The 57,671-nt window shown below is 73.0% G+C and carries 38 protein-coding genes and 1 other RNA gene (2 of these 39 cut by a window edge); 17 read left to right on the forward strand and 22 right to left on the reverse strand.

Translation table 11 applies throughout. The annotated features are described in order from the left end of the window. The 6 genes from AC0VYN_RS31245 to AC0VYN_RS31270 all read right to left on the reverse strand — a co-directional run. Positions 1–3,499 carry the 5' portion of a laminin G domain-containing protein gene (locus AC0VYN_RS31245; RefSeq protein WP_475533676.1) on the reverse strand. Its footprint begins 110 nt before the window's first position, so 3,499 of the gene's 3,609 nt are visible here — the first part of the coding sequence; its start codon is at positions 3,497–3,499; the stop codon falls past the left edge of the window. 292 nt (positions 3,500–3,791) lie between these two features. After that, positions 3,792–4,700 (reverse strand): hypothetical protein, encoded by a 909-nt coding sequence (locus tag AC0VYN_RS31250; RefSeq protein WP_475533677.1) that lies wholly within the window; start codon positions 4,698–4,700, stop codon positions 3,792–3,794. Between the two features lie 82 nt (positions 4,701–4,782). Continuing rightward, entirely contained in the window at positions 4,783–6,012 is a 1,230-nt protein-coding gene (locus AC0VYN_RS31255) for an acyltransferase family protein (protein WP_475533678.1), read from the reverse strand. 89 nt (positions 6,013–6,101) lie between these two features. Beyond that, a complete protein-coding gene (locus AC0VYN_RS31260; RefSeq protein WP_475533679.1) occupies positions 6,102–8,303 on the reverse strand; it encodes a bifunctional polysaccharide deacetylase/glycosyltransferase family 2 protein in 2,202 nt (733 codons plus the stop codon). After that, positions 8,303–9,685: a hypothetical protein gene (locus tag AC0VYN_RS31265; RefSeq protein ID WP_475533680.1), complete on the reverse strand. Its 1,383-nt coding sequence runs from the start codon at positions 9,683–9,685 to the stop codon at positions 8,303–8,305. The genes AC0VYN_RS31260 and AC0VYN_RS31265 overlap by 1 nt, the downstream gene beginning before the upstream one ends. A gap of 162 nt (positions 9,686–9,847) precedes the next feature. Beyond that, entirely contained in the window at positions 9,848–10,816 is a 969-nt protein-coding gene (locus AC0VYN_RS31270; RefSeq protein WP_451688245.1) for a LysR family transcriptional regulator, read from the reverse strand. 83 nt (positions 10,817–10,899) lie between these two features. On the opposite strand from AC0VYN_RS31270, the gene AC0VYN_RS31275 reads away from it, so the two are divergent. Next, positions 10,900–12,207 (forward strand): MFS transporter, encoded by a 1,308-nt coding sequence (locus AC0VYN_RS31275; RefSeq protein WP_475533681.1) that lies wholly within the window; start codon positions 10,900–10,902, stop codon positions 12,205–12,207. A 48-nt stretch (positions 12,208–12,255) separates the two neighbouring features. On the opposite strand, the gene ssrA is transcribed toward AC0VYN_RS31275, so the two are convergent. From ssrA to ftsE, 5 genes are all read right to left on the reverse strand, one after another. Then, positions 12,256–12,655, reverse strand: a transfer-messenger RNA (tmRNA) gene (ssrA, locus tag AC0VYN_RS31280). A gap of 89 nt (positions 12,656–12,744) precedes the next feature. After that, positions 12,745–13,224, reverse strand: coding sequence for an SsrA-binding protein SmpB (smpB, locus tag AC0VYN_RS31285; RefSeq protein ID WP_189231037.1), 480 nt, complete (start codon positions 13,222–13,224; stop codon positions 12,745–12,747). Positions 13,225–13,309: 85 nt separating this feature from the next. Beyond that, complete coding sequence (locus AC0VYN_RS31290; RefSeq protein WP_475533682.1) at positions 13,310–14,482, reverse strand: S41 family peptidase; 1,173 nt, start codon at positions 14,480–14,482, stop codon at positions 13,310–13,312. A 68-nt stretch (positions 14,483–14,550) separates the two neighbouring features. Then, positions 14,551–15,468, reverse strand: a complete 918-nt coding sequence (ftsX, locus tag AC0VYN_RS31295) for a permease-like cell division protein FtsX (RefSeq protein WP_475533683.1) — start codon at positions 15,466–15,468, stop codon at positions 14,551–14,553. A gap of 46 nt (positions 15,469–15,514) precedes the next feature. Then, positions 15,515–16,204: a cell division ATP-binding protein FtsE gene (gene ftsE, locus AC0VYN_RS31300; RefSeq protein WP_475533684.1), complete on the reverse strand. Its 690-nt coding sequence runs from the start codon at positions 16,202–16,204 to the stop codon at positions 15,515–15,517. Between the two features lie 226 nt (positions 16,205–16,430). On the opposite strand from ftsE, the gene AC0VYN_RS31305 reads away from it, so the two are divergent. Beyond that, positions 16,431–16,622 carry a hypothetical protein gene (locus AC0VYN_RS31305; protein WP_475533685.1) on the forward strand — a complete coding sequence of 64 codons (192 nt, stop codon included), beginning with the start codon at positions 16,431–16,433 and terminating at the stop codon, positions 16,620–16,622. Between the two features lie 86 nt (positions 16,623–16,708). On the opposite strand, the gene AC0VYN_RS31310 is transcribed toward AC0VYN_RS31305, so the two are convergent. The 4 genes from AC0VYN_RS31310 to AC0VYN_RS31325 all read right to left on the reverse strand — a co-directional run bounded on the left by AC0VYN_RS31310 (position 16,709) and on the right by AC0VYN_RS31325 (position 21,999). After that, positions 16,709–17,434, reverse strand: a complete 726-nt coding sequence (locus AC0VYN_RS31310) for an LPXTG cell wall anchor domain-containing protein (RefSeq protein WP_475533686.1) — start codon at positions 17,432–17,434, stop codon at positions 16,709–16,711. Between the two features lie 314 nt (positions 17,435–17,748). Beyond that, complete coding sequence (gene prfB / locus AC0VYN_RS31315; RefSeq protein ID WP_475533687.1) at positions 17,749–18,855, reverse strand: peptide chain release factor 2; 1,107 nt, start codon at positions 18,853–18,855, stop codon at positions 17,749–17,751. A gap of 76 nt (positions 18,856–18,931) precedes the next feature. Continuing rightward, positions 18,932–20,176 carry a serine/threonine-protein kinase gene (locus AC0VYN_RS31320; protein WP_475533688.1) on the reverse strand — a complete coding sequence of 415 codons (1,245 nt, stop codon included), beginning with the start codon at positions 20,174–20,176 and terminating at the stop codon, positions 18,932–18,934. A gap of 143 nt (positions 20,177–20,319) precedes the next feature. After that, on the reverse strand, positions 20,320–21,999 hold the full coding sequence (locus AC0VYN_RS31325; RefSeq protein ID WP_475533689.1) for a serine/threonine-protein kinase: 1,680 nt from the start codon (positions 21,997–21,999) through the stop codon (positions 20,320–20,322). Positions 22,000–22,429: 430 nt separating this feature from the next. Here AC0VYN_RS31325 and AC0VYN_RS31330 point away from each other — a divergent pair, with 430 nt between their 5' ends. From AC0VYN_RS31330 to AC0VYN_RS31370, 9 genes are all read left to right on the forward strand, one after another. Next, complete coding sequence (locus tag AC0VYN_RS31330; protein ID WP_475537020.1) at positions 22,430–25,942, forward strand: FHA domain-containing protein; 3,513 nt, start codon at positions 22,430–22,432, stop codon at positions 25,940–25,942. Positions 25,943–26,337: 395 nt separating this feature from the next. Then, the gene (locus tag AC0VYN_RS31335; RefSeq protein ID WP_475533690.1) at positions 26,338–27,738 is read left to right on the forward strand and encodes an ABC transporter substrate-binding protein; all 1,401 of its coding nucleotides are present in this window, start codon (positions 26,338–26,340) and stop codon (positions 27,736–27,738) included. Between the two features lie 3 nt (positions 27,739–27,741). Beyond that, entirely contained in the window at positions 27,742–29,088 is a 1,347-nt protein-coding gene (locus AC0VYN_RS31340) for a carbohydrate ABC transporter permease (protein WP_475533691.1), read from the forward strand. Then, positions 29,085–30,002 (forward strand): carbohydrate ABC transporter permease, encoded by a 918-nt coding sequence (locus AC0VYN_RS31345; RefSeq protein ID WP_451688261.1) that lies wholly within the window; start codon positions 29,085–29,087, stop codon positions 30,000–30,002. The genes AC0VYN_RS31340 and AC0VYN_RS31345 overlap by 4 nt, the downstream gene beginning before the upstream one ends. A gap of 154 nt (positions 30,003–30,156) precedes the next feature. Then, positions 30,157–32,409, forward strand: coding sequence for a bifunctional glycosyltransferase/CDP-glycerol:glycerophosphate glycerophosphotransferase (locus tag AC0VYN_RS31350; protein ID WP_475533692.1), 2,253 nt, complete (start codon positions 30,157–30,159; stop codon positions 32,407–32,409). 157 nt (positions 32,410–32,566) lie between these two features. Beyond that, positions 32,567–34,783: a CDP-glycerol glycerophosphotransferase family protein gene (locus tag AC0VYN_RS31355; RefSeq protein WP_475533693.1), complete on the forward strand. Its 2,217-nt coding sequence runs from the start codon at positions 32,567–32,569 to the stop codon at positions 34,781–34,783. Positions 34,784–34,790: 7 nt separating this feature from the next. Continuing rightward, a complete protein-coding gene (locus tag AC0VYN_RS31360) occupies positions 34,791–37,016 on the forward strand; it encodes a bifunctional glycosyltransferase/CDP-glycerol:glycerophosphate glycerophosphotransferase (protein ID WP_475533694.1) in 2,226 nt (741 codons plus the stop codon). Then, positions 37,013–38,290 (forward strand): hypothetical protein, encoded by a 1,278-nt coding sequence (locus AC0VYN_RS31365; protein ID WP_475533695.1) that lies wholly within the window; start codon positions 37,013–37,015, stop codon positions 38,288–38,290. Before AC0VYN_RS31360 ends, AC0VYN_RS31365 begins: the two co-directional genes overlap by 4 nt. A 98-nt stretch (positions 38,291–38,388) precedes the next feature. Further along, entirely contained in the window at positions 38,389–39,945 is a 1,557-nt protein-coding gene (locus AC0VYN_RS31370) for a hypothetical protein (protein ID WP_475533696.1), read from the forward strand. A 15-nt stretch (positions 39,946–39,960) separates the two neighbouring features. Here AC0VYN_RS31370 and AC0VYN_RS31375 read toward each other — a convergent pair whose 3' ends face one another. After that, positions 39,961–40,374, reverse strand: a complete 414-nt coding sequence (locus AC0VYN_RS31375; RefSeq protein WP_475533697.1) for an organic hydroperoxide resistance protein — start codon at positions 40,372–40,374, stop codon at positions 39,961–39,963. A 103-nt stretch (positions 40,375–40,477) separates the two neighbouring features. Here AC0VYN_RS31375 and AC0VYN_RS31380 point away from each other — a divergent pair, with 103 nt between their 5' ends. Further along, a complete protein-coding gene (locus tag AC0VYN_RS31380; RefSeq protein ID WP_385469151.1) occupies positions 40,478–40,939 on the forward strand; it encodes a MarR family winged helix-turn-helix transcriptional regulator in 462 nt (153 codons plus the stop codon). Between the two features lie 64 nt (positions 40,940–41,003). Here the strand turns inward: AC0VYN_RS31380 and AC0VYN_RS31385 are convergent, their stop codons facing one another. Next, positions 41,004–41,648, reverse strand: a complete 645-nt coding sequence (locus AC0VYN_RS31385; protein WP_475533698.1) for a TetR/AcrR family transcriptional regulator — start codon at positions 41,646–41,648, stop codon at positions 41,004–41,006. A gap of 170 nt (positions 41,649–41,818) precedes the next feature. Between AC0VYN_RS31385 and AC0VYN_RS31390 the strand changes: the two genes are divergently transcribed. Further along, entirely contained in the window at positions 41,819–42,748 is a 930-nt protein-coding gene (locus AC0VYN_RS31390; protein WP_475533699.1) for an ABC transporter permease, read from the forward strand. After that, positions 42,741–43,544, forward strand: a complete 804-nt coding sequence (locus AC0VYN_RS31395) for an ABC transporter ATP-binding protein (RefSeq protein WP_385469142.1) — start codon at positions 42,741–42,743, stop codon at positions 43,542–43,544. Before AC0VYN_RS31390 ends, AC0VYN_RS31395 begins: the two co-directional genes overlap by 8 nt. 105 nt (positions 43,545–43,649) lie before the next feature. On the opposite strand, the gene AC0VYN_RS31400 is transcribed toward AC0VYN_RS31395, so the two are convergent. From AC0VYN_RS31400 to AC0VYN_RS31410, 3 genes are all read right to left on the reverse strand, one after another. Further along, complete coding sequence (locus AC0VYN_RS31400; protein ID WP_475533700.1) at positions 43,650–48,611, reverse strand: NAD-glutamate dehydrogenase; 4,962 nt, start codon at positions 48,609–48,611, stop codon at positions 43,650–43,652. Positions 48,612–49,244: 633 nt separating this feature from the next. Beyond that, positions 49,245–49,919, reverse strand: a complete 675-nt coding sequence (locus AC0VYN_RS31405) for an HAD family hydrolase (RefSeq protein ID WP_475533701.1) — start codon at positions 49,917–49,919, stop codon at positions 49,245–49,247. Between the two features lie 86 nt (positions 49,920–50,005). Then, on the reverse strand, positions 50,006–50,527 hold the full coding sequence (locus AC0VYN_RS31410) for a DUF6912 family protein (protein WP_475533702.1): 522 nt from the start codon (positions 50,525–50,527) through the stop codon (positions 50,006–50,008). Between the two features lie 310 nt (positions 50,528–50,837). Here AC0VYN_RS31410 and AC0VYN_RS31415 point away from each other — a divergent pair, with 310 nt between their 5' ends. After that, complete coding sequence (locus AC0VYN_RS31415; RefSeq protein WP_475533703.1) at positions 50,838–51,770, forward strand: Rv3235 family protein; 933 nt, start codon at positions 50,838–50,840, stop codon at positions 51,768–51,770. Between the two features lie 166 nt (positions 51,771–51,936). On the opposite strand, the gene secA is transcribed toward AC0VYN_RS31415, so the two are convergent. After that, a complete protein-coding gene (gene secA / locus AC0VYN_RS31420; protein WP_475533704.1) occupies positions 51,937–54,783 on the reverse strand; it encodes a preprotein translocase subunit SecA in 2,847 nt (948 codons plus the stop codon). Between the two features lie 278 nt (positions 54,784–55,061). Between secA and AC0VYN_RS31425 the strand changes: the two genes are divergently transcribed. Continuing rightward, the gene (locus AC0VYN_RS31425) at positions 55,062–55,631 is read left to right on the forward strand and encodes a GNAT family N-acetyltransferase (RefSeq protein ID WP_475533705.1); all 570 of its coding nucleotides are present in this window, start codon (positions 55,062–55,064) and stop codon (positions 55,629–55,631) included. A gap of 268 nt (positions 55,632–55,899) precedes the next feature. Next, on the forward strand, positions 55,900–57,075 hold the full coding sequence (locus AC0VYN_RS31430; protein ID WP_385468200.1) for a winged helix-turn-helix domain-containing protein: 1,176 nt from the start codon (positions 55,900–55,902) through the stop codon (positions 57,073–57,075). 18 nt (positions 57,076–57,093) lie between these two features. Here AC0VYN_RS31430 and AC0VYN_RS31435 read toward each other — a convergent pair whose 3' ends face one another. After that, positions 57,094–57,671, reverse strand: the 3' portion of a protein-coding gene (locus AC0VYN_RS31435) for a response regulator (RefSeq protein WP_475533706.1). The gene runs 169 nt beyond the window's last position; the window shows 578 of its 747 coding nt (coding positions 170–747); its start codon lies off the right edge, out of view; the stop codon is at positions 57,094–57,096.

Below are 57,671 nucleotides of genomic sequence, written 5' to 3' on the forward strand. Positions count from 1 at the left end.
ATCCCTTGCCGACGGCGAACTCCCCCGTACCGACCTTGATCGCGTAGGCGAGGTCGGCGCCGTTCTGGTTGTGTCCGAGGTAGAGGCCGATGGTTCCGGTGAGGGAGTTGTACACGCCGGTCAGCCGCACCTCGCTGTCCATGGCGGCGATCTCGTCGGAGACGACCGACGTCCACGTGCCGTCGTTGTTGCGGCGGCCGAAGTGCCACTTGCCGGCGGGCCGGGTGACCTCCTCACCGGTGTCCTCGTCCAGCACGGTGTCCTTGCCGGTCAGTTCGAACCAGAAGCCCCAGGACGATCCGTCCTCGGTGCGCTGGCCCAGGACCTGGCCGGTGTAGCCGACGTCCTTGGTCAGCAGCGCGGCCCGGTCCAGCTGCACCAGGGTGGACGCGGTGAACGAGGCGTGTTCCGACACCAGCGGTCCGGCGGTGGTCGCGGCGTCGTCGACGCCGTCCAGGGTGATCGCGTCGCCGTCGACCGAGGCGCCGCCCTCGAGGGCCAGCGTCCTGCCGTAGCCGGAGGTGGTGTCGGGGACCGTGGTGCCGCTGCCCCGCTCGGCCGACCAGTCGGCCACCAGCTCGGCTCCCGCGTAGCCCTGGGACGTCAGGAGCTGCGCCTCGTCACCGATCTCCCGCGCCGTCAGCACGCGCTGCCACACGGCCACCTCGTCGATGGAACCGGGGAAGTAGTAGGCGGGCCCCTTGCTGAGCTGGTGCCTGCCGATGTCCAGCGGCCCCGGGGACGGCCACGACCCCTCCGTCTGGACGGCGCTCTTCTGGAGCCGGCCGTCCACGTAGAACCGCAGTTCGCCCTTGGCGGGGTCGTACGTGCCCGCCAGATGGGTCCAGACGCCGACCTGGGCCGGGTAGACCGCGGCGGTGCCCCAGTAGTAGTCGGTGCTGTCCTTGGTCCGCACCCCGAAGAACCACGTCTTGCTGGTGGGCGTGTAGGTGAGCAGGAACGGGCTGCTGACGCCGTCCCTCGTGGAGAGCACCGCGCCGTAGTTGTCCGTCGCCTTGTCCAGACGCACCCAGGCCGAGAGCGTGTAGGCCGAGCGGGTCTCCAGCACCGGTCCGCCGGTCTGCGCGTAGCCGGTGGTGCCGTTCAGCAGCAGGCCCTTGTCCGTGATCGCGTTCTCCAGCGGCTGTCCCTGGGCGTCGTGCGTGACCAGGCCGCGCCGTCCGCGGTCGTCGCGCACCGCGCCGCCGGCCAGGGCCGCGTCGTCGGGGCCGTCGGCCGTGGCGGCGTCCTTCGCGGCGCCGCTGTCCTCGTCGAAGTGCCAGCGTCCGACCGGGCCCTCACCGGCCGCCACCAGGAAGTCGACGGTGTTCTGCGCGCCCCAGCGGCCGACGTCGTCCTTCGCCCGGACGTACACGCTGTAGGTGCCGGAGCGCTCCGGGGTGATCTCCTTGGTGACGGACACGCCCTTGAGCTCGGGCGACCAGGCGTCGTCCGAGGACAGCTTGTACTGGTAGGCGACGTTGTTGGCGTCCCCGGCCGCGGCGGCGAAGGAGAGCTTCGCGGCCTGACCGGGCCCGCCGGCCATGACGCACGCGGTCTCGGTGCACGCGCTGTAGGGCGCCCCGATCGTGATCTTGGGTGCCTTGGGCGCCGTGGAGTCCACCTTGAAGTAGCACCAGCCCGAGGTGGCGCTCGACAGGTAGCTCTTGCCGGAGTTGTAGAACGAGTGCGTGTAGGCCTGGTAGCGGTACAGCTTGCCGTCGGTGAGCGTGGACCAGGTCAGCGTGGTGGACTTGCCGTCCCCGATGTACCCGGTGGAGGGGCGCACCGACCCGTTGCCCGGGTTGGTGTCCGACCACGTCCCGTCGGAGTTCTTGTGGTCCAGGTCGAAGTAGACCCGGAGCTGGGCCTCCTTCTCGCCGCCCGCCTTGGTCTGCGCGTACGCCCGCAGCGTCGGGGTGGGGTCGGAGACGACGGCCGGGTCGCCCTCCGAGCGCTCGCACACGGTGCCCGAGCCCGTCACCAGCCCGGTCCCGGTGGGCTTGTCCGGGAGTCCGACGAAGTCCACGGAGAGCACCGCGTCGTTCTTGAACCGCTTCCAGGCCGAGGTGTCCGACTCGTCGTGGGCGCGGACCTCCAGCGTGAGCCGGGAGAACTTGCCCGCCGCGAAGCTCTGCACGGTCGGGGTGAGGTTCTCGTTCGTCTCCTCGGGATTGTCGTTGAACTCGATCGGCGCGTCCGGCGAGTCAGGGTCGCACAGCGAGCCGCGTCCGGCCGAGACGTGCCGGTCGACCATCCAGTCCAGTTCCTTGGGGCGGGAGGACCAGGTGGTGGAGGAGGAGATGTTGTTGGTGCGCACCAGGTCGACCCAGCGCGGGTCGCACTGGAACGCCCACGGCTCGGTCACCCGGAACGTGGCGTCCAGGACCTTCTTGCCCTTGAGGCTGGCCGGGGAGAACTCGAAGTACAGCTTCTGCACGTAGCCGGGGCCGCAGTAGTAGTTGTTCCACGTGCCGCACTTGCCGACGCCCTTGCCGAGGTTGTCGTCGCCGTTGCCCCAGCCGTACGACTCGTAGCCGTCACTGCGCAGCAGCGTCCGCTCGGACTCGCCCCAGGTGATGGTGGGGTCGATGAACAGCGGGAAGGCCGCCTCGTCGGTGTGGGCCAGCATGCCCGCGTCCGGGACGACCGTCAGCGCGTCCTCGGTCACCCGGACGTCCATGGGGGCGACCGTGTCGCCCTGCCCCGGTTCCAGGCCCTTGCCCGAGGCCGCGCCCTCCGCCGGGTCCGCGGGCTCGGGCTGCTCCGCCGCCGCCCGCACGAGCTGCGTCTCCGGCTGCGGGGCGGCCCTGCCCGCCGAGTCCCACATCTGCGCCGGCGGCGCCTTGAACACGGTCAGCCCGGACGCGTCCAGCGCGGCCAGGTTGCCGGCGGCGCCCTTCACGACGTCCAGGCCGTCGGCCTCCAGGCCGAACTTGAGCTCGTCGAGCTCGTCGTTCGCGGCCGCCTCGGGCGTCTTCACCACCAGCACCTGCTGGAAGCTCTCGACCGTCGCGGTCACCTTGAGGTCGACGCCCGGCAGGACCTCGGGGTACAGGGCGCTCGCGCCGTTCAGCTCCGGCTCGGGGAGCGGGCCCGGCCAGTCGAGCTGGAGCCACCGGCCGCGCTCCTCGATCCTCGCCAGCGGCGCCTCCCCGCCGCCGGAGAACGTCATCTCCGCGGAGGCCGCCTTCGGCCCGACCGATCCGTCGGGCCGCTCGACGAGCGTGGGGTCCGGCGTCTGCCAGCCGCCGCCGGGCTTCGCGACGCGCACGGGCACCGACGACTCCTCGAGCGTGAAGGTCGAGCCGTCCGGATTGGCGAAGACCGTGGTGCGCTCACCGCGCTCGCCGGTCACCTCCACGCGGGTGCCGGACTCCTGCGCCTGCGCCAGCGCCCGCTGTCCCTCGGTCTGCGGCGGCGTGTCCTCCGCCGCCGCGGGGGCCGCCGTCAGCGGCACCACGAGTGTGGAGACCAGCGCCAGCAGCCCCGCGGTCACCCCGATCGCTCCGCGGTGGGGCCGGGCCCCGGCCCCACCGCGTATCCGTCTCCCCGTCACAGAAACCCGCCCCCAGCTTCACAAGATCCCCAAAGAAAACGATCAGAATTGAACGCTCCTTGTGACCAGAGGGTCAATAAGTCGACTCGTTTCGGCCATAAGTGCGTTCACACGTTTGGCGCGCCGAAAAGGTGCGCCCGGGAGCGGCGTCACAGGTCAGAAAGAGGAAAGCCGCGCACGGGAGTCGTTCCCGGCGCGGCGTGATCCGGCCACCCCTGTGGCCCTCCAACGGTCAGCCCTGAGGCGGCTGCGGCTGCCAGTGGGGGTTCTGCTGGGGGTGCGGCTGCTGCGGGTGGGGCTGCTGCCCGTAAGGCTGCTGCGGAGGCGGCCCGTACGAAGCCTGGGGCTGCGGCTGCCCGTAGCCGCCCTGGGCCGGGTACGGCTGCTGCGGCGCGTAGGGGCCGGGGCCGGGGGCGGGGTGGCCGTACCCGGCCGGCGCGGGCCCGCCGTGGGCGCCGGGCGCGGCGGGGTGGCCGGGCGCGGGGTACCCGTACGGCGAGCCGGTGACGGGGGCGCCGCCGCCGAAGGGGTTGCCGTGCCCGGGCAGGTGGCCGCCCGGCGGCAGATAGCGGACCCGCCCGGTCTCGTCCGCCACCGGCACGAAGCCGGCGGCCTGGAGGCGGGCCGCGAACTTGGCGTTGCGCCTGCGGGTGACGAGCAGGCCGACGCCCAGGATCGCCAGGACGAACAGCCAGATGATCGCGGCGGCCACGAAGTTTTCGGACCGGCCGCCGGCCCGGAAGGCGAGGGCGGCGCAGCCGATGGTGACGCCGAGGGCGCCGTACCCCATCCGCTTCTCGGCGCTCTTGCCGGTGAGGTCGAAGTTGATGCGGGCCTTGAGGAGTTCGAAGGCGTCCGGCACGAGCGGCGGCACCGAGACGCCGTCACCGGCCTGCGGGTACTGCGCCCAGTTCTGCGCGGCCCGCGCCCGCGCCTGCGGGCTGGGGTCGGGCAAGATCAGCATCTTCAGCTGGCTGTTGTTCCCGCCGCCCTGCCGCACGTCGGCGTACTCGTACCCGAACTGCTGGGCGACGAAGGCGAGTCGGGCCAGTTTCTTCACGGATGCCATCGCGCTGGTGAGCTCGACCGGCTCCCCGCTCGCCATCAGCCGCAGCATGTTCCGTATCTGCCGCTTGCTCATCCCACCTGCTCCCCCGGGCCGACTCGCGTCACCCTGTTCACGTCCGCAACCGGGGCAGTCTCGCACGTGGGAGCGGAGGGCGTCAGCCCCGGTGTGCCGCCCGGCTCCTGGGCTGCCTGGGCTCGGGGCGCTTCGAGCCGTCCGGCCACAGCTGCGGCTTGCGCTTGGCCGCCACGTCCTCCATCCAGCCGAACCAGACGACGCAGCTGCCGATGAGGATCCAGGCCAGGACGAGGACCGGCCACGGGCTCTCCAGGAGCCACGGAACGTTCTCGTACATCACCTCGAAGCCCCACAGCCGGTCCCACATCGTGGCGGCGATGAGGATGCAGATGTTGTGCCAGAGGTAGATCGTCACCGCCCGCGAGTTGAGCAGGGTGACCAGCCGGTCGAAGCGGCGCAGCGGGCGCGGCCACTCGGACCACGACGGGCTCACGTGCAGGAGCAGCAGCACGGTCGCGAAGGACCAGACGGCCTGGGCGAAGGGGATGGAGTCCAGGTCGTAGCCGGTCTTGAAGCCCTGCTTCATCGCGTACCAGAGGCCCAGCGCGGCGATCACGGGGGCCACCGAGGGCACGACGTACCGCGGCAGCCGCTTGAGGACGCCTTCCTGGTGGGCCATGCCCAGGACCCAGCAGGCTCCGAAGGTGCTGAAGTCCGTGAGCGCCGAGGGGATGCGCTCGCCGGGCAGGCTGAGGTAGCCGAACTCGAAGGCGGCCGAGAGTGCCAGCGGGGCGAGGATCGTCACCCACGGCAGAGCGCGCAGGGCACGCAGCAGGAGCGGGGACAGCAGGACGTACCAGAGGTAGGCCCGGATGTACCACAGCGGACCGGCGAGGTCCGAGGCCCAGTTGTCGCCCAGCAGTCCGTGGACGCCGGACAGCCCCTCCGCGAAGGGCGGGTCGCTCAGCGGCAGGATCCAGAAGCCGAGGTGGATCCACCACCATCCCGGATGCCCGTCGGCGCCGGGCCCCCAGCCCTGGAGCAGCATGCCCGTCACGCCCACCGCGCCCAGCAGCCACAGCGGCGGCAGGAGACGGCGCATCCGGCTCCGCACGACCTGCACCGCGGGGCGCTTGAGGGAACGGGCCATGAGGTTGCCCGCGAGGGCGAACATCACGCCCATGGACGGGAAGACCACCGGCAGCCAGGCCCAGCCCATCAGGTGGTAGAGGACCACCCGGAAGAGGGCCACGGCCCGGAGCAGGTCGAAGTAGCGGTCACGGACGGGACCCCGGCGGGCCTGCTTCTGCTGCGGGACCGCCGGCTGGGCCGGCTCCGCCCCCACGGACGGAAAGGAAGGGGCGGTCATGTGCGGGAATTCCTGAGTCGGGACCGGGCCGGAGCCCGGGGCGGCGGCCGGGCCGGGGACCGGACGTGTCGGGTCGAAGGGCGAGGTGGTCATCCGACCGGCCTCCCGTCCATGGCGTGCGGCCGTTGCGTGGGAACGCCCGGGTCTCCCGGTGGTGCGGACACCCCGCCCGTGCGCCGCAGCTTCTGCCAGCGCAGCCGGCCGCCGGTGAGCGCGGTGATCCAGGACTGGAGCAGCACGACGTACATGACCTGGCGGTACAGGATCTGCTGGAGCGGGAGCGAGATGAGCGGTGTCAGCCGTTCCCGGTCGAGGATGAACGCGTACGTCGCACACACCGCCTGGATGGCGAGGACGCCCAGCCACGCGACGATCGTCTTCTCGGTCGGGCCGAACACGATGCCGTAGAGCAGGAAGATGTCGATCAGCGGGGCCAGGAGCGGTGCCACGACCATGAACAGAGAGACGAAGGGCAGGCCGACGCGGCCGAAACGGCCCGAGGGGCCCCCTTCGATCACGGCGCGGCGGTGCTTCCAGATGGCCTGCATGGTGCCGTAGGACCAGCGGTAGCGCTGGGACCAGAGCTGCTGGACGGACTCCGGGGCCTCGGTCCAGGCGCGGGCGTTCTCGGCGTAGACGACCCGCCAGCCGGCGCGGTGCAGCGCCATGGTGACGTCGGTGTCCTCGGCGAGGGTGTCGTCGCTCATGCCGCCGAAGGGCTCGAGCGCGGAGCGCCGGAAGGCACCCACGGCGCCCGGGATGGTCGGCATGCAGCGCAGGACGTCGTACATGCGGCGGTCCAGGTTGAAGCCCATCACGTACTCGATGTGCTGCCAGGCGCCGATGAGGCTGTCCTTGTTGCCGACCTTCGCGTTGCCCGCGACGGCGCCGACCTTCGGGTCGCCGAAGGGCTGGACGAGCTCGCGGACGGTGGACGGCTCGAAGACCGTGTCGCCGTCCATCATGACGACGATGTCGTGACTGGCGTTCGCCAGACCGCGGTTGAGCGCGGCGGGCTTGCCCGCGTTGAGCTGGCGGATCACCCGGACGTTGGGCAGGCCCATCGCCTCCACGATCCGGGCCGTGCCGTCGCTGGAGCCGTCGTCGATGACGATGACCTCGACCGGGTGGTCGCTCTCCATCAGCGAACGGACGGTGTTCTCGATGCACTTGGCCTCGTTGTACGCCGGCACCAGCACGGTCACCGGCTCGGTGACGGGCGGGCCCCAGCGGAAGCCCTTGCGGCGCACCCGGCGGGCGTGGACGCCGGACAGCAGCAGCATCAGCAGGAAGCGGCCGATGACCAGGGAGCCGATGATCGCCAGGCCCACCACCAGGACGTCGGTGAGCTTCTCCGAGGCCTGGACCAGCCAGACCCACGCCTTGCCCTTCCACAGTTCGACGCCGGTCACCGGGCTCATCGCGCTGGGCGCGTCGAGGGCCTCGGTGAGGTTGTCGAACTCGTAGCCCTTCTTCTTCAGGTCGGGCAGGAAGGTGTCCAGGGCCTGCACGGTCTGGTGGCGGTCGCCGCCGGAGTCGTGCATCAGGACGATGGCGCCCTTGCCGCCGTGCGGCGTGGCGCGGCGGATGATCTCCTGGACGCCGGGCTTCTTCCAGTCCTCGCTGTCGGTGTTGTTGACGACGGTGATGTAGCCGCGGGAGCCGATGTACTCGGTGACCGGCCAGGACTTGTCGTCCATGGCGTCGGCGAAGGAGGAGTACGGCGGGCGGAAGAGCGAGGTGCGGACGCCGGCCGCGCCGGTGATCGCCAGCTGGTTCTGCGACAGCTCCCAGTCGATGCGCTTCTTGGACTGGAAGGAGAGGTCGGGGTGGTTGAAGGTGTGCAGGCCGACCTCGTGGCCCTCGTCGACCATGCGCCTGACGAGGTCCGGGTAGCGGGAGGCCATGGTGCCGGTGACGAAGAAGACCGCGTGCGCGTCGTGCTTCTTCAGCACGTCCAGCACCCTCGGCGTCCAGACCGGGTCCGGGCCGTCGTCGAAGGTGAGGACGAGGCGGTGGTCGGGCACGCTCAGGCTGCCGGCCCGGCCGCCGCGGGTGTCGATGACCGGACCGCCCTCGAGGATCTTCCCGGGTACGTGGGCGGTGCCGGCGGGCGGCTGGACGCGGTGGTCGGCGAGGATCTCGCTGTGCACGTAGCCGCGCAGCATGAGCATCGCCACCAGGGCGACGAGGACGAGCAGCGGCAGCAGCAGGCGCAAGGGCAGGCGGCGGCGCCGGGCGCCGTCACGTGCGCCGCGCGCGGCGCCGTGACGGCGGGTGCGGGATGCCATCAGAGGGTGTACTCCGGGGAGAGGGACGTGGAGGTGCCGGCCGGTGCGGTGCCGGCGGCGGGCGCGGCTCCGGCGGCCACGGGGGAGACGTCGCTGCCACCGTTCACGGTGGTGCCGGCGCCGGGGTCGGTGGTGGTGCCGCCGTCCGTCGGCGTGGTCGGCTGGACCGTGGTCTCGCCACCGCCCGACGGCGTCGTCGGGTCGGTGGTGGCGGGGGGCGGCTGCTGCGTCGTCACCGTCGGGTCGGGCTGGGCCGCGCCGCCGCCCGGCTTCGGCGCGGTTCCGGTCGCGGAGGGCCGGGGACCGGCGCTGCCGCCCGGCTGTCCCGCGGTGGCGGAGGTGCCGGGCGCGGAGGCGTCGGCGCCGGCGGACGCCGTCGCGTCGGCACCGGCCGAGGCGCCGTCCAGCGGGGTGGCGCTGCCGCTCGCGGAGGGCTGCGCGGACTGCGAGGGCAGCGGGGTGGTCTCGACCTGCCCGGCGGGCCGGCCCTGTTCCTGACCGGGCACGGGCAGCCAGGGCGCGTTGGAGTTGCCCGACAGGAGCGTGGAGACGATGACGACGGCGTAGATCGCGCAGGCGCCGCCCAGGGCGATGCCGATGCGGCGGAAGCGGCGGCTGCGGCGGCCCGACTCGTCGACGAACACCGGTCCGTCGGAGGCGTCGGGGGCGGCGTGCTTGCCGGGGCCGCTGGCGGCCCGGCGGATGATGCCGTCGCCGAGCTGGACGGCGTCGAGCTGGACCGTGACCTCGTGGGGGTCGTGCGTGTGGTCGGAGCCGGCGGCCGGGTGTGCGTCGGGTGCGTCCAGGGGGCCGGGCGTCTCCTGCCAGGGGTCGCGGAGTGCGGCGGTGGCGGGCGCCGAGAAGGCGCGGGTCGGGGCCGCCTGGGCGGCCGACGGGAGGACGTCCGTGGCGTCGGCGTCCGGGTGCGGCGCGTCGCCGAACCGGGGGCCGCCGTGCCGGGGGACCCCGCCCTGCCCTATTCGGCCCCGGCCTGTGCGGTCCTGGCCTGGTCGGTCCTGGCGCGCCGGGCCGCCGAACAGGTCGGTGCCGACCTGCGGAAGGACCTCGGTCCGGGACGCGTCCGCGGACGCCGGGGAGGCGTGGCGCGGCAGCTCCGTCCCGGCGCCCGCGTCGGGACGCGGCGCGTCCGTGCTCCGGCCGGCCGGGAACCCCCCGGCCTCTCCGAACCATCCGGACCCCGCGGGCGCACCGGCCCCCGGGGACGCCGCTCCGGGCATCGGGGACGGCGCGGTGGCCGGGAAGGCACCGGCGCCGGGAAGCACCTGGGTGGCGTCCTGCTGGGATCCCGGTGCCGCGGCATCACGGGTACCGGACGCGGCACCGGGCCACTCCGGTTGGGCGTCTTCTTGCCAATTCCTCACGCGCACGCACTTCCCCCCGAGGGACCAGTTCCGGGTGCGCATACGACTCCGAGCACCCGTCGGCCGAACCGGCCCCCACCAGGTTCGCACGCCCCCTGTACCACACAGCGCTCAGGCCAAGAATGTAGCGCACGCGAGGGAGGTGTGGTTGCCGCGTGCCGGTTAATGGACGGACATCACAGCGGCGTCACTGGCCGGAATCCACCCTTCTGCGGGCCGGTGGAGCCACCCGTTCTCGGCCGCGACCTGGGCGGCAGCCCGGCGCAGCGCGTCGAACGCGGGGTGCACCAGCCCCTTTCGCCAGACCAGTGAGACGGGCGACAGCGGGACGGGATCGACGAGCGGGCGCACCACGGTCGAGGCCATGGCCGGAAAGCTCACCACCGCGAGGATCGGATTGCGCGTCTTGTCCATGATCCGCCGGAACTCCTCGTCCCCGACGGCCAGCGGAAGGGGTGGTGCCACCTCGATGCCGCGTCCCTCGAACAGGCGGTGTCCCAGGTCGGTCCACTCCGGCGTCCGCGGGTTGCCGGCCCCGGCGTACACGGTCTCCCCCGCCAGTGCGGCGAGCGGCACCTGAGGCAGCGGGGCCAGGGGGTGGTCCTCGGGCAGGACGACCGCCATGGGCTCGTAGCGGACCGGCTGGTGACCGAGTCCGGCCCGCAACGCCGGGGGAAGGCCCGCGAACCGGCCGAACGAGGCGTCGAGCCGCCCCGCGAGCAGCTCGGCGGCGGCGCCGGTCAGACCGCTCTCGTAGCGGGCCATGAGCTCCAGTTCGGGTGCGAGGCGCCGGGCCCGCTCCAGGACCAGGCGCCCGGTGACCAGGCCGGGCGAGTTGAGGTCGACCAGCAGCGGGCGGGCCTGCCCGAAGGCGGCGAGGAGGTCGTCCTGCGCCTGGAGCACGCGGCGGGCGTACGGCAGCAGCCGCTCGCCGTCGGCCGTCAGCGTCACCTGCCGCGTGGACCGGACGAACAGCTCGGCGCCCAGCTCGCGTTCCAGGCGTCGCACGTCCCGGCTGAGTGCCTGCTGGGCGACGTAGAGGCGGGCCGCGGCGCGGGTGAAGTGCAGGTCCTCGGCGACGGTGACGAAGGCGCGCAGGAGGCGCGGATCGAGGTGAACCGGTGCGGGCATCCGGCGAATTTACAACGGGAGTGCGTGAACGCGTACCGAGAAGGTGTTGGACCCCGTGATCTCCCGCGGGCGACGGTTGGCGCATGCCGCCAACGACTCCTCGACGCTCCCGTCCGCAGGCCCCCCTGTTCACCGTCACCGCCGACGCCCTCGTCGCCGCCGACTTCCGTCCGCGCGCCTCGCGCCGGCCGCCGGGGCCCTACCGGCGTCTGCTGTCCGTGCCCGGCGCGCGCGCGTTCACGGCCGGCAATCTCGTCGCCCGGCTGCCGATGGGCATGTTCAGCGTCAGCGCGGTCGTGATGATCGCCGGTACGCGCGGCTCGTACGCGCTCGCCGGTGCCGTCACCGCGACCGGGCTGGCCGCGACCGCGCTGGTCGCGCCGTGGACCGCGCGGCTCGTGGACCGGCACGGGCAGGCCCGGGTGGCGGTGCCGGCGACGCTGTTCGCGGCGCTCGGCTCGCTCCTGCTGGTGCTGTGCGTGCGCTCCGGGGCCCCCGACTGGACCCTGTTCACCGCGTACGCCGCCACGGCCACGACGCCCAACACCGGCGGCATGGCCCGCGCCCGCTGGTCCCACCTGCTGAAGGGCGACGCCGGCGCCCTGCACACGGCGAACTCCTTCGAGCAGGCCACGGACGAGCTGTGCTTCATGCTCGGGCCGGTCCTCGCGGCGTTCCTGTGCACGGCGCTGTTCCCGGAGGCGGGCACGCTGGTCGGGGTGTTCCTGCTGGTGACCGGCATCCTGCTGTTCGCCGCCCAGCGCGCGACGGAGCCGCCGGCCCGGCCGCGCCCGGCCGCGAAGGCGCCCTTCCGCGCGCCCGGCATCCCCCCGCTGCTGGCGATGTGCCTGGCGACGGGGGCGGTGTTCGGCGCGATGGAGGTCGTCACGATCGCGTTCGCTGACGCGCAGGGGCACCGTTCGGCGGCCGGCGCGGTCCTGGCGCTCCAGGCGGCCGGTTCCTGCGCGGCGGGCCTGCTGTACGGCGCCCTGAAGCCGTCCGGGCCGGCCGCGGCCCGCCTGCCGTGGTGCGTGGCCGCGATGACGGCCCTGATGACGCTGCCCCTGCTCGCCGCGTCCCGCACCGGCTCGCTGCCGCTGCTGGCGCTCACGCTGCTGGCCGCGGGGATGGCGACGGCCCCGACGATGGTGACGACGATGACGCTGGTCCAGCACCGCACTCCCGAGGGCCGTCTGAACGAGGGCATGACCCTGGCGGTGACCGGCCTGCTCGGCGGCATCGCCTGCGGCAGCGCGGCCGGCGGCTGGACGGTGGAGCACGTGTCGCCCACGGCCGGCTTCGGCGTGCCGGTCACCGCGGCGGCCCTCGCCCTGACGCTGGCCCTGCTGTCCCTGCCCCGCCGGTCCCGTCCGGCCGGTGCCCGGGCATGACGAAGGCCCCGTCGCCCGGAAGCGACGGGGCCTTCGCCCACATGGGAATTGTGGAGATGGCGGGAATCGAACCCGCGTCCAACGGTGTGGAACCAGGGCTTCTCCGTGTGCAGTCCGCTTCGATTTTCTCAGCCCCGGAGATCACGCGGACAAGTCTCCGACGGGCTCAGTCACTGTTTGGTTTCCCTCTTCACCCCGTGACCGGGATCAAGGTTTAGTCCCCTAGCTGATGCCAGGATCCGGGTCGGGAACAGCCCCGGGCTGACACTCCCTTTGTAGGAGGCTCGCTTCGCTACCTGAGATCAGGCAGCGAGGGCGAAGGCCTGCTGGGAGGAATCGCGCTTGGTGTTGGCGATTATTTTTTTCGGCCTGTGGTTTACGAGATCATGGCCGCTTCCTCGACACGCTTCCCCTGCTTCGACAGCCGCTGTCGAAACCGATCATCCCCATGTTGATTTTTCAAACCGTGCACCGTCCAGGCGGTGCGGATCCATCGTACGTGACCAACGCACGTGGGTGCCAGCCCATTCCCCCGGCTCAGGCCCGCTGCTTGCGGCGGATCGCGGAGATCGTCCGCTCCGCCTCGCGCCGGTCCTGCTTCTCGCGCAGGGTCTGGCGCTTGTCGTACTCCTTCTTGCCGCGTGCCAGCGCGATCTCGACCTTGGCGCGGCCGTCCTTGAAGTACAGGGCGAGGGGCACGATCGTGTGCCCCGTCTCCTGGGACTTCGACTCCAGCTTGTCGATCTCCACGCGGTGCAGCAGCAGCTTCCGCTTGCGGCGGGCGCTGTGGTTGGTCCAGGTGCCCTGGCTGTACTCCGGCACGTGCACGTTGTGCAGCCACGCCTCGTGCCCGTCGAGCTGCACGAAGCCGTCGACCAGCGACGCCCGCCCCTGGCGCAGTGACTTCACCTCGGTCCCGGTGAGGACCAGGCCGGCCTCGTAGGTGTCGAGGATCTGGTAGTCGTGCCGCGCCTTCTTGTTCTGCGCGATCAGCTTGCGCCCTTTTTCCTTAGCCATAGTGCAGCCCATTTTGGCACTACGGAGGGGGTCCGCGGGAAGCCGGTTTCGCGGGGCCGGGGCGCGGCGCGGCGGGGGCGGGGCCCTACCGTCCCAGTCCGCTGAGCACGGTCCGCGCCCGCTCCAGGGCGGCCGGGTCCGCCGGGTCGACCTCGAGGTCGGGCGTGATGCCCGTGCCGTCGACGCCGCGGCCGGCGGGGGTGCGGTAGTGCCCGACGGTCAGTTCGGCGACGGAGCCGCCGGGGAGCCGGCTCGGCATCTGCACGGAGCCCTTGCCGAAGGTGCGGGAGCCGACGACGACCGCCCGTCCGCGGTCCTGGAGGGCCCCGGTGAGGAGCTCGGCCGCGCTCATGGTGCCGCCGTCGACCAGTGCGACCAGGGGCCTGGCGGTGTCGCCGCCGGGTTCGGCGTGCAGGGCGTGCTGGTCGCCGTCGACGTCGTAGGTGGCGACCAGGCCGCCGTCGAGGAAGGCGGAGGCGGCGGTGACGGCCTCGGCGACCAGTCCGCCGGAGTTGCCCCGCAGGTCGAGGACGACGCCGGTGCCGGAGGGCACCCGCTCCACGGCGTCGCGCACCTGCCGGCCGACGCCCTTGGTGAAGGAGGCGACCTTGACGACGGTGACGCCGTCGGCGAGCGTGCGCACGCTCACGGGGTCCGTGGACAGCCTGGCCCGGCGGACGGTCTCCGTCCAGGCCCGCGTGCCGCGCTCCAGGCCGAGCCGGACGGCGGTGCCTGCCGGTTCCTCCTCGGCGTCGCCGCGCAGTATCGAGACGACCTCGGTGACCGGGCGCCCGTCGACCCGCTTCCCGTCGACGCTGCGCAGCCGGTCGCCCGCGCGGATCCCGGCGTCGGCGGCGGGTGACCCGGAGCGCACCCCGGTCACCTCGATGCGGCCGTCGCGCTCGCGGCGCGCGGAGAGGCCGACGCCGGTGTACCGGCCGTCGAGGGCCTCCTCCAACTCCTCGTACTCGCCGCGGGAGTAGACGGCGCCCCAGCGGTCCCCGCTGCGGCTGACGGCGCGTTCGGCGGCCTCGACCGGGGACTTGCCGTCGGCCATCGCCTCGGCCGCCGCCCGGGCCACGTCCTCGTGGTGCCCGGCGGGCGCGGCCGAACGGGCCTCGTCCGGCGGTGACTTCCGGCCGGTCTCCGGGAACGATCCGGTGGCCGCCCCGGCGACGAGCACGCTCGCGAACACCAAAGTCAGGGCGGCCCCGTGGCGTGCGCGACGGGGCTGATAGAACAGGTCACGACCTGACATGCCGGTGAGTCTAGGACAACGCGAGAGGGCCGAACGGTCGCTCAACCGTTCGGCCCTCTTGGCATGTGTCACACCTTCAGGTACTTGCGCAACGCGAAGAACGCGGCCAACGCGGGCATCAGCAGGCTGGTGGCCAGGATCAGCGGGAGCTTCGTCAGCAGGGCGTCCCAGCCGATGAAGTCGATCAGGGCCAGCTTGTCGGACAGCGCGAGTCCGTGGTCGATGATGAAGTACCGCGCGGTCACCAGGAAGGCGCAGGCGACCGCGCCGCCGATGAGCCCCGCGACCGCCGCCTCCATGATGAACGGCGCCTGGATGTAGAAGCCCGAGGCGCCGACCAGCCGCATGATGCCGGTCTCGCGCCGCCGGCTGAAGGCCGAGACGCGGACCGTGTTGACGATCAGCATCAGCGCGACGACCAGCATGAGCGCCATCACCGCGAGCGCGGCCACGTTCATGCCCTCGAGAAGCTTGAAGAGGTTGTCCAGGGTGCCGCGCTGGTCCGCCACGGACTGCACGCCGTCCCGGCCGTTGAAGGCGGTCGCGATGACCTGGTACTTCTCCGCGTCCTTCAGCTTGACGCGGTACGCCTCCTGCATCTGGTCCGGCGTGAGCGAGCTGGCCAGCGGCGAGTCGCCGAACTGCTCCTTGTAGTGCTTGTATGCCTCGTCCTGCGACTCGTACGTCACCTTCTCGACGACGTTCATCTCGTCGAGGTCGGCCAGGATCTGCTTCTTCTGGTCCTCGGTGACCGCGCCCTTGGCGCAGGCGGGGTCGGACTTCGCGTCGCTCTTGTTGCAGAGGTAGACCGTGACGTTGACCTTGTCGTACCAGTAGCCCTTCATGGTGTTGACCTGGTCGTTCATCAGGAGTGAGCCGCCGAACAGGGCCAGCGACAGGGCGACGGAGACGATGACCGCGAAGGTCATGGTCAGGTTGCGGCGGAGACCGACGCCGATCTCCGAGAGCACGAACTGGGCGCGCATGGCGAGTGGTTGAGCCTTTCCGTGGAAGCCGGTGCGGTCTGCGGTCTCAGTGCTGGTAGCCGTAGACGCCGCGCGCCTGGTCGCGGACGAGGCGGCCCTTATCCAGCTCGATGACGCGCTTGCGCATCTGGTCCACGATGTTCTGGTCGTGCGTGGCCATCACCACGGTGGTGCCCGTCCGGTTGATGCGGTCGAGCAGCTTCATGATGCCGACCGAGGTCTGCGGGTCGAGGTTGCCGGTCGGCTCGTCCGCGATCAGCAGCTTGGGCCGGTTGACGAAGGCGCGCGCGATGGCGACGCGCTGCTGCTCACCGCCGGACAGCTCGCCCGGCCTGCGGTCCTCCTTGCCGCCGAGCCCGACGAGGTCGAGCACCTGCGGCACGGACTTGCGGATCTCGCCGCGGGACTTGCCGATGACCTCCTGGGCGAAGGCGACGTTCTCGCCGACCGTCTTGTTCGGCAGCAGGCGGAAGTCCTGGAACACCGTCCCCAGCTGGCGCCGCATCTGCGGCACCTTCCAGTTGGACAGGCGCGCGAGGTCCTTGCCCAGAACGTGCACCTGGCCGTGGCTGCACCGCTCCTCACGGAGGACGAGCCGCAGGAAGGTGGACTTCCCGGAGCCGGAGGATCCCACGAGGAAGACGAACTCGCCCTTCTCGACCTCCAGGGAGACGTCCCTGAGGGCTGGGTGGCTCTGCTTGGGGTAGACCTTGGAGACGTTGTCGAATCGGATCACGGATGCACCACGGGTCGCCGGGGGTAGATGAGCGTGACCATACGCGAACCGGGGAGCCGACCGCAGTCACCGGTAGGGGTTGCGCGGTAGTTGCACGTTTTGTCCCGGCCATCGCCTCGCCGGGACCGCGCGCAGGGGCTTCCGGAACCTGGCACAGTGGAAGGGGAACGTTCACGGCTCCGTGGGCGTTGTGCTGAGTGAACCGGTTGCAAGGAGGGCGAGGCGCATGACGTACGACCGGTTGGTGTGCGCGAACTGCGCGGCGCCCGTGAGCGAGGGCCGGTGCCCCGTGTGCCGGGCGAACCGCGAGCGCCTGCAGCAGGAGAGCTTTTTCCAGAACCTGAATCCGGTGGCGCTGATCGCGTTGCTGGTGATCCTGGTGGCGGCCGTGGCGCTGCTGGCCCACCAGACGGTGTAGAGCCCGGCGAGGACGCGACAGGGGCCCGGAGCGCTTGCGCTCCGGGCCCCTGTGTGTACGCGCTGTGCGCGGACGCTCGGCTGCCGTCAGGCAGCGGCGCCCCGGCCGCCCATCATGCGCGGCAGCACACGGAAGCCGATGCCGCCGGCGATCATCGTGGCGGCACCGAGCAGCAGGAAGGTGGTCTCCGCCGCACCGGTCTCGGCGAGCTCCTTGCCGCTGCCCTGGGCAGAGGTGTCGGAGGCCTGGGCCTGCTCGCCGGTCTCGGTCAGGGCGGAGGAGCCCTGCTCCTGGGTGGAGGCGTTGGAGCCGCCGTCGGGGTTGGTGTTGTTGTCACCGCCGCCGTTGCCGCCGCCACCGCCACCGGGCTGCTCGGTGTTGCCGCCACCCGGCTGCTCGGTGTTACCGCCACCGGGCTGCTCGGTGTTGCCGCCACCCGGCTGCTCGGTGTTACCGCCACCCGGCTGCTCGGTGTTACCGCCACCCGGCTGCTCGGTGTTACCGCCACCGGGCTGCTCGGTGTTGCCGCCACCCGGCTGCTCGGTGTTACCGCCACCCGGCTGCTCGGTGTTGCCGCCACCCGGCTGCTCGGTGTTGCCGCCACCCGGCTGCTCGGTGTTACCGCCACCCGGCTGCTCGGTGTTGCACTCGGGACCGGTGCCGATCTCACAACCCGGCTCGCCGTCGCCGACGGTGATTCCGAGGTTGAACTCGAGCGCCGAAGCCGCACCGGCGGCCGTCAGCGAGGCACCGGCCGCTATCACGGCACCGGCCGCTATGCGTGCGACACGGATCCGCGTCTTCTTGGTCATATGGTTGCTACCCCCAGTAGCTGAATCGTCAGTGAGGCGGCGCCAGGGGCCGTGATCGACGGGGGGTTGGTTGCGCTGAAGCGATGTCCCCCGGTTCACATGCGCCCCAGAAATACGCATGCCGAGCCTCACCCTTACGAATGTTCAAAGCATCGTCAAGGTCATTGCGTACGCGATGTCCTGGTACGGAACGTATGCCGGACACAAAGGGTGTGAGTGTGATGTAAAACCCGGACATCGCCGACGAAGAAAAGGCAACTGCCGCCCGTGAGGCGGCAGTTGCCTTGTCGACAAAGCGTCGCGGACGCTTCCCGCTACTTCTCCCGCTGCTTGCGCCAGCGAATGCCGGCCTCGAGGAAACCGTCGATCTCGCCGTTGAACACGGCCTCGGGGTTGCCCACTTCGTGCTCGGTGCGCAGGTCCTTGACCATCTGGTAGGGGTGCAGCACGTACGAACGCATCTGGTTGCCCCAGGAGTTGCCGCCGTCGCCCTTGAGGGCGTTCATCTTGGCCTGCTCCTCCTGGCGACGGCGCTCCAGCAGCTTGGCCTGGAGGACGTTCATCGCCGTGGCCTTGTTCTGGATCTGGGAGCGCTCGTTCTGGCAGGAGACGACGATGCCCGTGGGGAGGTGGGTGAGGCGCACCGCCGAGTCGGTGGTGTTGACGCCCTGGCCGCCGGGGCCGGAGGACCGGTACACGTCCACCCGCAGCTCGGACTCGTCGATCTCGATGTGGTCGGTCTGCTCGACCACGGGGAGGATCTCGACACCCGCGAAGGAGGTCTGGCGGCGCCCTTGGTTGTCGAAGGGCGAGATGCGCACCAGGCGGTGGGTGCCCTGCTCGACGGAGAGGGTGCCGTAGGCGTACGGGACCTGCACGGCGAAGGTGGTCGACTTGATGCCGGCCTCTTCCGCGTACGACGTCTCGTAGACCTCGGTCTTGTAGCCGTGCTGCTCGGCCCAGCGCAGGTACATCCGCTGGAGCTTCTCCGCGAAGTCGGCGGCGTCCACGCCACCGGCCTCAGCGCGGATGTTGACGAGCGCCTCACGGGCGTCGTACTCGCCCGAGAGCAGGGTGCGGACCTCCATCTCGTCCAGCGCCTTCTTCACGGCCGTGAGCTCGGACTCGGCCTCCGCGCGGGTGTCGGGGTCGTCCTCCTCCTCGGCCATCTCGAAGAGCACGGCGAGATCGTCGATCCGGCCGCGCAGGACCTCGGCCTTCCGCACCTCGGCCTGGAGGTGGGAGAGCTTGCTGGTGATCTTCTGCGCCTCGTCCGGGTTGTCCCACAGGGAGGGCGCGGCCGCCTGCTCCTCGAGCACGGCGATGTCTGCCCTCAGCCTGTCGAGGTCCAGGACGGCCTCGATCGACTCCATGGTCGAGGAGAGGGACTTCAGCTCTTCGGATACATCGACGACTGCCACGCATCCAGCGTAACGGCTCCGCCAGGCGGTCCACGCCGGACCGCGGCGGGCGGTCCCGGTCGCGGCGTGCCCTGCCTCACGGAGAGGCCGGTGCCGAGTTCCGCGTGTCCTGGGGGCCCGGGTCGCCCTCGTCACCGCTCGTGGCCAGCCAGGTACCGACGCCGACCGCCGCGACCAGGGCGAGCGCGCCCGCGCCCAGCGCGAGCCGGCGGCGCCGGGCGGCGGCGCGGTTGCGGGCCGAGCCGGGACGGGGGGCGCCGGACGCGCGCGGGGCCCGGGCGGTGCCGCGGGCGCCGCCGGCCAGCTCGTCGGGGGCCGGTACCCGCATGGAGGTGTGCGTGTCGCGGTTGGAGTCGGCCGGCTTCGCGCCCGGCACCAGCGGCACCGCTCCCCGGCGCCGGGCCGGCTGCCCGGCGGACGCCGGCGACGCGGGGGCCTCCTCGGGCTCCTCGTCCTCCTGGTCGGCGTCGGGCTCGTCCACGTCCAGCGGCGCCATCCCGGCCAGCATCGGCAGCAGCTCGCGCAGCCGCGCGCCCAGCTCGGAGGCGCGCAGCCGGGAGGCCGGCGCCTTGGCCAGGCACTGCACGAGCAGCTGCCACAGCTCGTCCGGGATGCCGGGGAGGGGGACGACGGTCTCGGTGACGTGGCGGCGCAGGACCGCGCCGGGGTGGCCGCCGCCGAAGGGCGTGAAGCCGGCGAGCAGTTCGTACAGGACCGTGGCCAGGGCGTAGATGTCGACGGAGGCCCGCGGGGGCAGGCCCTCGACGATCTCCGGGGCCAGGTAGTCGGGGGTGCCGATGATCTTCGTGGCGCGGGTGCGCCGGGGGGTGTCGATGAGCTTGGCCACCCCGAAGTCGGTCAGCAGCGCGGGGTGCGAGCCGCCGGGGCCGAGCGGGCCCTGCATGTCCAGCAGCACGTTCTCCGGCTTGACGTCGCGGTGCACGACCCCGGCGGCGTGCGCGGCGGCCAGGCCGTCGGCGACGTCGGCGACGATGGCCACCGCGGCCTCGGGTGCCAGGCGCCGCTCCCGGTCCAGGCGGGTGCGCAGGTCCGTGCCGCGGACCAGGTCCATGACCAGGGCGAGGTCGTTGCCGTCGACCACCAGGTCGCGCACGGAGACGATGTGCGGGTGCTCCAGGCCGAGCAGTGCGGTGCGCTCCTGGACGAAGCGTGAGACGAGTTCCTGGTCGGACGCCAGGTCCTCGCGCAGCAGCTTGATCGCGACGGGTCCCTCGGGCCCCTCGCCCAGCCACACCGTGCCGGCGCTGCCCCGCCCGAGGATCTGGTGGGCGGTGTACCGGCTGCCGATCTTCCGTGCCAAGACTGCTCCTACCGACGCGTGTTGCGCACAAAGCTACGCGTCCGACGAGCCGGCCTTCACGGCGGAGGCGGAAATCACCCGTCAGTTGTCGACAAATCGCCAGAGTCAAGGGTGCGGGGCGCCCCGGGCGGGCCCCGGGCGGGTCAGTTGCCGCCCGAGCCGCCCAGGTCCCCGATCCAGCCGGTGACGGTGCCGAACCAGTCGCTGAGCTGGTCCCAGTAGCCCTTGCCGGTGCCGATCCAGTCCTGGAGCGGGCTCAGCTCCCAGACCAGCCAGCCGGCCACGAAGAGGATGACGAGGGTGACCAGGCATCCCTTGAGGCAGCCGAGACCGGGGATGCGCATGGGATTGGCGCTGCGCTGCCGCGGCGGCCGGGGCTCGCGCCGGGGCGCCTGCGGCTCGGGCGCGGGTGGCGGGGCGTAGCGCTGCGGCTGGGGCTGCTGGGGCTGCGGTGTGGCGTACCGCTGCGGCTGGGGCTGGGGCTGCTGCGGGTAGCCGTAGCCCTGCGGCGGCTGCTGGGGGCGCGGCTGCTGCTGCGGGCGGGCGACCTGCCGCTGGGGGCGGCGGCGCAGCGGGTCCTCGTTCGGGTCGAGGTACTGGACCTGCGTCTGCTCGTTGCGGTCGCGGGCGGCGCGGAGCTGGTTCTGCCAGGGGTGCGGGTCCTCGGGCCCACCCGGCTGCCCGCCCTGTCCCGGCCCGCCCGGCTGTCCCGGCGGCACCGGCGGCATGACGGCGGTCGGGTCGGCCGCGCCGCGGTGCGGCAGTACGGCGGTGGGATCGGCGGCGCCCGCGGGGTTGCCGGTGTGCGGCAGGACGCTGGTCGCGCCGTTGGGGTCGTACGCGCCGTTCGGGTTCTGCGGCAGGACCTGCGTCGGGTCGGCGGCGCCCGCGGCGCCCGGCACCGGCGCGGGGGCCGGGTCGGGGACGAGGAGCGCGCCGACGTTCTCGGCGGCGCCGATCTGCGCGCTGTTCGCGTGCACGCCGATGCCCTCGGCGACGACGCGCAGGCCGCGGGCGAGGTTCTCGGCGCTGGGGCGCTCGTCGGGGTTCTTGCGCAGGCAGCGCTCGATGACCGTCCACAGCGGGTCGGGGACGGTGGAGGGACGGCGCGGCTCGGAGCTCAGGTGCTGGTGCAGCACCTCGAGGGCGGAGCCGCCGGAGAACGGCGGGCGGCCGGTGACCAGCTCGTACAGCAGGATGCCGGCGCCGTAGACGTCGACGGCGGAGGTCTGCGGGCGGCCCTCGGCGGACTCCGGGGCGACGTACGCGGGTGTGCCGACGAACTCGTGGGTGCGGGTGAGGCCGGGCGAGTCCGCCAGGCGTGCGATGCCGAAGTCGGTGAGCATCGGGTGCATCTCGCCGCCGGTCTGCTTCAGCAGCACGTTGGCCGGCTTCAGGTCGCGGTGGACCACGCCGTCGGCGTGGCTGGCGGCGAGCGCGTCGGCGATCTGGGCGGTGAGCAGGGCGGCGGCGACCGGGGTGAACGGCCCGTTCTCCCGCAGGTAGCGGTGCAGGTCGGGGCCGTCGACGAGGTCCATGACCAGCGCCAGCAGCTCGCCCTCGACGACCAGGTCGCGGACCCGGACGATGTTGGGGTGGGTCAGCCGCAGCAGGACGGAGCGCTCCCGCAGGAAGCGCATCACGATGTCGGCGTCGCTCGCGAGCTCCTCCTTGAGGACCTTGATCGCGACGGTCTCGCCGGGCTGTCCGGCCACGGCCGCCTCGGCGCCCGCGGTCTCCCGCTGGCGGGCACGCCAGACGGTGCCCGTGGCACCGCGACCGAGGGGCTGCTCGAGGAGGTACTTGCTGCCTACCGGCCGCACGTCATGCGCTCCCTGTTGCTTGCTGGCTGTTCCGACCCACTGTAGTGCCGCGGTGTGCGGCCCGGGCTGTCGTAGTCCTGTGGTTCCCATTGGTACGCCGGTGCGCCGTACGTTCCGCCTCGGCGCGTGTCCGAAGGAAAGACGCGCCACCCGGTCCCTTGGTTGCCGGGCCCGGACGTGACCGGTCTCAAGCGGTCACTCCGCGATCAGCGGCAGGTCACCCGTCAGGCATTTTTGCGGGCAGAGCCGACCATTCAAGATCATTCGATGGCGGCGGGCGGGCGCGTTGTCGGTGGCAGGTGCGAGGATGCCTCCAGTACTGGCCGACGTGCTCGTGTGGCGGTGGGGGAAGTCCGCGGTGGGGGACCGCGGAGCGAAGGCTTCGTCCCCGGCGATCGCGGGCGCCCGCGCGAAGGGACCGCTGACGGCGATGCAGATCCGGCTGACCGTCGTAGATCCGCTGGGCCCGCACGTATCCACGGGGGGCAGAGCGCACGCCGCGAGCCGCGACGTGCTGGTCACGGCGCCGGCCGGCACGGCACTGGCCGCGGTCGCCTCCGCGCTGGCCTCGGCGGTCCCCGGCGGTGACGTCCAGGGCTCCGGCCAGGTCGTCCTGTACGCCGGGGAGCAGCGGCTCGACGCCCAGCGCAGCACCCTGGGCGAGCCCCCGCTGATCGACGGTGCCGTGCTCTGCCTGGGCGCCCCGGGCGAGCCCGACCCGCGCACCGAGCCCTCCGACGTGCCGGCCCAGCTGCACGTGGTCGCCGGCCCCGACGCGGGCGGCGTCCACCTGCTGCACGGGGGGCAGATCCGGCTCGGCCGGTCCGCCGACGCGGACGTCGCGCTCGACGACCCGGACGTCTCCCGGACGCACTGCGCCGTGACCGTCGCCCCCGACGGCCGCGTCTCGGTCGCCGACCTCGGCTCGACCAACGGCACCACACTGGACGGCGTCCGCGTCGGCGAGCGCCCCGTCCGCTTCGCGCCGGGGGCGCTGCTGCGGATCGGCGAGTCGGCGCTGCGGCTCGTCCCGGCCGGCCGGGGCACCGCGATACGGGTGGCGACGGCACCGGACGGCGAGGGGTACGTGCGCCTGACCGGCGCGGTGGCCGACGACGGGGACCGGGTGGCCCACGGGCGCGCGGCCGACGGCCCGGACGGCCCGGCCGAGCGCACGCACCACGCCCACGGCCCGATGACGTACGGCACCGTCGCGGTACCGGCCGGCCCCCCGACCGTGCCCGGCCGGGGCATCGAGCCCCGCGTCGAGAGCCACGGCACCGGGTTCCCGGGGGACGCGCCGCCCGGGGTGGACGACACGCACGCCGCTCCCACGGCGCCGACCGGCACGGGCTGGGGCTACGCGGGGCTGACCGGCGTTCCCGGCCGTGACGGCGTTCACGGGAGCGGGCGGGGGGAGGAGTCCGGCCCCGCCGGTGCCGGCCCCGGGCCGTCGGGTGTGGAGGGCGCGGGCATGGGCACCGACGCCGACGGCACGGGCGCGGGCGGCGGCCGCAAGGGGACGCCCCTGCGCGGGACCGACGTACCGCAGGGCGTCGCACGCAGGCGCGGGGGTCTCGGGGCGTGGGCGCGGCGGCTGGCCGGCGGGCGCACGGGCGCGCCGGACGCGGCCGGGCCCGACGCGTACGCCGACGAGGAGGCCACCGGTCCCGCGCAGGCGGCGACCCTCCCCGGCGCCCGCCCCGCGCCGGAGACGTGGCCGGACTCCGCCTCGCTGCTGCTGACGGCGCTGGGACCGGGGCCGCGGCTGTGGGAGCGGGGGCCGGAGCACCCCGAGGTGCTCGCCGTGCGGCTGGGCACGGCCGACCGGATGGCGCCCGGCGGTGCCGCACCGCTGCCCGCGGTCCCGGTGACCGTCGGGCTGCGCGAGGCCGGGGCGCTCGGGCTGGCGGGCCCGCGCGCGCGGCTCACCGGGCTGGCCCGCGCCGTGCTCGCCCAGCTCGCCGCGCTGCACTCCCCCGACCTGCTGGAGATCGTCCTGATCAGCGCGGACCGGGGCCGTCCGCTCGCGGAGCGCGTCGCGGAGTGGTCGTGGCTGGGCTGGCTGCCGCACGTGCGCCCGGGGCACGGCCAGGACTGCCGCCTGCTGTTCGCCCACGACCGCGACCAGGCCATGGCCCGCGCCCAGGAACTCCTGCGCCGCCTGGAGGACCACCGGACGGACGCGCCCGCCGGCGCCCGTCCGCCGGCCCCCGCCGGCACGATCCCGGCCCAGCCGGCGGCCCCCGCCCAGGAGGGACGGCACGGCGGCCCGGACGGACACGACGGCCCGCCCGACGGGTCCGCGGCGGTCGCGGGAGCCGGCAGGCGGCCCTCCTGGGCGCCGGCGGACGACGGGAGCGACCCGGACGGCGGCTTCCCGGGTCCCTACACCGTGGTCGTCGTGGACGGCGACCCCGGCGGCGCCGACGTGCGCGAGGTGGTGGCGCGGCTGGCCCTGGAGGGCCCCCGGGCGGGCATCCACGTGGTGTGTCTCGCCGAGACGGCCGCCGCCTCCCCGACCTCGCCGGTGGCGCGGACGTACGAGGCGGCCTGCGCGGCGTCGCCGGTCTTCCGCGACTGCGGCGCCGTGGCACTGCTCAGCGGTGACGTGGCGACGGCCCTGCGGCTGCTGCGCGTCGCGCGCACCGGGTCGTCCCCGAGCGGCCCGGTCGGCCACGGCACCCTCGGCACGGTGGACGCCGTCTCCGCGGCCTGGTCGGAGCGGTTCGCGCGCGCCCTGGCGCCGCTGCGCACCGACGGCGCGGCGGGCGAGCGGCACGCGCGGGTGTCCGCGCCGCTGCCCCAGGCGGCCCGGCTCCTCGACGAGCTGGGCCTCGCCCGGGCGACCCCGGCGTCCCTGATGGCCCGCTGGGCGGACGCGGCCGACGACACGGACGCCCTGGGCGGGCGCGCGCACGCCGTGCTGGGCGCGGGACCGCGCGGCCCGGTCGCGGTGGACCTCGCCGCCGAGGGACCGCACCTGCTGATCGAGGGCCCGCCCGGCAGCGGCCGCACGGAGCTGCTGCGGGCGCTCGTCGCCTCGCTCGCCTCCGCGGAGCGCCCCGACCGGCTCGGCATCGTCCTGATGGACGGCCGGGACACCGTGGGCGCGGGCCACGGACACGGCGAGGGCCTGCGCGTCTGCACGGACGTACCGCACGTCACCACCCACCTGACCGCCGACGACCCGGTCCGGATGCGGGAGTTCGCCCAGTCGCTGAGCGCCGAGCTCAAGCGGCGCGGCGAGCTGCTCGGGCGGTCCGACTTCGCCGAGTGGCACACCGGGCGCGAGGTGTCGGGGCGGATGGTCGCCCAACGCACGGCCGTGGGCGGCGGGATGCCGGAGACGGGGGACGTCGACTCGCCGCCCAGCTCGACGCTCCGGCTGCGGCCGGGCGCGGCCCGGCGGCGGGCGGGGGCGGTGCCGCCGCTGCCCCGGCTGGTGGTCGTCGTGGACGATCTGGACGCGCTCGTCACACCCCCGCTCGGGTCGCCGGGGCGGCCCGCGGCGGGATCGGTGATGCGGGCGCTGGAGGCCGTGGTGAGGGAGGGCGACCGGCTCGGGGTGCACCTGGTGGCGGCCGCCGGGCCGGGGGGCCGTACGGCCCAGACGGAGCCGGCCCGCCGGGCGGCGCTGCGGGTCGCGCTCGACGCGCCGGCGGCGGGTCCGGACGAACCGCTGCCGGGGCGTGGGCGGTTGGCCTGGGCGGACGGCCGGAGCACGGCGTTCCAGGCGGGCCGGGTCACGGGGCGCATCCCCCGTACGGCGACGCTGCGGCCCACCGTGGTGGCGCTGGAGTGGCACCGGATGGGGGACCCGCCCGCCCGGCGGCCCGTGCGTGAGCTGGGGAACGGGCCGACGGATCTGGCGTTGCTGGCCAGCGCGTTGGAACGGGCGGCCCGGGAAGTCGCCGCCGCGGAGGTGCCGTCCCTGCTGTGACGCGGGGCGTCGCCGCCGGTCCGGCACTGCCGCGCGGGGCCCCGACCGCACGGCCCGGCATCGCGGGGTGCCGTCGCCGCTGTGACACGGGACGCCTCGGGGTGCCGTCGCCGCTCTCGCGGTTGGCCCCAGGGCGGGAGGACCCCACCGCCCGTCTCTGCCGCCCCCCGCGTCGCCTCCCGGACGGGTCCCGGCACTGGGGAGGCATACCGCCGCAGGCGGCGGGCCCGGCCGCGGGACGCGGGGGGCGAGTCACGAGGCGATTACGATCTTCGGTTACCCCGCGGACGCGCTCTTGCCGCCCTCACCCCCCTGGCGTACACCAGAGCGCACGGACAGCGCCGGACGTTCGACGAGGCACGAAGAACGGGGCAGTGATGCGCACGATCAGCACCATGAGGACACGCAAAACCGCGGGGACGGTCACGGGCCGGGCGGGGAGGAGGACGGCCAGGGCCGCCGCCGTGCTCGCCGCGGGCGCCCTCGCGCTCTCGCTCACCGCGTGCAGCGGTGACGACGACAAGGACAGCGGCGACAAGGCGAGCCAGGGCAGCGGCGGCGAGAAGCCCGCCACGCTGACCCTCCCCAAGCTCGACGGCGAGAGCCTGGAGGTCGCCGCCGTCTGGACCGGCGCCGAGCAGGAGAACTTCAAGAAGGTCCTCGCCGAGTTCGAGAAGCGCACCGGCGCGAAGGTGACCTTCGTACCGGCGCAGGACCCGATCATCAACTTCCTCGGGTCGAAGATCGCCGGCGGCGCCCCGCCGGACGTGGCGATGCTCCCGCAGCCCGGCGCCATCAAGCAGGCGGTCGACAAGGGCTGGGCCAAGCCGCTGGGCGCGGAGGCCACCAAGGAGCTGACGAAGAACTACTCGCAGGGCTGGCAGGACATCGGCAAGGTCGGCGGCAAGCAGTACGGCGTCTACTACAAGGCCGCCAACAAGTCCCTGATCTGGTACAACGCGCAGGTCTTCGAGAACGCGGGCGCCTCCGAGCCCAAGAGCTGGGACGAGCTGCTGACCACCGCGCAGACGATCTACGACTCGGGTGTCACGCCGTTCTCCGTGGGCGGCGCGGACGGCTGGACGCTCACCGACTGGTTCGAGAACGTGTACCTCTCGCAGGCCGGCCCGGAGAAGTACGACCAGCTCGCCAAGCACGAGATCAAGTGGACGGACCCGTCCGTCAAGCAGGCCCTGACCACGCTCGCCCAGATCTGGGGCAAGAAGGACTACGTCGCGGGCGGCGCGTCCGGCGCGCTGCAGACGGAGTTCCCGGCCTCGGTGACGCAGACCTTCACCGGCGGCGACCAGCCCAAGGCGGGCATGGTCTACGAGGGCGACTTCGTGCAGGTCAACATCGGCGAGACGGACGCGAAGGTCGGTACGGACGCGAAGGTGTTCCCGTTCCCGGCCGTCGGCGACACCGCGCCGGTGGTCTCGGGCGGCGACGCGGCGGTGATCCTGAAGGACTCGAAGGCGGCGCAGGCCCTGGCCACCTTCCTGGCCTCCCCGGACGCGGGGGCGATCCAGGCGAAGCTGGGCGGCTTCCTGTCGCCGAACAAGGCCATCGACACCGACGCGTACCCGAACGAGGTGCAGAAGAAGATGGCCGACGCGCTGATCGCGGCCGGCGACGACTTCCGCTTCGACATGTCGGACCAGGCCCCGCAGGCCTTCGGCGGCACGCCCGGCAAGGGCGAGTGGAAGGCGCTCCAGGACTTCCTGAAGAACCCGAAGGACGTCGCGGGAGCGCAGGCGAAGCTGGAGGCGGACGCGGCCGCCGCCTACGGAGGCTGACGGATGGCGTCGGCCACCGCGGCAGGGGCCTCGCCGGCCCCTGCCGCTCCCAAGTCGCGCAAGAGCGTGACCGGCACCCGCCGGACCGTGGCGGCCCTGTTCCTGCTGCCCGCCCTGCTGCTGCTCGGCGCGCTCGTGGTGTACCCGATCGGGTACTCGCTGGTCCGCAGCTTCTACGACCAGTCCGGCGACTCCTTCGCCGGATTCGACAACTACCAGGCGCTGTTCACCGACGACGGCATCCGCACGGCCCTGAAGAACAACATCATCTGGATGGTGTTCGCGCCCACGGTCGCCACCGCGCTCGGCCTGGTCTTCGCGGTGCTGACCGAACGGGTGCGCTGGGGCACGGCGTTCAAGCTGGTCGTCTTCATGCCGATGGCGATCTCGATGCTGGCCGCCGGGATCATCTTCCGCCTGGTGTACGACCAGGCGCCGGAGAAGGGCGTCGCGAACGCGGTGTGGGTGGGGGTGCACGACACCTTCGCCGAGTCGTCGGCGTTCCCGAAGGCGCACCCGGGCCGCGAGTCGCCGCTGGAACCGGCCGGCGGGGGCGCGTTCGTCACCAAGGAGCCGGTCGGCGCCGGGCAGGTCGTCACGCTCCCGCTCGTCGGTGTCGCCCCCGACCAGATGCCGGACGGTGCGGAGAAGGCCGTGCCCGCCCGGCCCGAGGACGGGAAGATCAACGGCACCACCTGGCAGGACTTCACCCGCGGCAAGGGCGTCGGCAAGCTGAACGGCGTCGACGCCGCCGAGCTGGGCTACGCCGGGATGAAGATCGAGGCCGTCAAGGACGGCAAGGTCGTCGCGTCGACGAAGGCCGCCGGCGACGGCACGTTCACGCTGCCCGCCGCGGCCGACGGGGCGCTGCTCAGGCTGCCCGCCGACAACTTCAAGGAGGCCTACAACGGCCTGGACTGGCTCGGCCCCTCGCTCGTCACCCCGGCCATCATCGGGTCGTACGTGTGGATGTGGGCGGGCTTCGCGATGGTGCTGATCGCGGCCGGGCTGGCGGGCGTCCCCCGGGAGCTGCTGGAGGCCGCCCGGGTGGACGGCGCCAACGAGTGGCAGGTCTTCCGGCGGGTCACGGTGCCGCTCCTGGCGCCGGTCCTCGCGGTCGTGGCCGTCACCCTGATGATCAACGTGCTGAAGGTCTTCGACCTGGTCTTCATCATCGCGCCCGGCTCCTCCCAGGACGACGCGAACGTCCTCGCCCTGGAGCTGTACCGGAAGGGCTTCGCCTCGGACCAGCCGGGCATCGCGAGCGCCATCGCGGTGTTCCTGCTGCTCCTGGTCATCCCGGTGATGTGGTTCAACGTACGGCGGCTGCGGCGGGAGGTGCGGCGATGACCGCGGACGCGGGTTCTCTCACCGAGACGGCCGCCGAGCCGTCCGGGACCGCGGTGAAGGCGAGGCCGTCGCTGGGTGCGCGGCTCGCCGAGGGCGTGAGCGGCGGTTTCGTCCGGGTGTTCCTGATCGTCGTGGGCCTGTTCTGGCTCGTCCCGACGATCGGACTGCTGCTGTCCTCGCTGCGCACCCCGAAGGACATGGCGGCCAGTGGCTGGTGGAAGGTCTTCACCGAGCCCTCGCAGCTCACCTTCCAGAGCTACGAGGAGCTGCTGAAGAACGGCGACATCACCTCCTCCCTGGTCAACACCGTGCTGATCACGGTCCCGGCGACGGTGCTGGTCGTCGTGATCGGCTCGCTCGCGGGATACGCCTTCGCGTGGATGGACTTCCCCGGCCGCGACTGGTGGTTCCTGGCCGTGGTCGGGCTGCTGGTCGTCCCCGTGCAGGTGGCGCTGATCCCGATCGCCGAACTCTTCGGCAAGATCGGCCTGTTCGGTTCGATCGTGGGTGTGATCCTGTTCCACGTCGGCTTCGGGCTGCCGTTCGCGGTGTTCCTCCTGCGGAACTTCTTCGCGGAGATCCCGAGGGAGCTGCTGGAGGCCGCCCGGCTCGACGGAGCGGGTGAACTGCGGCTGTTCGCACGGGTCGTGATGCCGCTCGGCGGGCCCGCGATCGCGAGCCTCGGCATCTTCCAGTTCCTGTGGGTGTGGAACGACATGCTGGTCGCGCTGATCTTCTCGGACTCCGGGAGCCAGCCGATCACGGTCGCCCTCCAGACGCAGGTACGGCAGTTCGGCAACAACATCGACGTGCTGGCGCCCGGCGCCTTCATCTCCATGGTGATCCCGCTGGCCGTGTTCTTCGCGTTCCAGCGGCAGTTCGTCTCCGGCGTCATGGCGGGCGCCGTCAAGTAGCCGCCGTCGCATCACCCTTGGAGGGGGCGGGCCGGAAACGGTCCGCCCCCTCCTTCGCGTGCGCGGGGTCCCCCGAATGCCCCGGCGGCCGTAACCAAGTCGCCCCGCCGGCCGTTGCCGGGCCGAGCGCCCGTGCCGACCCATGGATGTCCCCGTGCCCCGGTTCAGTGTCATCGTCCCCGCGTACCAGGTCCAGGCGTATCTGCACGAGTGCCTGGCCTCGGTGCTGTCCCAGTCGTACCCGGATCTCGAGCTCGTCGTGGTCGACGACTGCTCGCCGGACGCCTGCGGCGAGATCGCCGACGAGTGCGCGGAGCGCGACGCCCGGGTGCGGCCCGTGCACCTGCCCCGCACCGAGGGCCCGGGCCCGGCCCGCAACGCCGGGATGGAGCGGGCGGCCGGCGACTACCTGGTCTTCCTCGACGGCGACGACACCCTCGCCCCGGACGCGCTGCGCGGCGTCGCCGACCGGATCAAGGAGACCGGGGAGCCGGACGTCGTGGTCTACGGCCACGCCCGCGCGTACCGGACCGGCGAGACGGTTCCCGACCGGGCCGCGGCGCACCTCACCGAGCAGGGCCCGGCGCCGTTCCGGCTGACCGGCCGGCCGGGGCTGCTGGCGCTGCCGGCGGTGGCCTGGAACAAGGCCGTGCGGCGGGAGTTCGCCGAGCGCGAGGGCATCGTCTTCCCGCCCGGCGGCCACGAGCACACCCCGTGGTCGTACCCGCTGCTGATGGCCGCGCAGTCCCTCGCCACCCTGGACCGGGTCTGCGTCCACCACCGGCAGCGCCGGCGGGGCGGCACCCCGGGCGAACGCCACCTCGACGTCTTCGCCCAGTACGACCGGGTCTTCGCCTACGTCGAGTCCGACCCGGAGCTGGCCCGCTGGCGGCCGGTGCTGTTCCGCCGCATGGCCGACCACCTGACGACGGTGCTCACCCCCGGCCGCCTGCCGCGCTCCGTGCGCGCGGAGTTCCTGCGCCGGGCCGGCGTCCACTGCCGCCGCTACCGCGTCCCCGGCACCCCCGTCCCGCCGGTCGTCCGGCTGCGTCACGGCCTGCTCCGCCTGGGCCTGCGCCGCACCTACGAGGCCCTCAGGCTGGTGTCCGCGCTGCGCCGCCGGACGCTGAAGGGCTGCGCCAAGCTGCTGGGGAGGACACGCACCGCCGCCCTGCGGCTGCACTACCGGGTCCAGCGCCGGCTCCCCCTGCGGGCCGACCGGGCCCTCTTCGCCGACGCCGGCGGCCGGGGGTACGGCGGCAACCCGGGCGCGCTGGAGGAGGCGTTCCGCACCTTCGCGCCGCACGTCCGCACCGCGTGGGCCGCCGACCCCGCGCACCACCACACGGTCCCGCCCGGCACCCGCCGGCTGGCCCCGGACACGGCCGCGTACTGGACGGCGCTGGCCCGCTCCCGGTACCTGGTGCACCACACCGGTCTCGACGCGGGCCTGGTGAAGCGCCGGGGCCAGGTACTGGTCCGGACGCCCGCCGGAACACCCCTCAAGCACACCGGCCTCGACCTCCGGGAGCACCCGGCCGTCGCCCGCGGCACCGACTTCGGCCGGCTCCTGGACGACGTGGACTCCTGGGACCACCTGGTCTCGCCGAACCGCCACTCCACCCTGACCTGGGAGCGCGTCTTCCCGGGCCGCTACGCCACGCTGGAGTTCGGCCAGCCGCGCAGCGACGTGCTCCAGCGGGCGACGGCGGCGGACGTGGCCCGGCTGCGCGAGACGCTCGGCATCCGGGAGGGCACCGTCGCGCTCCTGTACGCGCCCGCGTACCGCGACTACCGCCGCACCCAGCGCGCGGGCCTCGACCTGGAGCGCCTCGTCACCCGTCTCGGCCCCCGCTACATGGTGCTGGCCCGCGCGCACCCCCGGCACGGCGGCCCGCTCACCACCGCGCGCCACGACCGGATCGTCGACGTCACCGGCCACCCGAGCGTGGAGGCGCTGTGCCTCGCCTCGGACGCGCTCGTCACCGACTACTCGGCACTGATGTTCGACTACGCGGGCCTGGACCGGCCGATCGTGGTCCACACCGACGAGCGGGAGGCCTTCGAGGCGGCCTGCGGCACCTACGTCGACCTGCGTTCCTGCCCGCCGGGCGCGATGGCGCGCGACGAGGACGAGCTGATCGGCGTCTTCTCCGGCGGCGACTGGTGCGGCCCCCGGTCCGCCCAGCTCAGGGCCGCCTTCCGGGAGCGGTTCTGCCCGCACGACGACGGCCGCGTCGCCGAGCGCGTCGTACGCCGCGTCGTACTGGGGGAGGCGGACCTCCCGCCGGTCGTACCGCTCGCCGAACGGCGCCCCGCCCCGTCCGCCGCTGCGGCCCTCTCCCGGCCCCCGCTCGCCACCGTGCCGCAACCCGCCGGGCCGCGCACCGTCACCGACAGCCTCTGACCGCCGTTTGTCCAGTGGGAGTTCGCATGCCCCGCAGCCCGTCACGGCCCGCTCCCAGCCGGCCGCCCACCTGGCGGCCGGCCGGACGGCCGGCCCGCCGGGCGGCCCGAGCGGCGGAGGCCTCCCGCCGGACCAGGACAACGAGAGAAAGAGCAGTATGCCCCGCTTCAGCATCATCGTCCCGTCCCATGGGGTCGCAGGGCGGCTGTCCCAGGCGCTGGACTCGGTCCTCGCCCAGTCCTTCGGCGACTTCGAGCTGATCCCCGTCTGCGACACCCCCGACTGCGCCGCGGCGGACATCGCCGCCGACCGGGCCGCTCGGGACTCCCGGGTGGCTCCCGTGCACTCGCCGCCGTCGGCGGGCCCGGCCGGAGCGCGCAACACCGGGGCGCGGGCGGCGACCGGCGCCTATCTGCTGTTCCTCGACGGCGACGACGTCCTGGTGCCGGGCGCGCTGGCGGCGCTGGACGCGCGGCTGGCCGAGACCGGCGGCGGCACCCGCGTCGACGTGTTGTACTTCGAGCACGAGCGCGTCCCCTGGTGGGAGGGTGAGCCGGCCAACCCGGCCGCCCCGCTGCTGGCGAAGGCGCCGGACGGGGCCTTCGCCCCCGGCCTCGCCCCGCACCTGACCGGCGTGCAACTGCCCGCGTGGAGCGCCGTCTACCGCCGCGCCTTCCTCGCCGAACGGCGGCTGGAGTTCCCCGCCGGGCACTACACGGACATCGGCTTCGCCACCCGTGCCGCCGCGGACGCAGACCGCATGACGGTGCTGCGCTCCGTCGTCGTACGGCACCTGGTGCGGCGCCAGGGCAGCCGGCTGAACCAGCCCGGCGAGCACCACGCCGAGCTGCTGGACCAGGCCGAGCTGGCGCTCGCGTACGCCGCGGGACGGGGACTGCCGGCCGAGCGGCGCGGGCCGCTGTTCGAGCAGCTCTTCGCCCTGATCCTGAAGACGGCGGCCCACCCGAGGCGGCTGACGCGGGGGCGCCGCGCCTTCTTCCGCCGGGCGGGCCGCCTGTACCGGCGTCACCGTCCCGCCGGCTTCCGGGCGCCGGGTGGCCGGCTCGGCGCGCAGCACCGGCTGCTGGCGTCCGGGGCGTACACCGCGTTCCGCGCCCTGCGGGGCGTCAACCGGGCGGCGTCCGGGATCCTCGGCCGCCTGCCCCGTCCGCACGGGCTGCGCACCCGCCTGCGGTACCGGCGCCGGCTGCGCCGCCCGCTGGACCCGAACCTCGTCGTGTACTGCGCGTACTGGGGCCGCGGCTACGCCTGCAACCCGGCCGCGATCCACGCCAAGGCCCGCGAACTCGCCCCGCACCTGCGCGGTGTGTTCCTGGTCGAGCCCGACCAGGCGCACACCGTGCCGAAGGGCGTCGAGCACGCCGTCATCGGCAGCCGGCGCTACTGGGAGGTGCTGGCCGGCGCCACGTACCTGGTGAACAACGCCAACTTCGCCGAGGGCGTCGTCAAGCGCCCCGGCAGCGTGCACGTGCAGACCCAGCACGGCACCCCGCTGAAGACGATGGGCGTGGACCAGTCGACGTACCCGGTCGTGGCGGCGGCCAGCGGCAGCTTCGCCAAACTGCTGGGCCGCGTGGACCGGTGGGACTACAACCTCTCCTCCAACCGCCACTCCACCCAGATGTGGGAGCGCGCCTTCCCGGGCTCGTACGAGCACCTGGAGTACGGCTATCCGCGCAACGACGTCTTCTACACGGCGACCGCCGACGACGTCGCCCGCGTCCGGCGCGAGCTGGGCGTGCCGGAGGGGAGCACGGCCGTCCTGTACGCGCCCACGCACCGCGACCACGAGAGCGGGTTCGGCGCGGGCGGCCTGGACCTGGAGGCGTTCTGCGAGGCGGCCGGCGAGGACGTGGTGGTGCTGCTGCGCGCCCACTACTTCTACGACCGGGGCGGCCGGCGGGAGGGCCGCGGCCGGATCATCGACGTCACCGGGCACCGCTCCTCCGAGGACGTGTGCCTGGCCGCCGACGCGCTGGTCACCGACTACTCGTCGATCATGTTCGACTACGCCAACCTCGACCGGCCGATCGTCGTGTACGCCGACGACTGGGACGTCTACCGGGAGACCCGAGGCGTCTACTTCGACCTGACCGCGGCGCCGCCCGGTCCGGTGGTGCACACGCCCGAGGAGCTGGCCCGCGTCTTCCGCGACGGCTCGTACGCGGACGCCGGGTCGGCGGCGCTGCGGGCGGCGTTCCGGGAGCGGTTCTGCGAGTTCGACGACGGCCGGGCCGCCGAGCGCGTAGTGCGCCGGGTGCTGCTCGGAGAGCCGCCGGAGGCGATCGCGCCCGTGACCCCGCTCGCGCAGCGCGTCCCGGCCCCCGCCGCCGCCCCCCTCGTAAGGAGCTGACCCCGCCGTGTCCCGCTTCAGCGTCATCATCCCCTGCTTCAAGGTGCAGGGCTTCCTTCGCGAGTGCCTCGACTCGGTCCTGGACCAGTCCTACCGGGACCTCGAGGTCATCGCCGTGAACGACTGCTCGCCGGACGGCTGCGGCGCGATCCTCGACGAGTACGCGGCCCGCGACGACCGGCTGCGCGTGCTGCACCTGGAGGAGAACGTCGGCCTCGGCCGCGCCCGCAACGCGGGGATGCCGCACGCCACCGGCGACTACCTGTTCTTCCTGGACAGCGACGACACCCTCACCCCGGGGGCCCTGCGGGCGGTGGCCGACCGGCTCGCGGAGACGGACGACCCGGACGTCCTGGTCTTCGACTACGCGCGCACCTACTGGTGGGGCGGCACCCGCCGCAACGCCCTCGCCCGGGTCCTCGCGGAGGCCGGCGGCGGCACCTTCACGGCCGCCGAGCACCCGGAGATCCTCGACCTGCTGATGGTGGTGTGGAACAAGGTCTACCGGCGCGACTTCACCGAGCGGGAGGGCTTCACCTTCCCGCCGGGCTACTACGAGGACACGCCCTGGACGTTCCCGGTGATGCTCAGCGCCGGGCGGATCGCCGCGCTGGACCGCATCTGCCTCAACTACCGGCAGCGGCGCAGCGGCAACATCCTGTCCACCACCAGCCGCAAGCACTTCGACATCCACGCGCAGTACGAGCGGGTCTTCGCGTTCGTCGACGCCCGGCCGGAACTGGCCGGCTGGCGGCCGTTCCTGCACGCCAAGATGGGCGAGCACTGCCTGGACATCCTGTCCAAGCCGGACCGGCTGCCCCCCGCCGACAAGGCCGAGTTCTTCCGCCGCACCGCCGAGATGTTCCGCGTCCACCGCCCCGAGGGCGCCCGGACCCCGGCCGGGCTGCGGGTGCTGGAGGGGAGCTGGACGGCGTACCGGCTGCGCAGGCAGTCCGGGCGGGCGGGCCGGGGTCTGGTGCGGCGGACGCGGCAGGCGGGCGGCGCGGCCGCCGGGCGCCTGGGCCGGGTCCGCTCCGCGGTGAACGCCCTCCGTCCCCTGGACCCGCACCTCGCCGTGTACTCGGCGTTCTCCCACCGGGGCGTGCTCGGCGACCCCGCGGCGGTCTACCGCAAGGCCCGCGAGATCGCGCCGCACCTGCGCGGGGTGTGGGTGGTGCGCGACGAGGAGGACGCACGGCTGCTGCCGCCGGGCACGGAGCACGTGCTCCTGGGCAGTGGGGCCTACCGCCGGGTGGCCGAGCGGGCCACGTACTTCGTCAACAACGTCAACTGGCCCGGCGCCCTGGTCAAGCGCCCCGGCAGCGTCCACATCCACACCCACCAGGGCACCCCGCTCAAGTACATGGGCGCCGACCTGCTGGGCAAGCCGGGCGCCCGGCACGGCCTGGACGTGCCGCAGATGCTGCGCCGCGCCGACCGCTGGGACTACAGCCTGGTCGCCAACCGGCACTCGGAGCTGGTGTGGGAGCGGGCGTACCCCTGCCACTTCACGTCGGTGCGTACCGGCAGTCCGCGCAACGACGTCCTGGTCGGCGCCTCTCCCGAGCACGGCCGCCGGGTCCGCGAGCGGCTCGGGGTGCCCGAGGGCCACACGGTGGTGCTGTACGCGCCGACCCGCCGCGACTACCGGCGGGGCGGGCACGTGGACCGGATCGACCTGGCCCGCCTCGCCGCCGACCTCGGCGAGGACCACACGCTGATGGTCCGGCTGCACCCCGCGCTCGCCACCGGCCACGCCCGCGGCATGGGCCTGTCCGAGCTGCACCGGCGGGGCGTGGTCGTCGACGTGACGGACGAACCGCACGTCGAGGACGTGATGCTCGCCTCCGACCTGCTGATCACCGACTACTCCGCCCTGATGTTCGACTACGCGCTCCTGGACCGGCCGATCGTCGTCCACGCCGACGACTGGGGCGCCTACGCGGCGAGCCGCGGCGCCTACTTCGACATCACCGCCGAGGCACCGGGCCACGTGGCGCGCTCCTACCGGGAGCTGGCGTGGCTGCTGGAGTCGGGGGCGTGGCGGGACGAGGAGGCCACGCGGCTGCGGTCCGCCTTCCGGGCCCGGTTCGGCGAGTACGACGACGGGCGGGCCGCCGAGCGGGTCGTCCGGACGCTGATGCTGGGCGAGGCGATGCCGGCGACGGCGGCCACCGTCCCCGCCCCCCGTGCCGTCCCCGCGGCCGACCGCGACCTGCTGACCTCCTCGTGAGGCCGCGCACCTGGGTGCTGGCGCTGGCCGCGCTGTTCGCGCTGCTCCAGCTCGCGAACGTCTCCGGCCGGGACACGCCCGACACCAAGAACTACCTGGCGTACGCGCTGAGCCTGTCCGGCGAGAGCAAGCGCGGGGCGGCGGCGGCCACCATCGACTACGTGTGCGCGAGCCGGGCGTCGGTGGCCCGCCGTGACCAGAGCGTGCACGTGGTCCGCTTCCACCGCCCCGACCCGACCGACCGGGTCGTGGCGGACTGCCGGGCGCGGGAGTGGGGGCAGGTGGAGCCCCGGCTGGCGGCCGGGCAGACCGGCGGGCACACCGTGCCCTACATGCCGGAGCGCTTCATGCGGATCTTCGAGGCGCGGCCCGGATACCCGGTGTTCCTGGTGCCGTTCGTCACCGCGTTCGGGGTGACCTGGGGGCTGTGGGCGGCGAGCGTGGTCATCGCGTGCGCGGGCGGCGTCCTCGCCTTCCTGGTCCTGCGCACGCTGTCCGTGCCGGTGCCGCTCGCGCTGGCCGGGCAGGCCCTGTACTACGTGCTGCCGAGCGGGACGACCGCCATGCGCCCGATGACCGAGGGGCTGCTGATGGCCCTGACCCTGGCGGCGGTGTGGGGCTGCGCGCTGGTGCTGCGGGCGGGGCGCGAGCGGGCGGGACTCGGTCTGGTCGCCGGGTCGCTGCTCGCGCTGTTCGCCGTCAAGCACTCGCAGGCGCTGTTCCTCGGGCTGTGCCTGGCGGCGGCCGGCGCGGCGACCGCCCTGCGGCGGCATCGGTGGGGCCGGCCTCCGGGCCGGGACGTGCTGGCGCTCGCGTCCGTGGGCCTGGCCGGGGCGCTGGTCACGGTGGCGCTGGCCCGGCTGCTGCACTACCCGTCCGAGTCCGACAGTGTCCAGGATCTGCTCACCGGGCACTTCGCGCGGCCCGACCGGGAGGATCCGTGGCCGGAGTTCTGGCAGTTGCAGGGCAACTTCTGGGTGGAGTGGCTGCGCCGGCAGGCGTGGGAGCCGCTGTTCGCCGCGGCCCTGGGCGCCGGGGCGTGGGGCGCGCTGCGGCGGGGGCGCACGGCCGGCGTCTTCGTGGTCGCGGCGGCGTTCACCGGCGTCCTCACCCAGGCCGCGCACCCGGACATCGGCATCTGGGGCGAGCGGCTGATCGTGTTGGCCTGGCTGCTGCCGGTGCTGGGCGTTCCGCTGCTGCTGGAGCCGGTGCTGCGGGACCGGGTGGCGCTGCCCGCGCAGGGACACGCCGACCGGGCGCGCGCGCTCGGCTGACCCCGGCCCTCACCCGTTGAGGTGAAGTGACGTCAGACCGTTGACGTCGGCGGGAACATACGGCAAATGCCTCGATTGTCCCGCTGCCCCGTTCTCCAGTGAGCGCCGGCGTCCTCGCCCGGGGGGCCGTGCGCGGCGCGACGGCGCTGCGCGGCGGCCGCTCCTGGCGCCCCACCCCCTTCCAGGCCGCGGGCTTCCTGTTCTTCCTGGTGATGTCGCTGGCGTACTGGCGGGTGCCGCTGTGCTGCGACGCCGGCCAGCACGCGGCGGTGGTGGAACGCCTGAAGGCCGGCCTCCTGCGTCCGCGCCACCCGATGGCCGACCTGCCGGGCGCGGGCAGCGCCTACTACTCGCCGTACGCGGTGGCGCAGGGGGCCTTCGCCCGGTTCGCGGGGCTGGGCGGCTGGGAGGTGGTGCGGCTCGCCGGGCCGCTGAACCTGCTGGTGGTGCTGACCGGGCTGAACCGCTTCGTGCGGGTGCTGAGCCCGCGGCCGTGGGCGCCCGTGCTGGCGCTGGGCGCGATGACGCTGCTGTGGGGCACCGAGCGGGCCTGGTGGAGCGGCTACCTGGGGCTGATGTCGATGACCGGCAACCTCGGCTACCCGTCGGCGTTCGCGATCGGCCTCACCTTCTGGGCCTGGGCGCTGACCGGGGCCCGCGCCCGCGACGGGCGCCGGGTGCGGTACGTGGGGCCCAGCGGGCTGCACGGCTTCGGCGGGTACGCGGGGCTGGGTGTCCTGTACGGGCTGATCATGCTGGTCCACCCGATCACGGCGGTGGCGGCGGCCCTGGGCGGCGTGGCGCTGGTGGCCGGGTGGCAGCGGGGGCGGCACGGGGCGGTCCTCGGCCGGTGGGCGCTGACGGGGGCGGTGGCGCTGCTGTCGGCGGCCTGCTGGCCGTACTTCGACGTGTTCGCGCTGGCCGGTGACGACAGCGTGGACGGCATGCACCGCGTCCTGTACCTGGACCTGCCCGGGGAGTTCTGGCTGGCGCTGCTCGGGCTTCCGGCGCTGTGGCTGCGCGGGCGGCGCTCGGCGCGGGACCCGCTGGTGCTGATGTTCGTGCTGGACTGCGCGGTGGTGGCGTTCGGCTGGTTCAGCGGCCACTACACCTACGGCAGGATCCTCGGGCTCACGCTGGTGCCGTTGCAGTTCGCCGTGGCGATCGAGCTGGCCGCTCCCCGGCCGTGGGGGTGGTGGCGACGGCTGCTGGGCACGGTGGTGGCCGCGGGGGCCCTGCTGGGCTTCCTCACGGTCCAGGCGGGGGCGGTGGTGCCGCGGCCGCTGGATCCGGTCGGCTTCGAGCAGCCGCCCGACTGGCCGACGTACGCGTGGGCCGCCCGGCACATCGGGCCGGGCGAGGTCGTGATCACCGACGGCTACTACGCCGCTCACGCCATCGCCGGGTACGGGCCGAACCTCGCGGCGCCCGCCTGGCCGGACCCGTCCCTGGACGAGCGGGAGCGCAGGCGGCGCGTGGCCGACGTGAAGGCGTACCTCGCCCCCGGCTCGACCCGCGCCCTGCGCGCCGCCGTCGTGCGCCGCTACCACGTCCGCTGGCTGCTGCTGACGCGCTGGCACCCGCTGCCCGAGGAGGCGGTGGTCAGGGCGTGGAGCGAGCGCACGGGGGAGGTGCTGGCGCGGGTCGGGGGATGACCCGGACGCCGGGGGCTACTCGATGACGAGCTCGACCGGGATGTTGCCGCGGGTGGCGTTGGAGTAGGGGCAGACCTGGTGCGCCTGCTCGACCAGCTTGCGGCCGGTCTCCTCGTCCACGCCCGCGGGCAGCTCGACGCGGAGGGTGACGGCGAGGCCGAAGCCCTCGCCCTGCTTGCCGATGCCGACCTCGGCGGTCACCGCGGCGTCGGTGACGTCGACCTTGGCCCGCCGGCCGACGAGGCCGAGGGCGCTGCCGAAGCAGGCGGCGTACCCGGCGGCGAAGAGCTGCTCCGGGTTGGTGCCCGACCCGTCGCCGCCCATCTCGACGGGGGCGCTGAGAGCGAGGTCCAGCTTGCCGTCGGAGCTGACGGCGCGGCCGTCACGGCCGTGCGTGGCGGTGGCGGCGGCGGTGTAGAGCGCGTCCATGAAAAACCCGTCCCTCTGAGAGCTGAAGCGTTTCCGACCACTGAAGTGAAGCACACAATTAAGTTGTGCACAACTAGTTGCCCTTCACGGCTACCCTGGATCCATGACCACGCCACCGCCCCCCGCCGCGACGGACTGGCTCCGCCTCGACCAGCAGATCTGCTTCTCCCTGAACGCCGCCTCGCGCGCCTTCGGCGGCGTGTACCGCGTGCTGCTCAAGGAGCTGGGGCTCACCTACCCGCAGTACCTGGTGATGCTGGTGCTGTGGGAGCACGGCGAGCTGCCCGTCAAGAAGCTCGGTGAGCACCTGCGCCTCGACTCGGGCACGCTGTCGCCCCTGCTCAAGCGGTTGGAGGCGGCCGGCCTGGTCCACCGGGAGCGCAGCGCGCAGGACGAGCGGTCGGTGCGGGTGCGGCTGACGGAGGAGGGTGTCGCGCTGCGCGAGCGGGCCGCCGAGGTGCCGCGCCGGATCGCGGCGGCGACGGGCCTGGAGCTCGCGGAGGTCCAGGACCTCCGCACCCGTCTCGACCGCCTCACGACGGCCCTGGACACCTACCCCCTCTAGGACTTCGGGCGGTCGTGCCGCCGGGGCCGCCACGACAAGGCCGGCCACGCGAGGGGCGAGCGCCTCACAACGCCTTCAGGCCCTCCGCCGTGGCCCGCGCCAGCGCCCCCAGGTACCCCTTCGGCGGCTTCGCGCCGCGCACCACCACCGCACGCCAGTACAGCGGCCCCGAGATCAGGTCCAGCGCCAGGTCCGCGTCGAACCCCGCGCGCAGCTCGCCCCGCTCCTCCGCCGCCGCCAGGATCCTGCTGGCGACCCCGTCCTGCCCCTCCCGCAGCGTCTTCTGCAACGCCTCGGCGATCTCGGGGCTGCGGGCGGCCTCCGCTTGGAGGTCCGGGATGACCTGCGAGGCCACCGGATGCCGCAGGGCCCGGGACGTCACCTCGTACAGCAGCCGCAGGTCCTCCTCGAGCGACCCGGTGTCCGGCGCGGGCAGACCCTGCACCGCGAGCGCCGACACGATGTCGAGCACCAGGTGCAGCTTGGAGCGCCAGCGCCGGTACACCGCCGTCTTGCCGACCCCGGCCCGGCGCGCGATCCCCTCGATGGACATCCTCGCGTAGCCGACCGCCGCGAGCTCCTCGAAGACGGCCGCCCGGATCGCCTCCGTCACGTCCTCGCGCAGCACGGCCGCCCCGGCGGGGGCCCGGCGGCGCGGACGCGGCTGGGGCTCGTCGGCGACGGCGTCGGCATCGGCGTTGGTGGTCATACGGGCCAAGCATAGGGGCGTTACGACGAAACGGTTGCGTTCCGACGTCACACGGGCCTACGCTCACGTCACGACGATACGGTGCCGTCCCGACGTAAAAGAACGGCCGGCGTCCCGCAGGGAAACACCGGGAATCGCCGCACCCCCTCCCCCGAGCGAAAGCAGCGGATGTGAGCCAGGTCCTCGACACACCGCCCCCGACACCGGCCAGGGCCACCCCCGCCGCACCCCACGACCTCGCGGACCTCGCCGCCCGCCACGGTCTGACGGTCAGCGGCGCCCGCCCCTCCCTGCCCGCGTACGTCCGGCAGTTGTGGGCGCGCCGGCACTTCATCGGCGCCTTCGCCACCGCCAAGCTGACCGCCCAGTACAGCCAGGCGAAGCTGGGCCAGCTGTGGCAGGTGATGACGCCGTTGCTGAACGCGGCGGTGTACTACTTCATCTTCGGCGTTCTCATGGACACCAAGCAGGGCGTGGAGGACTACGTCCCGTTCCTGGTCACCGGCGTGTTCGTGTGGACGTTCACGCAGAGTTCGCTGATGGCGGGCACCCGGGCCATCTCCGGCAACCTCGGCCTGGTGCGGGCCCTGCACTTCCCGCGGGCCGCGCTGCCGGTCTCCTTCTGCCTCCAGCAGCTCCAGCAGCTGCTGTTCTCGATGGCCGCCCTGGCCGTCATCCTGCTCGCCTTCGGCGTGCCGCCGGGCGTCTCCTGGGTGCTGACGGTGCCGGTCCTCGTGCTGCAGTTCGTGTTCAACACCGGGCTGTCGATGGTCATGGCCCGGGTGGGTGCCAAGATCCCCGACATCGCCCAGCTGATGCCGTTCCTGCTGCGCACCTGGATGTACGGCTCGGGCGTCATGTTCAGCATCGACCACATGACCGGCCCGGACAGCGGCCTGCCGTCCTGGGTCGGCACGGTGCTCCAGCTCAACCCCGCCGTCGTCTACATCGACCTGATGCGCTTCGCGCTGATCGACAGCTTCGACGGCAGCCACCTGCCGCCCCACGTGTGGGCGCTCGCGGCGGCCTGGGCACTGGCCGCCGGGATCGGCGGCTTCATCTACTTCTGGAAGGCCGAGGAGACGTACGGTCGTGGCTGACAGCACCGGCACCATCCAGCAGGCGGACGAACGCGTCCCCACCGTCGTCGCCGACGGCGTCGACATCGTCTACCGGGTCAACGGCACCGGCGCCGGGCGGGGCTCGGCGACCGCCGCCCTCAACCGCATCCTGCGGCGCGGCACCGCCGAGAAGGCCGCGGGCGTGCGCCGGGTGCACGCGGTGAAGAACGTGTCCTTCGTGGCGTACCGCGGCGAGGCGATCGGGCTCATCGGCACCAACGGTTCCGGCAAGTCCACCCTCCTCAAGGCCGTCGCCGGCCTCCTCCCGGTGGAGAACGGCCGCATCTTCACGGACGGCCAGCCCTCCCTGCTCGGCGTCAACGCGGCCCTGATGAACGACCTCACCGGCGAGCGCAACGTGTACCTCGGCGGCCTGGCGATGGGTATGTCCCGCCCGCAGATCAAGGAGCGGTACCAGGAGATCGTCGACTTCTCCGGCATCAACGACAAGGGCGACTTCATCACCCTGCCGATGCGCACCTACTCCTCCGGCATGGCGGCCCGGCTGCGCTTCTCCATCGCCGCCGCCAAGGACCACGACGTCCTCCTCGTCGACGAGGCCCTGGCCACCGGCGACCGCTCCTTCCAGAAGCGCTCCGAGGAGCGCATCCGGGAGCTGCGCAAGCACGCCGGCACGGTGTTCCTGGTCAGCCACAGCAACAAGTCCATCCGCGACACCTGCGACCGGGTGCTGTGGCTGGAGCGCGGTGAGCTGCGCCTGGACGGGCCGACGGACGAGGTGCTGAAGGAGTACGAGAAGTTCACGACCCGGTAGGCGGCCGGCACACGAAAAGGCGCCCCGGGTCCCGAGGACCCGGGGCGCCTTCACGCCACTGCGGCGCCTTCACGCCACGGCGCCGCCTGCCGCGCGGCTACGCCGTCACGAGTGCGTCCGCAGCAGCGTCCGCATCGTCCGCATCGCCACCGACAGGTTGGAGAGGTCGAAGGCGTCGGAGCCCTTGATCTCCTCCAGCGTGGTGCGGGCCCGGCCGAGGATCGCCGCGTTCTTCTGCTCCCACACCGTGAACCGCTGCTCGGGCGTCGACGTGCCGTTGCCCGCCGCCAGCACGTCCGCGGTGAGCGCCGCGTGCGCCGCGTACAGGTCCTCGCGGATCGCCGCGCGGGCCATGGACTGCCAGCGGTCGGCGCGGGGCAGGTCGCTGATCCGGTCCATGAGCTGGGTGACCCCGAGCCGGTCGGCGATGTCGTAGTACACCTCCGCGACGTCCAGCGGCTCCCTGCCCATGCGGTCGGCCACCGAGACGATGTCCAGCGTCGGGAAGGCCGAGGAGAACCCGGCCACCCGGGTGGCCGGCTCGTCCGGGACCCCGGCGGCGGTCAGCTCGTCGTAGATGTGCTGGTACCACTCCGCGTCCGCGCCCCGCAGCAGCTTGGGCAGCTGCGCCCAGACCTGCTCGACGCGCTCGGCGAAGAAGTCCACCGTCTCGGCGAGCTCCAGCGGCTGCGGCCGGTTGTTGAGCAGCCAGCGGGTGCCGCGCTCGACCAGGCGGCGCGAGTGCAGCCGGATACGGGTCTGGACGGCGGCGTCGACCGTGGTGTCCAGGGCCTCCACCGCGTCCCACACCGGGGCGGAACTGAAGATCGCCCGGGCCGCGGTCTGCGCCCGCACGATCTCCTCGAGCGACGCGCCGGTCTCCTCGCGCATCCGGTGCAGATACGTGGTGCCGCCCGTGTTGACCGTGTCGTTGACCAGGACGGTCGTCGTGATCTCACGGCGCAGCGGGTGGCTGTCGACCTGCTCAGGGAACTGCTCGCGCAGCGCCGTCGGGAAGTAGGCGTGGAGCAGACCGCGCAGGTACGGGTCGTCGGGCAGGGAGGTGTGCAGCAGCTCCTCGGCGACCGTGATCTTCGTGTACGCCAGCAGGACGGCGGTCTCCGGGCCGGTGAGGCCCTGACCGGCGTTCAGGCGTTCGCGGATCTGGCGGTCGGTGGGCAGGAACTCCAGGGCCCGGTCCAGGCTGCCCTCGCGCACCAGGTGGCGCATGAAGCGCTGCTGGGCGTTGAGCATGTCGTTGGACTGGGCGAGCGCGTTGGCGATCGCCGTGTTCTGCGCGTAGTTGTTGCGCAGGACCAGCGCGCCGACCTCGTCGGTCATCTCCGCCAGCAGCTTGTTGCGCTGCTTGACGGTCATGTCGCCTTCCTTGACGAGACCGTTGAGCAGGATCTTGATGTTCACCTCGTGGTCGGAGGTGTCCACGCCCGCGCTGTTGTCGATGGCGTCCGTGTTGATCTTGCCGCCGGTGCGGGCGAACTCGATCCGGCCCAGCTGGGTCAGACCCAGGTTGCCGCCCTCGCCGACGACCTGGACCCGCAGGTCGCCGCCGTCGACGCGGATGGGGTCGTTGGCCTTGTCGCCGACGTCGCCGTTGGACTCGGTGGACGCCTTGACGTACGTACCGATGCCGCCGTTCCACAGCAGGTCCACCGGGGCCGTGAGGATCGCCTTCATCAGCTCGGCCGGGGTCATCTTGGTGATGCCGGGCTCGATGCCGAGGGCCTCGCGGACGTGCGCGTTCACCGGGATCGACTTGGCCGTGCGCGGGAAGACGCCGCCGCCGGCCGAGAGCAGCGCGGTGTCGTAGTCCTCCCACGAGGAGCGCGGCAGGTCGAACAGGCGGCGGCGCTCGGCGTAGGAGGTGGCCGCGTCCGGCGTCGGGTCGAGGAAGATGTGCCGGTGGTCGAAGGCGGCGACCAGGCGGATGTGCTCGCTGAGCAGCATGCCGTTGCCGAACACGTCACCGGACATGTCGCCGATGCCGACGACCGTGAAGTCCTGTCTCTGGGTGTCCACGCCCAGCTCCCGGAAGTGCCGCTTGACGGACTCCCAGGCGCCGCGGGCGGTGATGCCCATGCCCTTGTGGTCGTAGCCGGCCGAACCGCCGGAGGCGAAGGCGTCGCCGAGCCAGAAGTTGTAGGCCTCGGCGACCTCGTTGGCGATGTCCGAGAACTTCGCGGTGCCCTTGTCGGCGGCGACGACGAGGTAGGTGTCGTCCTCGTCGTGCCGGACGACGTCCGCCGGGTGCACGACCTCGCCGGCCACCATGTTGTCGGTGATGTCGAGCAGCGCGGAGATGAACGTCCGGTAGCTGGCGATGCCCTCGGCGAGCCAGGCGTCGCGGTCGGCGTTCGGGTCGGGCAGCTGCTTGGCGACGAAGCCGCCCTTGGCGCCGACCGGCACGATGACGGTGTTCTTCACCATCTGCGCCTTGACCAGGCCGAGGATCTCGGTGCGGAAGTCCTCCCGCCGGTCGGACCAGCGCAGACCGCCGCGCGCGACCTTGCCGAACCGCAGGTGCACGCCCTCTACGCGGGGCGAGTACACCCAGATCTCGAACGCCGGGCGCGGCGCGGGCAGGTCGGGAATGGCCTGCGGGTCGAACTTCATGGAGACGTACGCGTGCGGCTTCCCGTCGCTCGCCTCCTGGAAGAAGTTCGTCCGCAGCGTCGCCTTGATGACGGTGAGGAAGGAGCGCAGGATCCGGTCCTCGTCGAGCGACGCCACCTGGTCGAGGGCCGCGTCCAGCTCTTCGAGCAGGGCGTCCACGATCTCGTGCCCGGCGCGCTGCCGCTCCGGCGACATCCGCGCCTCGAACAGGGAGACGAGGAGGCGGGTGGTGTGGACGTTGTTGCGGAGGGTGTCCTCCATGTAGTCCTGGCTGAAGGTGGAGCCCGCCTGCCGCAGGTACTTGGCGTACGCGCGCAGCACCACGGCCTGCCGCCAGGTCAGCCCGGCGCCGAGCACGAGGGCGTTGAAGCCGTCGTTCTCCGCCTGGCCGGTCCAGGTGGCGGCGAAGGCGTCCTGGAACCGCTCGCGGGCGTCGTCGCCCAGGTGGTCGCCGGCGACGGCCTTCGGCATGCGCAGACCGAAGTCGTAGATCCAGGCGGTCGTGCGGTCCGAGCAGCGCAGCTCGTACGGGCGCTCGTCGGTGACCTCGACGCCGAGCCGGCTGAGCACCGGCAGCACCTTCGAGAGGGAGATCGTGCCGCCCTTCTGGAAGATCTTGAACCGGCGTTCCTCGGGCACGGCGCCCACCGGCTCGTACAGGCTCAGCGCGAACGTCCTGTCCTGGTCGAGCCGCTCCAGGTGGCCGAGGTCGGCGACCGCGGAGCGCGGGCCGTGGTCGGCCTTGTAGCCCTCGGGGAAGGCCGCCCCGTAGCGGCGCAGGAGTTCCGCGGAGCGCTCCTCGCCGAACTCGGCGGTGAGCGTCTCGGCGAATCCGTCGGCCCAGGAGCGGGCGGCCTCGACGAGGCGGGTCTCGATGCGCTCCTTGTCGGCGTCGGACATCTCCGACAGCTCGGTGCCCTGCGGCACGCGGATCACGAAGTGCAGCCGGGACAGGATCGACTCGGTGTTCCAGGCCGTGAAGTCGACGCTGGTGCCGCCGAGCTCCTCCTTGAGGATGTCGATGATCCGCAGCCGGACACCGGTGGTGTAGCGGTCGCGGGGGAGGTAGACGAGGGCCGAGTAGTAGCGCCCGTACTCGTCCTGGCGCAGGTAGAGCCGGAGGCGGCGGCGCTCCTGGAGGTAGAGCACGGACGTGACGATGGGCTCCAGCTCCTCGACCGAGGTCTGGAACATCTCGTCGCGCGGGTACGTCTCCAGGATCTGCAGCAGGTCCCGCCCGTCGTGGCTGTCGGGCGAGAAGCCGGCCCGCTCCAGCACCTCCTCCACCTTGCGCCGGATGACCGGCACGCGGCGGACGGACTCGGTGTAGGCGGCGGAGGAGAACAGGCCGAGGAAGCGCCGCTCACCGACGACGTTGCCCTGCTCGTCGAACTTCTTGACGCCGATGTAGTCCAGGTAGGACGGCCGGTGCACGGTGGACCGGCTGTTGGCCTTGGTCAGCACGAGCAGCCGGTGCTCGCGGGCCTTGGCGCGGGCGTCGGCGGGCAGCCGTCCGAAGGACGGGCTGACGGGGTGGCTCTCGTCGGTCGCGTGGTGCGGGTCGGAGCGCAGGATGCCGAGGCCGGTGCCGGCCACGGCCGCGAGGGAGTCGTCACCGCGCAGCTGGTACTCGCGGTAGCCCAGGAAGGTGAAGTGGTCGTCCGCCAGCCAGCGCAGCAGCTCGCGGGCCTCCTCCACCTCCTGCGGGCGCAGGTCGCCGGGGGCGGGCTCGTCCGGCAGCCCCTCCGCGACGCGGACGGCCGCGTCGCGCATCTTGCCCCAGTCCTCGACGGTCTCGCGGACGTCGTTGAGGACGCGCAGCAGGTCGGCGGTGATCTGCTTCAGGTCGCCGCGGTCGGTCTCGCGGTCGATCTCGACGTGGATCCAGGACTCGACGTGCGCGTCGTGCGGGAGGCCGTCGCCGGCCGGACCGGGGAGGACCTCGACGAGCTTGCCTGTGACGTCGCGGCGGACCACGAACTGCGGGTGGACGACGACGTGGATGCCGCGGCCCTGGCGGGTCAGCTCGTTGGTCACGGAGTCGACGAGGAAGGGCATGTCGTCCGTGACCACCTCCACGACGGAGTGGCTGCACGTCCAGCCGTTCTCCTCCACCGTCGGGGTGTGGACCCGCACGTTCGCGGTGCCCTGCGGACGGTTCTCGGCCAGCCGGTAGTGCGAGACGGCGGCTCCGAAGACGTCGACCGGGTCGCGGTCGGCCAGGTCCTCCGGGGCGGTGTGCCGGTAGTAGCGCCGAAGGAACGCGAACACGGACGCGTAGTCCGGGGTGCCCGGGGTCCCCGGGGTCCCCGGGGTGTCCGGAGTGCCCTCGTCCGTCGTCCCAGTCGGTAGGTGCCCCCCGACCGGGCTGTTCTCAGCTACCCGCGCGGCCCTCTCGAGCAGCTCGGCCTTGGCTTCGTCCAGCTTGGTCTGCATTGTCCTCTGGCTCCTGTCGCGCGCCGTTGCGTGACGTAGAAGGAAGTACGGTCTCCGGCCTTCCGGCGTGGCGTCGAGACGCGGGGTGTCCGGTCTGTTCCGACGCTATGCCGCAAGGAGAGAGGAGCGGGGGCATATCGGCCAATGTCGACGCGTCCGCCGGGTGTGACGTCGCTCTCGCGTCCGCCGTCCGGGGAGTGCGCTGCGCCGTACCGGGGACCTTCGATGCCCCGTCCCGCCCGCGAAGACCAGCGACGGCCGCCCGGTCACGGATGTGGTCCGTGCTCACCGGGCGCAGGGCAGGGGCGACGGTGCCCCCGCAAGCTATCGCGCTGATCACGCCACCAGGCTATCGCCCCGGACAGGGCATCCGTCACGAGCCGCATGTGTACAAAAGAGAGCCGAGAAGTTGGACATTCTGCACAGTCATGCCGAGGGCGACGGCTGATGCGCCGCGCCCCGGTCCCCGCTGCGGGCTCGGGGCACCCCCGTGCCCGAACGGCCTGGGAGGTACCCGGGGCGGCGCGGGCGGGCGCAGCGGCGCGCCCTCGGCGCCGGGCCGCGCGACCCGCCCCCGGCCGGCACCCACACCGGGCACCCCTCACCCGAGGGCGTCACGACACCCCCGTCACCTCACGCCGCCGCCGCCAGCCTCTCCGCCTCCGCCACGGCCTCCCCCAGGGTGTCCACCACCGGTACCCCGGCTCCCACCAGACTGGCCCGGCTGTGCGACCCCCCGGTGTACAGCACCGCCCGCGCCCCCACGTGCCGCGCGGCCACCGCGTCGTCCGCGGCGTCCCCGATCACCACCGTGCGAGCGGGCTCCACCACCGATCCCAGCGCCGCCAGATGCCGCACCATGTGCTCGGCCTTGCTGCCCCCGGACGGCCCGGTCCGCCCGTCGACGCGGAGGAAGTGCGCCTCGATCCCCAGCCCCCTCACCAGCGGGACGAGCTCCTCGTGCCCGTACATGCTGAGGATCGACTGGCTGCGCCCCGCCGACCGCCACCCGGCGAGCAGCTCCGCCACGCCCTCGGTGAGCCCGCACCCCACCCGGTGCTCGGTGTAGTACCGGTGGAAGGTCCCGTCCATGAGCTCCCACTCGGCGTCCGTGGGCATCCGTCCCATCAGCCGCTCGTAGAACTTCGGCACCGGCACGCAGTACAGCGCCCGGTACTGCTCGAGCGTGATCGGCGTCAGTCCCAGCTCGGCGAACGCCGCGTTCGTCGCCCCGATGATGGCGTCGTTGTCGTGGAACAGCGTGCCGTTCCAGTCCCAGACGATGTGCGCCCCTGTCTGCGTCCCCATGCAGGAAAACGTACCCGCCGCCACCGACGGTCAAGACGTGCCCCCGGGGAGCGCGGGGGCGCGGGCGGCCGTCAGCCGCCGTCCCGTCAGCCGCCGGTCCCGACCAGGTTCGGGATCTCCTGCGTCGCGTACCAGAGCAGCTCGTGCTCCTCGGCCCCGTCCACGGTGAATTGGGCGTCCCCGTCCCCGTCCCCGCCGTCCGCCGCCGCGAGGGCACCGGCCGCGGCCGCCACGTCCGGCTCCGCGTCGGCCGAGTCGACGTGCACCGCGGCCGCCTTGGCCAGCGGCACGTCACCGTCGACCCGCACCTCGCCCGGCACCGCGGGGCCCGGCCCGCGGTCCGGGCCGGCCGACGCCGCTCCGTCGGGCACGTCGGCCGCGACCACGACCCGGCGCCGCACGGCCTCCGCGTCCGCCGCCAGCAGCCGCAGCGAGCCCAGCGCGGCCCGGCTCAGGGCGGCGTACTCCAGCTCCTCGATGTCGTCCGAGGCGACCCACTCGCGCAACGCCGGCGTGACGGCGTACGCGACGAGCGGCCCCGTCCCCAGGCGCCCCGTCCTGTGCGCCTCGGCGAGACCGGAGAGGGTCAGGGGGACATAGACGCGCATGACGGGCCGCTTTCGTGGTCGGACTGGCCCCGGTCGGAGATCCGCCGGAGGCCCTTCAGGATACGTGCGGCGTCCCCTTTCGGGCGCCCGTCCGGGGCCCGGGACGCGTCCACTTCCGTCCCCGGACTCACCCGGTGGGCCCGCCCCGTCCCGGCCGTTCCCATGGCTACGGCCACTCGGATAGGTGAACCTCCCGCCCGCCCCGACCCGGCCCTCCGCCTCCTTGCCGACGCCACCCACCACCCCGTACAAGATCCCCGACCATGAAGTTACCGCCCGGTATCCGCCGGGTCGCCGAACGGGGAACCCCATGCAGACCACACCGACCGTGCCGCCCCTGCGCAAGGTCATGACCAGGACCCGTCCCACCCCTCACGTGCCCCTGCCCGGCACCGCCGCCGCCCCGCCCCACCGCGCTGGGGCCCGCCGTGTCCCGGCCGCCGCCGTCGGCGCCTCCCCCGCTCCCGCGGACGCGCCGCCCGGCGCGGTCACCGACACGGCCTCCGGCGCGCCCCGCGGCGCCACGCCCCGCACCCCGGGCGGCGTACCGCCCCGCAGGCCCGGCGGGAGCGGCCCCCGGACCCCGGCGCCGGGCGGACGTCCGGCGGGCTCCCCCGGCCGCTCCGCGCGCGCCCGTACGAGGCCGGCCGACAACCGCCCGGCGACCGCCTCCCCGGGCGGTGTGACCAGGGCGAGCGCACGCGCCGCCGCCACCGCACCCGCCCCGGACCGCGTCTCGGCCGCCGCCCGCCGGATCGCCGCACCCACCGGGACCGCCCTGCCCGCCGGGTCCGCCGGGTCCCCGCCCGCGCCCGTCCGGCCGGCCCCTGCCTCCTCGCGCCTCCCCGCGGGGACGACCGCCCCCGTCGCCCCCGCCCGGGCCCCTCGGCGGCCGGTCCCCCAGCTCCGGCCCACGGACCACTTCGCGGAACTGCTCCTCGACGTGCTCAGCGGCCGGCGCCCGGTGCACTCGATGCTCCGGCACACCGTCGGCCGCGCCTACGACGAACTGGCCCGGCTCGCCGAGCGCGGCCCGTTGCGCACCCGCGGCACCCTCCCCGTCGTCCGCGACATCGGCTACTACGAGGCCCGTCCGGGCGCGCTGGAGGTCTTCGCCCGCATCGGCGCGGGTGACCAGCTGCGCGCCATGGCGTTCCGGCTGGAGCAGGGCCGGGACCTGCGCTGGCGCTGCACCGCGGTGGAGCTGGGCGGCTCCCGGGGACCGCGGACGGACGGCGCCTGACGGCCGCGCGCGGCGCCACCGCCGCGTCGTCCTCCGCCGCTTGCCTGCGAGGCGCCGCACGGGCGCCGCACAGGGGCTGAACGGGCGCTGAACAGGCCGAAGGGCCGGGCTCCCCGAGGGGTGCCCGACCCTTCCCGCCGTCACGGTGCCCCGGGGCACCGCCGCGTCACTTCTTGCGGCGCCGCCCGCCCTTGGCCTGCTTGCGGCGCTCGGCGCGCGTGAGGCCGTCGGACGAGGACCGCGCGGGCTCCTCGTCGGTGGTGAAGTCGCCCTCGACGACACCGCCCTCGCCGTCCACGGTCGGAGCGGAGAAGTGGAGGTCGCGGCGCTGCGGCGCGTCGAGCCCCTTGGCGCGGATCTCCGGGCGCGCACCGGCCTGGGCCGGCACCGCGTCCTGCGGGGCCTTCTCCAGCGAGGGAGCGGCCTCCTCGACGGGGACCTCCTCGACCTGCTGCTCGACCTGGACCTCCAGGTTGAACAGGTAGCCGACGGACTCCTCCTTGATGCCCTCCATCATGGCCTGGAACATGTCGAAGCCCTCGCGCTGGTACTCGACCAGCGGGTCCTTCTGCGCCATCGCGCGCAGGCCGATGCCCTCCTGGAGATAGTCCATCTCGTAGAGGTGCTCACGCCACTTGCGGTCCAGGACCGAGAGCACGACCCGGCGCTCCAGCTCACGCATGATCTCGGAGCCGAGCTGCGTCTCGCGCGCCTCGTACTGCTCCTGGATGTCGTCCTTGATGGACTCCCCGATGTACTCGGCGGTCAGTCCGGCCCGGTCGCCCGCGGCCTCCTCCAGCTCCTCGACGGTGACCTTCACCGGGTAGAGCTGCTTGAAGGCGCCCCACAGACGGTCCAGGTCCCAGTCCTCGGGGAAGCCCTCGGCGGTCTCGGCCTGCACATAGGCGTCGATCGTGTCGTTCATGAAGTGCTGGATCTGCTCCTGCAGGTCCTCGCCCTCCAGGACGCGGCGCCGCTCGCCGTAGATGACCTCGCGCTGCCGGTTGAGCACCTCGTCGTACTTCAGGACGTTCTTGCGGGTCTCGAAGTTCTGGGTCTCGACCTGCGACTGGGCGGAGGCGATCGCGCGGGTGACCATCTTGTTCTCGATCGGCACGTCGTCCGGGACGTTCGCCATCGACATGACGCGCTCGACCATCTGGGCCTTGAACAGGCGCATCAGGTCGTCGCCGAGGGAGAGGTAGAACCGGGACTCGCCCGGGTCGCCCTGACGGCCGCTACGACCGCGCAGCTGGTTGTCGATGCGCCGCGACTCGTGCCGCTCGGTGCCCAGCACGTAGAGGCCGCCGAGCTTCTCGACCTCTTCCTTCTCGGCCTTGACCGCCTGCCCGGCCCGCTCCAGGGCGGCGGGCAGGGCCGCGGCCCACTCCTCGATGTGCTCCTCGGGGTCGAGGCCCCGCTGGCGCAGCTCCGCCTCGGCGAGGTCCTCCGGGTTGCCGCCGAGCTTGATGTCCGTACCGCGGCCGGCCATGTTGGTGGCGACCGTCACGGAGCCCTTGCGGCCCGCCTGGGCGACGATCGACGCCTCGCGCTCGTGCTGCTTGGCGTTCAGCACCTCGTGCTGGATGCCCCGCTTGCTGAGCTGCTGCGAGAGGTACTCGGACTTCTCGACCGAGGTGGTGCCGACGAGGATCGGCTGGCCCTTCTCGTGCTTCTCGGCGATGTCGTCGACGACCGCCTCGAACTTGGCGACCTCGGTGCGGTAGATCAGGTCGGACTGGTCCTTGCGGACCATCGGCCGGTTGGTCGGGATGGGCACCACGCCGAGCTTGTAGATCTGGTGGAACTCGGCGGCCTCCGTCATGGCGGTACCGGTCATGCCGCAGAGGCCGGGCAGTTCCTTGCCGTCGTGGTCGTGGCGCTTGTAGAGGCGGAAGAAGTTCTGGAGCGTGATCGTGGCGAGCGTCTGGTTCTCGTCCTTGATGTCCACCCCTTCCTTCGCCTCGATCGCCTGGTGCATGCCCTCGTTGTAGCGGCGGCCGGCGAGGATACGTCCGGTGTGCTCGTCGACGATCATGACCTCGCCATCGAGGACGACGTAGTCCTTGTCCTTCTTGAAGAGTTCCTTGGCCTTGATGGCGTTGTTCAGGTAACCCACGAGCGGCGTGTTCACCGACTCGTACAGGTTGTCGATGCCCAGCCAGTCCTCGACCTTGCTGACGCCGGACTCGTGGATGGCGACCGTGCGCTTCTTCTCGTCGACCTCGTAGTCGCCGGTCTCCTCGATGCCCTTGAGCGTGTTGCCCGCCTCGCCCTTCTTCAGCCGCGTGACCAGCTTGGCGAAGTCGCCGTACCACTTGGTGGCCTGGTCGGCCGGGCCGGAGATGATCAGCGGCGTACGGGCCTCGTCGACGAGGATGGAGTCGACCTCGTCGACGATGGCGAAGTTGTGGCCGCGCTGGACGAGTTCGTCCTTGGACCACGCCATGTTGTCGCGCAGGTAGTCGAAGCCGAACTCGTTGTTCGTGCCGTAGGTGATGTCGCAGCCGTACATCTCGCGGCGCTGGGCCGGCGTCTGGCTGGCGAGGATGCAGCCGACCTCGAGCCCCAGGAACTTGTGGACGCGGCCCATCATCTCGGAGTCGCGCTCGGCCAGGTAGTCGTTGACCGTGACGATGTGGACGCCGCCGCCGGACAGGGCGTTGAGGTAGGCGGGCAGCGTGCCGACGAGGGTCTTGCCCTCACCGGTCTTCATCTCCGCCACGTACCCCAGGTGCAGGGCGGCACCGCCCATGATCTGCACGTCGTAGTGACGCTGGCCGAGGACGCGCTTCGCGGCCTCGCGGACGGTGGCGAAGGCTTCCGGCAGCAGGTCGTCCAGGCTCTCACCGTCGGCGTAGCGCTGCTTGTACTCATCGGTGAGGGCCCGCAGCTCGGCGTCGGAGAGGTCGACGAAGTCCTCTTCGATGGAGTTGACCTGGTCCGCGATGCGGTGCAGCTTGCGCAGGATCTTGCCTTCGCCTGCACGCATGATCTTCGAGAGGACGGACACGGGGGTTGGTCTCCTTGCCGGTCGGGCCTGGGACGGTCGGTTTCCATGTGACTGACTGAGCAACGGCCATCGTATGCGAGGACCCCGCCGCGCCGGGAGGCCTGCCGTAGCGGTGACCGCGCGCTCCTTCGTCCTGCTTCCGGTCGCTGTCACCCGGTTCAACGTGCGAGGCCCGCGGATGGTGCCGCACCCGCCGACCAAATGCACGAAAAGTGACCACTCGTTCACGCACGGCAAAAGAATGGCACGCGTCGCGGGTCGCCCCGCAGAATCGGCCGATGGAACCGCAGATCCTCACCACCGAACGCCTCGTCCTGCGCACGGTCGGCCCCCAGGACACCGATGCCGTGTACGCCGCCTGCCAGGATCCCGACATCCAGCGCTGGACGACGATCCCCTCGCCCTACCTCCCGGCACACGCGCGGGGCTTCACGGAGCAGGTGGTCCCCGACGGCTGGGCGAACGACTCGATGTTCACCTTCGGCCTCTTCCTGCCCTCCGGTGACCTGGCGGGCATGCTCGGCGTCACGGTGATCTCCCCGGGCGTCGGCGAGATCGGCTTCTGGGGGACCAGGGAGTACCGCGGGCGCGGCTACGTCACCGAGGCCGCCGCCGCCGTCGCCCGCTGGGCCTTCACCCGGCAGGCGATCGACCGCCTGGAGTGGCGCGCCGAGGTCGGGAACACGGCCTCCCGCGCGGTGGCCCTGCGCGCCGGCTTCACCATGGAGGGCACGCTGCGCTCCGCGATCAACAACAACGGCGTCCGCCGTGACTGCTGGATCGCCTCCCTCCTCCCCTCGGACCTCTCCCTCACCTCGACCTTCCCCTACCTCCCGTCCCACCCGTAGCCCCGCACCACGCCACAGCCGCGGGCCGTCGTGCCGCCCCGACTGCGGCAGCCAGGCGCGGGCAGTCGTGCCTCCCCCAGTGCCTGAACGGCCTGGGAGGTACCCCCCAGGGGCGGCACAGGTGGACGCAGCGGGACCCCGGCAGCGCCGGGCCGCGCTGCCCACCCCGCGCCCGCGGCAACGCCGGGCATCCCGTCCGGGCCGCACGCCCAACCCCCGCCCCCCACGGACACTGCCCTGTCAGACCCACCCCCTATCGTGCGAACGCATGACGACCCTCCCGCCCCCCGCCATGGAACTGTCCGCAGACGAGGCCCGCCGCCTCGCCCTCCGCGCACAGGGCTTCCTCGGCGCCCCCGACCGCCGCGCCGGCGTCCGCGGCATACTGCGTGACCTGGGCGCGGTGCAGCTCGACACGATCTCCGTCCTCGCCCGCTCCCACGAACTGATCCCGTACGCCCGCCTCGGCGCCGTGGGCCGGGCGACCGTCGAGAACGCCTACTGGACGGACACGCACGCCTTCGAGTACTGGTCCCACGCCGCCTGCGTCCTCCCCATCGAGGAGTGGCCCCACTTCGCCTTCCGCCGCCGCGCCTACCGCAACCGCCCGCACTGGAACCACCACCTCCCGGACGGGGCCTACGACCAGGTCGTCAAGCAGCTCCGCGCCGAGGGCCCCCTCACCGCGACGGACCTGGGCGGGGCGAAGAGGACCAGCGAGTGGTGGGACTGGTCGGGCACGAAGGTCGCCGTCGAGCGCGCCCTCATGTACGGCGAGGTGGTCTGCGTCGAGCGCCGCGGCTGGAAGCGCGTGTACGACCTGGCCGAGCGCGCGGTCCCGCAGGCGCTGCTGCACGACGATCTGGACGACACCGAGTGCCTGCGCCGCCTGGTCCGCCTGGCCGGCCGGTCCCTGGGCGTCGGCACCCGCGCGGACATCGCCGACTACCACCGCCTCAAGGCCGAGCAGGTCGACGCCGTGATCGGCGACTCGGGCCTGGTCCCGGTGACGGTGGAGGGCTGGGGCAAGCCGGCCTGGGCGGACCCGGTCGCCCTGGAGACACCCCCGCGCGGCCGTCACCGCACGACGCTGCTCTCCCCCTTCGACTCCCTGATCTGGGAACGCGCGCGCACGGAGCGGATCTTCGGCTTCACGCACCGCCTGGAGGCCTACGTGCCCAAGCCGAAGCGGGTGCACGGCTACTTCGCGATGCCGGTCCTGGCCGGCGGCCGGCTGGTCGGCCGGGTGGACCCGGCACGCGAGGGCCGCACACTGGTGGCCCGGCAGGTGACCCTGGACGGCCCCAGGGCGGTCCCGTCGGTCGCCCGTGCCCTGGTCGAGGCGGCGAGCTGGGTGGACTGCACGGACGTGCGCGTGGAGCGGGTCGACGCGCCGGACCTGCGCGAGCCGCTCGCCAGGGAGCTGTCGCTCCTGCTCGCCTGATCCGCGGCGGCCCGGCCGTCAGCGGATCTCGAGGATCTTCTCCCGCATCGCGTACACCACGGCCTCCATCCTGGAATGCAGTTGCAGTTTCTCCAGGATGTTGCGCACATGGTTCTTCACGGTGTTCTCGGAAATGAACAGTTCCTTGGCGATGTCCCGGTTGTTCATTCCCGTGGCGACGAGCTTGAGGACTTCCAGTTCGCGGTCCGTGAGGCGCGGTGCGGGCACGAGCCGGCGCTCGTCGGTCCGCTGGATCATCGACTTGAACTCGGTGAGGAGTTTCGACGCCATGGACGGGCTGATCTGGGACTGGCCGTCGGCCACCGCGCGGATGGCGGTCGCCACCTCGTCCGTCGAGATCTCCTTGAGGAGATAACCGGTCGCGCCCGCCTTGATGGCGTCGTAGAGGTCGGCTTCCTCGTCACTGATCGTCAACATGATGATCTTGGCGCTGGGTGCCACCTCCTTGATGGAGGTGCAGGCCTCGATGCCGCCGCGCCGGGGCATCCGCACGTCCATCAGGATGATGTCCGGCAGCAGGTCCGCGGCCTTCTCCACGGCCTCCGCGCCGTCACCGGCCTCTCCGACGACCTGGA

It is taken from the genome of Streptomyces sp. 63XJN7_1_ISO-PGPR-S23-121 (assembly GCF_056173025.1).

What these genes read in the sequence shown, in the direction of transcription:
- AC0VYN_RS31250 (WP_475533677.1), bottom strand. Translation starts at nt 4,700, where the DNA reads ATGAGCAAGCGGCAGATACGGAACATGCTGCGGCTGATGGCGAGCGGG.
- AC0VYN_RS31255 (WP_475533678.1), bottom strand. Translation starts at nt 6,012, where the DNA reads ATGACCGCCCCTTCCTTTCCGTCCGTGGGGGCGGAGCCGGCCCAGCCG.
- AC0VYN_RS31260 (WP_475533679.1), bottom strand. Translation starts at nt 8,303, where the DNA reads ATGGCATCCCGCACCCGCCGTCACGGCGCCGCGCGCGGCGCACGTGAC.
- AC0VYN_RS31270 (WP_451688245.1), bottom strand. Translation starts at nt 10,816, where the DNA reads ATGCCCGCACCGGTTCACCTCGATCCGCGCCTCCTGCGCGCCTTCGTC.
- AC0VYN_RS31275 (WP_475533681.1), top strand. Translation starts at nt 10,900, where the DNA reads ATGCCGCCAACGACTCCTCGACGCTCCCGTCCGCAGGCCCCCCTGTTC.
- smpB (WP_189231037.1), bottom strand. Translation starts at nt 13,224, where the DNA reads ATGGCTAAGGAAAAAGGGCGCAAGCTGATCGCGCAGAACAAGAAGGCG.
- AC0VYN_RS31290 (WP_475533682.1), bottom strand. Translation starts at nt 14,482, where the DNA reads ATGTCAGGTCGTGACCTGTTCTATCAGCCCCGTCGCGCACGCCACGGG.
- ftsX (WP_475533683.1), bottom strand. Translation starts at nt 15,468, where the DNA reads ATGCGCGCCCAGTTCGTGCTCTCGGAGATCGGCGTCGGTCTCCGCCGC.
- AC0VYN_RS31305 (WP_475533685.1), top strand. Translation starts at nt 16,431, where the DNA reads ATGACGTACGACCGGTTGGTGTGCGCGAACTGCGCGGCGCCCGTGAGC.
- AC0VYN_RS31310 (WP_475533686.1), bottom strand. Translation starts at nt 17,434, where the DNA reads ATGACCAAGAAGACGCGGATCCGTGTCGCACGCATAGCGGCCGGTGCC.
- AC0VYN_RS31330 (WP_475537020.1), top strand. Translation starts at nt 22,430, where the DNA reads ATGCAGATCCGGCTGACCGTCGTAGATCCGCTGGGCCCGCACGTATCC.
- AC0VYN_RS31335 (WP_475533690.1), top strand. Translation starts at nt 26,338, where the DNA reads ATGAGGACACGCAAAACCGCGGGGACGGTCACGGGCCGGGCGGGGAGG.
- AC0VYN_RS31340 (WP_475533691.1), top strand. Translation starts at nt 27,742, where the DNA reads ATGGCGTCGGCCACCGCGGCAGGGGCCTCGCCGGCCCCTGCCGCTCCC.
- AC0VYN_RS31345 (WP_451688261.1), top strand. Translation starts at nt 29,085, where the DNA reads ATGACCGCGGACGCGGGTTCTCTCACCGAGACGGCCGCCGAGCCGTCC.
- AC0VYN_RS31355 (WP_475533693.1), top strand. Translation starts at nt 32,567, where the DNA reads ATGCCCCGCTTCAGCATCATCGTCCCGTCCCATGGGGTCGCAGGGCGG.
- AC0VYN_RS31375 (WP_475533697.1), bottom strand. Translation starts at nt 40,374, where the DNA reads ATGGACGCGCTCTACACCGCCGCCGCCACCGCCACGCACGGCCGTGAC.
- AC0VYN_RS31380 (WP_385469151.1), top strand. Translation starts at nt 40,478, where the DNA reads ATGACCACGCCACCGCCCCCCGCCGCGACGGACTGGCTCCGCCTCGAC.
- AC0VYN_RS31385 (WP_475533698.1), bottom strand. Translation starts at nt 41,648, where the DNA reads ATGACCACCAACGCCGATGCCGACGCCGTCGCCGACGAGCCCCAGCCG.
- AC0VYN_RS31400 (WP_475533700.1), bottom strand. Translation starts at nt 48,611, where the DNA reads ATGCAGACCAAGCTGGACGAAGCCAAGGCCGAGCTGCTCGAGAGGGCC.
- AC0VYN_RS31405 (WP_475533701.1), bottom strand. Translation starts at nt 49,919, where the DNA reads ATGGGGACGCAGACAGGGGCGCACATCGTCTGGGACTGGAACGGCACG.
- AC0VYN_RS31410 (WP_475533702.1), bottom strand. Translation starts at nt 50,527, where the DNA reads ATGCGCGTCTATGTCCCCCTGACCCTCTCCGGTCTCGCCGAGGCGCAC.
- AC0VYN_RS31415 (WP_475533703.1), top strand. Translation starts at nt 50,838, where the DNA reads ATGCAGACCACACCGACCGTGCCGCCCCTGCGCAAGGTCATGACCAGG.
- AC0VYN_RS31425 (WP_475533705.1), top strand. Translation starts at nt 55,062, where the DNA reads ATGGAACCGCAGATCCTCACCACCGAACGCCTCGTCCTGCGCACGGTC.
- AC0VYN_RS31430 (WP_385468200.1), top strand. Translation starts at nt 55,900, where the DNA reads ATGACGACCCTCCCGCCCCCCGCCATGGAACTGTCCGCAGACGAGGCC.